The following is a 42,333-nucleotide window of genomic DNA, read 5'->3' on the forward strand; positions in this document are numbered from 1 at the left end:
GAGCGGGCCTCGCTGGCCGCCGGCGCCGCCAGCCGCCTCCTCGCCGTCGAGGTCCCGGCGGCCGAGCCCGAGGTGGTCGACGGCGTCCCCCGCCACATCACCCTGACGCTCGTCTGACGCCGGTCCCGCCCGTGGCCGAGCTCGACGCCGCGCTCGCCTACCTGGACCGTCACATCAACCTCGAGGCGGGGCGCCAGGGCGGCGTGCCCGCGCCCAACCTCGACCGCATGCGGGCCCTCGTCCACGCCCTCGGCGACCCCCAGCGCAACTACCCGGTCGTCCACCTCACGGGGACCAACGGGAAGGGCTCGACGGCGAGGATGATCACCGCGCTGCTGCGGGCGAGCGGCCTGGCCGTCGGCACCTACACGAGCCCGCACCTCGAGCGCATCAACGAGCGCATCGCCTGGAACGGCGAGCCCCTCGACGACCTCGCCTTCGCCGCCGCCGTCGCCACCGTCGCCGGGGTCGAGGACGTGGCCGGCGTGCAGCCGACGTTCTTCGAGATCCTGACGGCCGCGGCCTACGCGTTCTTCGCCGACGTGGCCGTCGACGTCGCCGTCTCGGAGGTCGGCCTGCTCGGGCGGTGGGACGCCACCAACGTGGCCGACGCCGCCGTCGCCGTCGTCACCAACGTCGGCCTCGACCACACCGAGTACGCGGGGCCGACGAAGGAGGCGATCGCCAGGGAGAAGGCCGGGATCGTCAAGCCCGGCTCGTGGCTGGTGCTGGGGGAGACCGACCCGGCGCTGGTGCCGATCTTCCGGGAGGCGGGGGCGGCCGGCGTGTGGGAGCGGGAGGTGGACTTCGCCTGCGAGGACAACCTCGTCGGCCTGGGCGGGCGGGTGGTCACCATCCGCACCCCGTCCTCCCTGCTGGAGGACGTGTTCCTCCCGGTCCACGGCGCCCACCAGGGCGACAACGCCGCGCTGGCCGTCGCCGCCGTCGAGGCCTTCTTCGACCGGCCCGTCCCGGCCGACGTGGTCGCCGAGGCGTTCGACGGGGTCACCGTGCCCGGCCGCTTCGAGGTCGTCGCCCGCCGCCCCCTCGTCGTGCTCGACGGCGCCCACAACCCCGACGGGGCGAGGGCGGCGGCCGGCACGCTGGCCGACGACTTCACCGTGCGCGGCGACCGCATCCTCGTGGTCGGCATGAACCGGGGGCGCGACCCCGAGGAGATGCTGACCGCGCTCGACGCCGACCGGGCCGGCCTCGTCGTCGCCTGCGCCCCGGACTGGGCGAGGGCCCGCCCGGCCGGCGAGGTGGCCGCCGTCGCCGAGGCCATGGGCGTCGACGCCGTGGTGGCCAAGGACGTCGCCGACGCCCTGCGCACGGCGCTCGACGCGGCCGGGGAGGACGACGTCGTCCTCGTCACCGGCTCGCTCTACGTCGTCGGCGAGGCCCGCACGGCCTGGTTCAGCGGGCTGGGGCCCGGGCGATGACCTCGCCGTGGAGGACCACGAACACGGCGCCGGGGTCGGCGGCCCAGGCCCGCCAGCCGGCGGCCACGTCGGCCAGCTCGTCCGCCGTCGCCAGCCCGTCGGCGACGGCCCGCTCGGCGAGCCCCGACCCCGTCGTGCGCTCGGCCCAGGTCTCGCCCCACCAGGCCCGGTCCTCGGGCGTGGCGAACGTCCACGACGAGGTCGTGTAGCGGACGTCCTCCAGGCCGGCGTCGAGCGCCCAGGCGAGCAGCCGGCGGCCGGCGTCGAGCCCGTCGGCCGGGAGGACGTGCCGGAACAGCGCCAGCCAGCGGTCGAGGCGGGGGTCGGCCGGCCACCAGGTCATCGCCGCCCAGTCGGCCTCCCTGGCCGCCACCAGCCCGCCGGGCACGGCCAGCCCGGCCATCGTGCGGAGGGCAGCCACCGGGTCGGCCAGGTGGTGGAGGACCTGGTGGGCGTGGACGACGTCGAAGCGCTCGCCGCCCGGGTCGAAGCCGGCCAGGTCGGCGGCCACGAAGTCGACGCCCGGCGCCTGCGAGCGGGCCTCGTCGAGCACGCGGGGCTCGGGGTCGATGCCGACCACCCGGCCGGGAGCGACGAGCCGGGCGAGGCCGGCGGTGACGGTCCCCGGCCCGCAGCCGACGTCGAGGAGCGACATCCCCGGGCGCAGGTGGGGGACCAGGTGGGCGGCCGAGTCGGCGGCCGTGCGCCGGCGGTGCGAGCGCAGGACGGCGTCGTCGTGACCGTGGGCGTAGACGGGGTCGTCGGGCACCGCCACTAGCCTGCCCCGCCCATGGACCGCACCCTGGTGATCTGCAAGCCCGACGCCGTCGAGCGGGGGCTCGTGGGCGAGATCGTCGGCCGGCTCGAGCGCAAGGGCCTGCGCCTCGCCGCCGCCGAGCTGCGCACGATCGACGAGGCGACCGCCGGCCGGCACTACGAGGAGCACCGGGAGAAGCCGTTCTTCGGCGAGCTGGTCGACTTCATCACGCGTGGCCCGGCCCTGCTCATGGTCGTCGAGGGCCCCGAGGACACGTGGAAGGTGGTGCGGACCCTGATGGGGTCGACCAACCCCCGCGACGCCGCCCCCGGCACCATCCGCGGCGACTTCGGCATCCTCCTCACCGAGAACCTCGTGCACGGCAGCGACGGCCCCGAGTCGGCCGAGCGCGAGATCGGGATCTTCTTCCCGGATCTTCACTGACGCCCCGTCCACCACGCGGGGCCGAGCGACTGTGACGGTCCCGTGACGGCCGGTACACTTCCGCCAGACCACGACGTCGCCTCTCGGCCGCGCCCGGGCTCCTTGTGGCTCCGGCGAGGCCGGCCCTACGCTTCCGCCCACCGCCCGTTCGAGCAGTAAGGCCCCCGTATGTCCGACAGTCTCCTCTCGTCCATCATGGGCCGCGACATGGCGGTCGACCTGGGTACGGCGAACACCCTGGTCTACGTCCGGGGGCGGGGGATCGTCCTCAACGAGCCGTCCGTCGTCGCCGTGAACGTGAAGGACGGCCGCCCGCTCGCCGTCGGCCTCGAGGCGAAGCGGATGATCGGCCGCACGCCGAACCACATCCAGGCCATCCGCCCGCTGAAGGACGGCGTGATCGCCGACTTCGAGATCTGCGAGAAGATGCTCCGCTACTTCATCCACAAGGTGCACCAGCGCCGGTGGGTGAAGCCCCGCATGGTCATCTGCGTCCCGTCGGGGATCACCGGCGTGGAGCAGCGGGCCGTGCAGGAGGCCGCCGAGTACGCGGGCGCCCGCAAGCCGGCCTACATCATCGAGGAGCCGATGGCCGCGGCGATCGGTGCCGGCCTGCCGGTGCAGGAGCCGACCGGCAACATGATCGTCGACATCGGCGGCGGGACCACCGAGGTGGCGGTCATCTCCCTCGGCGGCATCGTCGCCAGCCAGTCGGTGCGGGTCGGCGGCGACGAGCTGGACGAGGCCATCATCCAGTTCATCAAGAAGGAGTACAGCCTCGCCCTCGGCGAGCGCACGGCGGAGGAGGTGAAGATCGCGCTGGGCTCCGCGTGGCCGCTCCAGGAGGAGCTGCACGCCGAGATCCGCGGCCGGGACCTCGTGACCGGGCTGCCGAAGACGATCGTCACCTCGACCCAGGAGATCCGGGAGGCGATCGAGGAGCCGGTCTCGGCCATCGTCGACGCCGTGAAGGTCACCCTGGACAAGACGCCGCCGGAGCTGGCCGCCGACATCATGGAGCAGGGCATCGTGCTCGCCGGGGGCGGCGCGCTCCTGCACGGGCTCGACGCCCGCCTGTCCCACGAGACCGGCATGCCGATCCTCATCGCCCGCAACCCGCTCCACGCCGTGGCCATCGGGTCGGGCCAGTCGCTCGAGGAGTTCGAGGCCCTCAAGGGCGTGCTGTTCTCGTCCAGCAGCCACTAGTCGCCGGCCCGTGGCCCTTTCCACCCGGCGCACCGGGCGCTCCCGCTTCACCTTGCTGCTCCTGGTCCTGACCTCGGTGACCGTCCTCACCCTCGACTTCCGCGGCCAGGGCTCGGACGTCATCGAGGGGGCGCGGGAGCTGGCCAACACCGCGTTCGCCCCGATCGAGTCGGCCGCCCACCACGTGACCGAGCCGGTGGGCGACGCCTGGCACGGGATCACCGAGTACGACGACGTGAAGCGGGAGAACGACGAGCTGCGCCAGCTGCTGGCCGAGCGGGACGGGGAGACGATCTCCGACGACGCCGCCCGCGAGCAGCTCCAGGAGCTGCTGGCCCAGGAGAACCTGCCCTGGGTGGGCGACCTGCCGACCGTCAGCGCCCGGGTGGTGACCGGCTCGCCGTCGAACTTCGAGCACACCATCGAGATCGACCGCGGTTCCGACGACGGCGTGCAGGCCGACATGCCGGTCATCACCGGCGCCGGGCTCATCGGGCGGGTCGTGCAGGCCGCGCCCCACCGCTCGGTCGTGCTGCTCGTGACCGACCCGTCGTTCAAGGTCGGCGTCCGGGTGGCGCCGTCGCAGGAGACGGGCCTCGCCACCGGCACCGGCGACGGCAACCCGCTCGTCGTCGACTTCGGCATCCCGAAGGACACCCACATCCGGGAGGGCGACGCCGTCACCACGAGCGGCCTCGGCGGCGAGCTGCCGAGCCTGTTCCCCCAGGACCTGCCGGTCGGGCGGGTGTCGCGCATCTCGCTCGCCCCCGACGGGCTCGAGCAGCGGCTCGAGGTCGAGCCGGCGGCGGACATGGACCAGGTGACGTTCGTGAAGGTGCTCCTGTGGGAGGCGCCCGAGTGACGACCCTCGCCCGCGTCGGCCTCGTGCTGCTGACCGCGCTGATCGTCCAGATGGGCGTCGTCACCGAGGTGCGCCCGCTCGGGGTGATGGCGGACCTGATGCTGCTCGTCGCCATGTCCGCGGCGGTGGCCGGCGGGCCCGACCGGGGCGCAGTCGTGGCCTTCTTCGCCGGCATCGCCTACGACCTGCTCCTCACCACCCCGTTCGGCCTGACGGCGCTCGCCTACTGCCTCGTCGCCTACGGGGTCGGCAGCCTCCAGGCCGGCACGTCGGCCGTGCGCAGCACCCGCTGGCTGCCGGCCGTCACCGTCGGGCTGGCCTCGGCCGCGGGCGTCGCCCTCTACGCCCTGCTCGGCGCCGTCGTCGGCCAGGAATCCATGGTGTCGGCCCGCCTGCCGACCATCATGGGGGTCGTGGGCCTCGTGAACCTCGTGCTCGCCGTGCCCGCCGTCGGCGTGCTGCGATGGGCGATGGCCGACCCCGTCCGCACCAAGGTCTTCGCCAGGTGAGCTCGACGTTCCGGACCGGCGGGGACACGCCGCGCCTGCGCCTCGGCATCCTCGCCATCGTCGTGGTCAGCCTGTTCGCCAGCCTCTTCTCGCGGCTCTGGTTCCTCCAGGTGATGACGGCGCCGACCTACGAGGTGGCCGCCCAGGCCAACCTCCGCCGCACCGTCTACGAGCCGGCGCCCCGCGGGAAGATCGTCGACCGCAACGGCAAGGTGGTCGTCGACAACCGCATCTCGACCGTCGTCGTCGTCGACCGCCAGGAGTGGGCCGAGGTCGACGACCAGGACGCCGTGAAGGCCCGGCTGGCCGACGTGCTCGACGTGCCCGTGTCGACGATCGAGGAGCGGCTCGACGACCCCGAGTACGGACCGTTCGAGCCCGTGCCGATCGCCGTCGACGTCCCCGAGATGGTCGTCACCTACCTGCAGGAGCGGGACCGGGAGTTCCCGGCGGTGAGCGCCGAGCAGCGGACCCTGCGCATCTACCCCTACGGGATGCTGGCCGCCCACGTGCTCGGCACGGTCGGCCGCATCACCGAGGCCGAGCTCGAGGCCCACGAGGGCGACGGCTACCTGACCAACGACACGATCGGCAAGACCGGCGTCGAGGCCACCTACGAGGCCGACCTGCGGGGCACGCCGGGGCGGCGGGTGCTGTCGGTCGACTCCGACGGCAACGTGCTCGGCACCCTCGACTACGACCCGCCCGTGCCGGGGCACGACGTGCGGCTGAGCATCGACATCGACGTCCAGTACCAGGTCGAGCAGGCCCTCCAGGACGCGCTCGTCCACGCCCGCTCGCTCCGCTCGGCCGACACCGACCGCCTGTTCCCGGCGCCGGCCGGGTCGATGGTCGTCGAGGACCCCCGCAACGGCGACATCATCGCCATGGCCTCGCTGCCGACCTACGACCCGCTCCAGTTCGTCGACGGCGTCACCGACGAGGAGTGGGCCGCGCTCCAGGCCCCCGAGGCCCGCAACCCCCTCACCAACCGGGCCCTCCAGGGCCAGTACGCGGTCGGGTCGACGTTCAAGATGATCACCGCCTACGCCGCCCTGAAGACGGGCCGGATCGACCCCGGGTTCACGTTCTACGACGACGGCGAGTACGAGATCCGCTTCTGCCAGGCCGCCGACCCGTCCACCTGCCTCCGCCACAACGCCGGGGGCCGGTCCTACGGCACGGTCGACGTGGCCAGGGCCCTCACCGTGTCGAGCGACCTGTTCTTCTTCGACATCGGCGCCTACTTCTGGGAGGGCAGGGACCGCTACGGCGACCCGATGCAGGCCGCCGCCCGCGAGTTCGGCTTCGGCGAGGAGACCGGCGTGCCGCTGGCCGGCGAGGAGGAGGGCCTCGTCCCCGACCCCGTGTTCCGGGACAACCCCGCCATCTACAAGGAGGGGGAGTGGCGCACCGGCAACAGCATGAACCTCGCCATCGGCCAGGGTGACCTGCTCGCCACCCCGCTCCAGCTGACCAACGCCTACGCCTCGTTCGCCAACGGCGGCACGGTGTACGCGCCGAACGTGGCCGACGCCGTCCTCGAGCCGGGCAGCGACGAGGTGTCGAGGGAGATCGAGCCCCGCGAGGTGCGCCAGCTCGACATCCCGAGGGACCACTACGAGGCCATCCTGCGGGGCCTCGCCGGCGTCACGAGCGACCCCGACGGCACGGCCTACGCGGCCTTCACCGGGTTCCCGCAGGACGTGTTCTCGGTCGCCGGCAAGACCGGCACCGCCCAGGTGAAGAGCATCGACCCGATCACCGAGCTGCCCCAGGAGGACACCGCCCTGTTCGTCGGCTTCGGCCCTGTGACGGGCCCCCGCTACGTCGTCACCGCCGTGCTCGAGCAGGCCGGCTTCGGCGGCGACGTCGCCGCCCCCGCCGTCCGCCGGGTGTTCGACTTCCTGTCGAACGCGTTCGGGCCCGTCCCGCCGGCCCCGGAGGGCGGCGTGCTGGCCCCGCCGCCGGTGTTCGAGCCCCAGCCGCCCGGCCTCCACGGCGTCACCGGAGGGGTCGAGTAGTGGCGACGGCCTACGCACCCCGGACCGGTGCCGGGCTCGGCACCATGCGGCGCAACCCGGCGTCCGCCTGGCGGCACGTGGACGCCACCCTCGTGTTCTGCACGCTGGCCGTGTCGCTCCTCGGCGCGGTGATGGTCTACAGCGCCACGAGGGGCCCGGTGCCGCCCTACGACACCGAGCTCGCCACCAAGCAGCTGCTGTTCGTCGGCATCGGCGTCGTCGTGATGGCCGTCTGCGCGGTCGTCGACTACCGCAAGATCCGGGACTTCACGATCCCGATCTTCGCCGCCGTCATGGTCCTGCTCCTCGCCGTGCTGACCCCGCTCGGGTCGGCCAGGAAGGGCACCCAGGCCTGGTTCCAGATCGGCGCCTTCCAGCTCCAGCCGTCCGAGCTCGCCAAGCTGGCGCTGATCCTCGGCCTCGCCGCGCTCGCCGCGTCCTACAAGGGCGAGATCGACGTCCGCCGGCTGACCGCCCTGCTCGGCCTGTCCGCCATCCCGTTCGGGCTGATCATGCTCCAGCCCGACCTCGGCACGGCCATCGTCCTCGTCGCCATCGTGATGGGCGTGCTGCTCGTGGCCGGGGTGCGCGTCCGCCACATCCTGGCCCTGACCCTGATCGGGGTCAGCGGCGTGATCGCCGTCCTCAACTCCGGCAACCTCGAGGACTACCAGCGCGACCGCCTGACCGCCTTCCTCGACCAGGAGGCCGACCTCCAGGCGTCGACCTACAACCTGGCCCAGTCGAAGATCGCCATCGGCGCCGGCGGCCTGCTCGGGGCCGGCCTGTTCGACGGCGCCCAGACCAAGGGCGACTACGTCCCCGAGCAGCACACCGACTTCATCTTCACGGTGGTCGGGGAGGAGCTGGGCTTCGTCGGCTCGGCCCTCCTGCTGCTCCTGTTCGCCCTCCTCATGTGGCGGACGTGGCGAACGGCCCAGCTGGCCCGGGACTTCTACGGCACCCTGATCTGCGTCGGCGTCCTGGCCTTCCTGACCTTCCAGGTGTTCCAGAACGTCGGGATGACGATGGGGATCATGCCGATCACCGGCATCCCGCTGCCGTTCATGAGCTACGGCGGCTCGTCCACGATCACCGACTTCGCCGCCCTCGGCCTGGTCCTGAACGTGCACATGCGCCGCTTCGCCTGACCCGTCCAAGCCGGTCGGCGGGAGAGAATCCCGGCGAGGATGTCGAGAACCGGGGGCCTGCTCCGTCCCAGGGGCGCGACCGGCCGGCAGGGCCGGTGCCCGACGAGGAGGACACCATGGCGAAGTACCTGTTGCTCAAGCACTACCGGGGCGCCCCGGCGGCGGTCAACGACGTGCCGATGGACCGGTGGCGGCCCGACGAGGTCGATGCCCACGTCCGGTTCATGAACGACCTCGCCGCCCGGCTCGAGGGCACCGGCGAGTTCGTCGACAGCCAGGCGCTGTCGCCCGACGGCGTGTGGGTCCGCTCCGACGGCGAGGGCCGGCCGCCGGTCACCGACGGCCCGTTCGCCGAGACGAAGGACCTGATCGCCGGGTGGATGGTCATCGACGTCGACAGCTACGAGCGGGCGCTCGAGATCGCCGGGGAGCTGTCGTCGGCACCGGGGGCCGGCGGCGAGCCGATCCACGAGTGGCTCGAGCTGCGGCCGTTCCTGGCCCCGGGGCACACCGACACGCCGTGACCGTCGGGGACGTCGAGCTGCGCGAGCTCGTCCCGCGGGTGCTGGGGGTCCTCGTCGGTCGCGGTGCGGACTTCGCGACCGCCGAGGACGCCGTGCAGGAGGCGCTCGTCCGGGCCGTCGCCGCGTGGGGGGACGACCCGCCCGCCGACCCCACCGGGTGGCTCGTGACCGTCGCCTGGCGGGCCTTCCTCGACATGGTCCGCTCCGACACGGCCCGCCGCGACCGGGAGGTGCGGGTCGACACGGCCCCGCCGGCCGGCGCCGTCCCGAGCGCCGACGACACCCTGCGCCTCTACTTCCTGTGCGCCCACCCGGACCTCACGCCGTCGTCGGCGGTGGCGCTCACCCTCCGGGCCGTCGGCGGGCTCACCACCCGCCAGATCGCCCGGGCGTACCTCGTGCCCGAGCCGACGATGGCCCAGCGGATCAGCCGGGCCAAGCGCACCGTCGGCCGCGCCGGGCTCGACCGTCCGGGTGACGTGCGGACGGTGATGCGGGTGCTCTACCTCGTGTTCAACGAGGGCTATTCGGGCGACGTGGACCTCGCCGCCGAGGCCATCCGGCTGACCCGGCAGCTGGCCGCCCTGGTCGACGACCCCGAGGTGCAGGGGCTGCTCGCCCTGATGCTGCTGCACCACGCCCGCCGCCCGAGCCGGACCCGACCGGACGGCAGCATCGTCCCGCTGGCCGAGCAGGACCGCAGCCGGTGGGACACGGGGCTCATCGCCGAGGGCATCGCCGTCGTCCAGGCGGCGCTGGCCCGCGACCGGCTCGGCGAGTACCAGGCCCAGGCGGCGATCGCCGCCCTCCACGCCGACGCGCCCCGGGTCGAGGAGACCGACTGGCCCCAGATCGTCGGCTGGTACGACGAGCTCCTCCGGTTCGCCGACACGCCGGTCGTCCGGCTCAACCGGGCGGTCGCCGTCGGCGAGGCGGACGGCGCGCCGGCGGGGCTGGCCGCCCTGGCCGAGGTCGACGAGCACGTGCCCCGCCGAACCGCGGTCGCCGCGTACCTCCACGAGCGCAACGGCGACCTCGAGCTCGCCGCCCGCCTCTACGCCGACGCCGCCCGCCACGCGCCGAGCCTCGCCGAGCGCGACCACCAGACCCGCCAGGCGGCGCGGCTCAACCAGCGCCTGCACGCCGGCCGGTGAGCGGCGGGCCGTCCGGGAGGCGGCCCGCTCGTCGTCGGCGCCGGCCGGGGCCGCCTCCCCCCGGGCGGTTCCTGCACGGCCTGTACAATTCGCGGGATCATGTCCTCGCTCTGGCCGCACATCGAGCCGCTGCTCGCCAAGGTGCAGAAGCCGGCCCGCTACATCGGCTGCGAGGACGGCGCCGTCACCCCGGTGCACGACGGGCACAAGGTGGCCTGGCTGCTCGTCTACCCGGACACCTACGAGATCGGGCTGCCCAACCAGGGCCTCCAGATCCTCTACGAGATCCTGAACGAGCGGGACGACGCCGTCGCCGAGCGGTCCTACGCCCCCTGGGTGGACCTCGAGGCCCTGCTCAGGGAGCGGCGCCTGCCCCTGTTCTCCGTCGACACCCACCGGGCCGCCGGCGACTTCGACCTGCTGGCCTTCAACCTGTCGGCCGAGCTCACCTACACGAACGTCCTCAACTGCATCGACCTGGCCGGCGTGCCGGTGCGGGCCGCCGACCGCGGGCCCGAGCACCCGCTCGTCGTCGCCGGCGGGCACTGCACCTACAACCCCGAGCCCCTCGCCGACTTCCTCGACCTCGTCGTGCTGGGCGACGGCGAGGAGGTGGTGGCCGAGATCACCGAGGTCGTGCGGGAGTGGAAGGCGGGCGGGCGCACCGCCGGCTCCCGGGAGCGGGTGCTGCGCCACCTGGCCTCGGTGCCCGGCGTGTACGTGCCGTCCATGTACGACGTCGAGTACGACGGCGAGCGCCTCGTGGCCGTCACCCCCCGCTACCCGGACGTGCCCGAGCGGGTCGAGAAGCGCACGGTCGCCGACCTGGCCGACTGGCCCTACCCCCGCCGCCAGCTGGTCCCGCTGACCGAGGTCGTCCACGACCGGCTGAACGTCGAGGTGTTCAGGGGCTGCACCCGGGGCTGCCGGTTCTGCCAGGCCGGGATGATCACCCGCCCGGTGCGGGAGCGGCCGGCCGAGCAGGTGCGGACCATGGTCCGCGAGGGCCTCCAGCGCACGGGCTACGACGAGGTGGCCCTCACGTCGCTGTCGACGGCGGACTTCAGCGGCATCGAGCGGGTGGTGGCCGACACCGTGAACGACGAGGCGGCCTGCGGCGGCCCGGTGTCGGTGTCGCTCCCGAGCCTGCGGGTCGACGCCTTCACGGTCGGCATCGCCGCCGAGATCCAGAAGGCCCGCCGCACCGGCCTCACGTTCGCGCCCGAGGCCGGCACGTGGCGGATGCGCCAGGTCATCAACAAGCTGATCACCGAGGAGGACCTGTACGGCGCGGTCGCCTCCGCCTACTCCCAGGGCTGGCGGCGGGTGAAGCTGTACTTCCTCACCGGCCTGCCGACCGAGACCGACGACGACACGCTCGGCATCGCCGAGCTGGCCCGCAACGTCGTCCGCATCGGCCGCGAGCACCAGCGGGGCGCGAGCGCGACCGTCTCGCTCGGCGGGTTCGTGCCCAAGCCGTTCACGCCGTTCCAGTGGTTCGGCCAGGACACGGTCGAGGAGCTGGCCCGCAAGGTCAACCTGCTGCGCGACGACCTCCGCCGGGACAAGGCCGTGCAGCTCAAGTGGCACGACCCGAAGGCGACCCTCGCCGAGGGCATCGCCAGCCGGGGCGACCGCCGCCTCGGGCCGGTCATCGAGTCGGTGTGGCGCCGGGGCGGCACGTTCCAGGAGTGGAGCGAGCGGTTCCGGGTCGACCTGTGGCTGTCGGCCATGGCCGAGCACGGCCTGTCGGTCGACTGGTACGTCCACCGCCACCGCACCGAGGACGAGGTGCTCCCCTGGGACCACCTGTCGGCCGGGCTCCACAAGGACTTCCTCTGGCAGGACTGGCAGGACGCGCTGGCCGAGCACGGCCTGCCCGACTGCCGGTGGACCCCCTGCTACGACTGCGGCGCCTGCACCGGCTACGGCATCGAGCACGTCGTGGCGTCGGCCACGCCGCCCGCCGGCGGCAGCCAGGGCACCGGCCAGGACCTCGGCCGGGGCGGGCTGGCCCCCGTCACCCTGCTGCCCCGCCGACCCGACCGGGTGGAGGCCGGGGCCCGGTGAGGGTCCGCCTCCGGTTCACCAAGCTGGGCAAGGTCCGGTACATCAGCCACCGCGACGTCGCCCGGGTGTGGGAGCGGGCCCTCCGGCGGGCCCGCCTCCCGATCGCCCTCACCGAGGGCTTCTCGCCCCGCCCGAAGGTCCACTTCGGGCTGGCCCTGTCCACCGGCCACGAGTCGCTCGGGGAGTACCTCGACGTCGACCTGGCCGAAGGGGCCGGCGGGGCGGACGTCGACCTCGACGCACTGCCGCCGCTCCTGTCCGCCGCCCTCCCGGTCGGCATGGACGTGCAGGCGGCCGCCGAGGTCGACCGCCGGGCCGCCTCCCTCCAACAGGCGGTCACCAGCTGCACGTGGCGGGTCGAGGTGGTCGGCGTGGGCCCCGAGGAGGCGGAGGCGCTGGCGCGCGCCGCCCTCGACGCCCCGTCGCTGCCGCTGACCCGTTCGCGGAAGGGCCAGGAGGGCACCGACGACCTCCGGCCCCACCTGCGGTCGCTGGCCGTGATCGGCCCGACCGACCGCGGGGTCGAGCTCGAGGCCGAGCTCGGCACCCAACCGCGCGCCCTGCGCCCCTCCGAGCTCGTCGCCGTCGCCTTCCCCGGGCCCGGCCACGAGGAGGGACGGGTCCGCAGGACGCACCAGTGGATCGAGCACGACGGCGCTCGCCGGGAGCCCCTCCCGCTCCCGCAGGACGCGACGTCCGCTCCGCACGCGCGAGGCGTGTGCGTATGAGAAGGGACCTGCCCGATGTCCGACCCTGCGGAGCAGCCGGCACCCGCACTGCCTGCGCCTGCACCGACCACCACCGCCGGGGGCGCTGAGGGCGCACCCGACCAGGCCGGCGCCGGCCCCGACGGCGACGGCACCCCGCGCAAGAAGCGCCGCCGCGGCAAGCGGGGCGGCCGCAACCGGCGCCGCAGCGGCGCGCCCGGTGCCGGCGTCGACACCGACGTCGAGGCCGACGACACCGAGGACGACGACGTCGACGTCGAGGCGGCCGACGCGCCCGGCGCCGCCGTGCCCCCGCCGCCCCGCCCGGGCGACGAGCGCCTCCCCGACGACCTGCCCGACCGCCACCAGGAGGGCCGCCCCCGCGACCCGGAGGCGGCCGAGCGGGCGCTGGTCCGCCGCCGGCCCCGCATCGGCGACACGCTGCCGCCCCCGCCGCCCGCGGCCCGGCCGTCGTCGGGCAACGGCGACGGCAACGGCAACGGCGCCGGCGGTGGCCGGAGCGCCGGCAGGGCCGAGCAGGCGGCCCCGGCCGCGTCGCCCGGGCCGGCCGACGACGGGCCGTCCCGCCGCCGGCGCCGGCGCGGCGGTCGAGGCCGGGGCGCGGGCCGGACGGCCGACGAGGTGGCCGCCGCCGAGGAGGCCGAGGCCGCCGAGCGGGTCCGGGCCAGGGAGCGCAAGGGCAAGCCGGTCGGCCGCTACCTGATGTGCGTGCACGTCCGGCCCGACGTCACCCAGATCGCCGTCCTCGAGGGCCGGGCCCTGATCGAGCACTACGTGTCCCGGCCGGCCGACGACGCCGCCCAGATCCACGGCAACATCTACCTCGGCAAGGTCCAGAACGTGCTGCCCGGCATGGAGGCCGCGTTCGTCGACATCGGCACGCCGAAGAACGCCGTGCTCTACCGGGGCGACGTCCACTACGACCCCGAGGACGTCGAGGAGAAGGGCAACGCCAAGATCGAGCACCTGCTGCGGCCCCGCCAGACGATCCTGTGCCAGGTCACGAAGAACCCGATCGGGTCGAAGGGCGCCCGCCTCACCCAGGAGGTCTCGCTGCCCGGCCGGTTCGTCGTGCTCATCCCGGGCAGCTCGACCTACGGCATCTCGAAGCGCCTGCCCGACGACGAGCGCAAGCGCCTGCGGGCCATCCTCGACCGGGTCCGCCCGGCCGGCCACGGGATCATCGTGCGGACCGCCGCGGAGGGGGTCGCCGCCGACGAGATCGAAGGGGACGTCGCCCGCCTGCTCGCCCAGTGGCGGGACATCGAGGCCAAGGCCAAGCGGTCCTCCGCCCCCTCGCTGCTCTACCGGGAGCCGGACATGGCCGTCCGGGCCATCCGGGAGGAGTTCAACAGCGAGTACCGCGGGGTGGTCATCGACGACGCCGGGCTCCACGAGGCGGTCCGGGGCTACGTCGCCGGCATCAGCCCGGCCCTCGCCGACCGCGTCCAGTTCTACGACCCGACCGTCGAGCCGCTGCCCCTGTTCGAGCGGTTCCACGTCCACGAGCAGCTGCACAAGGCCCTCGACCGCAAGGTGTGGCTGCCGTCGGGCGGCTCGCTGATCATCGAGCACACCGAGGCGCTGACGGTCATCGACGTCAACACCGGCAAGAACGTGGGCACGTCGAGCCTCGAGGAGACCGTCTACCGGAACAACCTGGAGGCGGCCGTCGAGATCGCCCGCCAGCTGCGCCTCCGCGACATCGGCGGGATCATCGTCATCGACTTCATCGACATGGAGGTGCGGGAGAACCGGGAGGAGGTCATCCGGGTGTTCCGGGAGGCGCTGGCCAGGGACAAGACCCGCACCCAGGTGTTCGACATCTCCGAGCTCGGCCTCGTGGAGATGACGAGGAAGCGGATCGGCGAGGGCCTCCTCGAGTCGGTGTCGGCCGTGTGCCCGCACTGCAACGGCCGGGGGATCGTCCTCGACGGCGACCTGCTGGGCTGACGGCGCCGGACCGGGCTGCCGGACCGACGCCGCCGTTTGGTAGCGTGGACGCCCTATGTACGCAGTGATCCGCACCGGCGGGAAGCAGTACCGCGTCGCCGAGGGCGAGCGGCTCGACGTCGAGCGCCTCCAGCCCGGCGACGACGGGGAGGTCCGCTTCGAGCCGCTGCTCGTCGTCGACGGCGACACCGTGCTCGCCGGCCCCGACGCCGGCGGCGCCACCGTCTCGGCCCGGGTGGTGGGCGAGGCGAAGGGGCCCAAGGTCGTCGGGTTCACGTACAAGAACAAGACGCGCCAGCGCCGGCGGTGGGGCCACCGGCAGCGCTACTCGACCATCGAGATCACCGGCAACACGAGGGGTTAGCGATGTCCAAGACCAAGGGCGGCGGGTCCACCCGCAACGGGCGCGACTCCGCCAGCAAGCGCCTCGGCGTGAAGGTGTTCGACGGCGGCCGGGTGCGGGCCGGCGCCATCATCGTCCGCCAGCGGGGCACGAAGTTCCACCCCGGCGAGAACGTGGGGCGGGGCGGCGACGACACGCTGTTCGCCACGGCCGACGGCGTCGTGAAGTTCGCCAGCCGCCGCAACCGCAAGCTGGTCGACGTCCACCCGAGCGACTGACCCGCCGGCCCGCCGGCCGGCCCGACCCGCGACGACCCCTCCCCGGTGAGGGGTCGTCCCGCGCCCGGGTGGGTAGCGCCAGCGGCCGTGCAGACCTTCGTCCCGTGCGAGGACTTCGCCGAGACGGCGGCCGCCCTCGATCGCCGGCGGCTCGGCAAGCAGCGGGTCGAGGTGCTCCAGATCCTGCGGGCGCTGACCGTGCCCGGGTACGGCTGGCGGCACCACCCGGCCGTGCTCATGTGGCGGGGCCACGAGGAGGCGCTCGTCGCCTACGGGCTCGCCATGTGCGAGGAGTGGGTGCGGCGGGGCGGGGCCGACACGGTGTCGGCCAAGCTGCGGGCCGAGGTCGGCGTCGACCGGGTGCGCACGCAGCCCGAGCTGGCCGCGGCGGGGGCCATGCCGGCCTGGTGGGGCGACGACCGGGTCCACCGCTCCCACCGGTCCGCGCTCGTCCGCAAGGACCCCGACTGGTACGGGCCCCGCTGGCCCGACGAGCCCGACGACCTGCCCTACCACTGGCCCGTCCGGTCGGGGGCTCGGCCGGCGTAGTCCTAAAGACCCTGACCCTCGGCGCCGATCGTGGAAGCGACGATGGCAGCCCGGGGGTGAGGCGACATGGCGAAGGTCGGCGTCGCTGACCGGCAACGAGGCGCAGTGGTGGTGGAGTTCGCCCTCATCCTGCCCGTGTTCATGATCCTGATGCTCGGCGTGTTCACCGGGGGCATCGCCTACAACCGCAAGCTGGCCATCACCAACGGCGGCCGGGAGGCGGCCCGCTTCGGCGCCACCGTGCCGGTGGCCGGCATGGGCATGAACGCCTGGCTCGACAGCGTCGCCGGCGTGGCCGTGGCCAGCGCCGAGGGCGAGCTCGACAGCGGGACGCCCGGCCGCACGATCTGCGTCGCCTACGTCTACCCGTCCGGCCTCACGCCGACGGACAGGACGGCGAGCCGCCGGCTGTCCTCGACCGGCACCGTCACGTACGGCACGACCCCCTGCTACTCCGACGGGCAGCCGAACAGCGTCCGCCGGGTCCAGGTCGTCCTCGAGCGCACCACCGAGATCCAGGCCCTCGTGTTCACCCGCAACGTCACCCTGCGGTCCCGCTCCGTCGTCCGCTTCGAGGCGTCCGAGCTGTGATGCGACGGCGCCGGGCGGCCGGCGACCGGGGCGCGATCACCGTGCTCTTCGCGGCCGCCATGGTCGGCCTGCTGGTGCTGGCCGGCCTCGTCATCGACATCGCCGCCCTGCGCCACGACCGGGCCGCCGACCGGGCCGCCGCCGACGCCGCCGCCCTCGCCGGCGTGGCCGTCCTCAACCAGGACCCGGTGGCCGGTGTGCCGATGGGCCCCCAGGCCTGCCAGGAGGTGTGGACCTACTTCCTCCAGAACCGGCCGGACGCCACGCCGGTCCGCACGACGCCGCCGTGCAACAGCTTCACCGGGGCCTGCCTCGGGGTGCCGAGGGACGTCGTCGGCCGGGCCGGGGCCTACACGGTCACCATCCGCTACCCCGTGCCCGACGGCGACCCGATGATGGACTCCGAGCGGGTGGGCGGCGACGTGGCGCAGGCCCTCGACGAGATCGACGGCCAGCCGTGCGGCCGCATCGGGGTGCGGGTCGTGCGGGAGCGGGCGCTGGCCTTCGGGGAGGCCTTCGGCCTCGACTCGACGACCACCGATGTGCACAGCGTGGCGGTGGCGACGACCAGCTACGACGCCCGCTTCCCGATCGCCCTGCTGATCCTCGACCGGACCGGGTGCGGGGCGCTGATCGCCAACGGTGGCGGCTCGGTCCTCGTGCGGTCCTCGGGGACCCATCCCGGCTACATCGCGGTCGACACCGACGCCAGCCAGTGCACGGGCGGGAACTACGGCACCGACGCCCAGGGAGCGGGCAGCACGATCGTCGCCGAGGGGGTGGCGTCCGGGTCGCCCGGCATCATCGCCCTGTACGCGCTCCGCCAGACGAACTGCAACATCACCGACCACGCCTGCGACCCTTCCGACGTGGCCGCGAGGACGGTGGCCCCGGCCCCGCTCGGCACGTCCCGGCGCACCGGCCGCACCCAGGTCGACTGGCGGTTCAACTGCAAGGTCGACTACGGCGCGCTCGTGCTGCGGCCCTGCCCGCTGGCCGGCCAGCGCCAGGCCTACATCGACACGTTGACCGCCGCGATCGGCACCAGCGGGAAGCCCCCGGGCTACCAGGACTACAAGGCCACCTACGGCTGCAGCATCGGTCCCGGGACGACCGTCGAGGTGCCCGTCGGGAACTGGTGGGTCAACTGCTCCCTCGACGTCAAGGGCATCTTGACGTTCAAGGGCGGCAACGTCGTGTTCGACGGCGCCATCAAGGTCGGCTCGAGCGGGACGTTCAAGATGAACGTCGCCAACACCGGGACGCTCCCGGCCGCCTGCCAGACGACCGTGTGCATCACGTCGTCGTCGGCCAACCACGCCTTCGCCTACGTGCGCAGCGGCGGGGTGGAGCGGGTGGCCGGCGGCAACCTCGTGTTCGACAACACCTTCGTCTACCTGGCCAACGGGTCGACCAGCCTCACCGGCGGCAACGGCTCGCTGACCTGGACGGCGCCGGGGACCAGCCGGTCCCAGCCGTCGGGGCCGTTCGAGGACCTCGCCCTGTGGTCGGCCTCCACGTTGGCCCACGGCATGTCCGGCGGCTCGGCGCTGACCATCGACGGCGTGTTCTTCACCCCCAACGCCGAGTTCACCTACTCCGGGAGCGGCAACCAGGTGCAGGCCAAGGCCCAGTTCATCACCTGGCGCCTCAAGGTGACGGGGAGCGGCCAGCTCACCATGTCGCCCGACCCCGACCGGGCCATCGAGTTCCCGCTGAGCGTGCAGCGGCTCATCCGCTGACGGCCGCTCACACGCCGAAGGGCAGGTCCTCCGCCGGCCAGCCGAGCCGCTCGGCGGCCGTGCGCAGCGCGAACCGGTCGGTCATCCCGCTCACGTAGCGCACGGCGGCGGCGACCGCCTCGGGCGAGCCGGGGGCGAGGTCGGGCTCGGCCATGGCGGCCGGGTCGGCGAGGAACGACTCGGTGAGCCGGCGGATCATGGCGATCACCCGCTCGGCCTGGCGGGCGGCGGCCGGGCGGAGGTAGATGCGCTCGTAGTCGAAGGCCCGGAAGGCGGCGAGGGCGCCGGCCTCGGGCTGGCGCAGCCCGACGGCGCCGGTGGCCTCGATGGTCGCGAGCACGGCGGTCACGAGCCGGTGCAGCTGGGTGCGGCGGTCGCGCCCGAGGACGTCGGCGACCTCGGCCGGCAGGTCCCGCTCGGCGACGATGCCGGCGGCGCACGCGTCCTCGAAGTCGTGGCAGACGTAGGCGATGCGGTCCGCCCAGGCCACGACCTCGCCCTCGGGGGTGGACGGCGCCGGCCGGTTCCAGGAGTGGTTGCGGACGGCGTCGAGGGTCTCCGCACAGAGGTTCAGCGGGGCGAGCACCACGTCGGCCCCGTAGACGGCGTGGTGGTAGCCGCCGGGGACGAACGGGCTGAGCGCGTCCTCCGAGGCGTGGCCGGCGGGGCCGTGCCCGCAGTCGTGCGCCGTGGCGGCGGCCGCCGTGAGGGCGACGTTCAGCCCGGCCGGCCGGGCGATGCTGACGGCCACCTGGGCCACCTCGATGGCGTGGGTGAGCCGGGTGCGGAGGTGGTCGTCGGACGGGGCGAGGAACACCTGGCACTTCCCGGCCAGGCGCCGGAACGGCTTGGAGTGCTGGATGCGGTCCAGGTCGCGCTCGAAGCACGTGCGGTAGGGGTCGGCCTCCTCGGGCACCGCCCGCCGGCCGGCGCCGACCGCCCTCGTCGCCCCGGGCGCCAGCGCCTCGGCCTCGGCCGCCTCCCGCTCCTCGCGCCCCGCCAGCCGCGCCCCGCCGGGGCGCACGGTGGCCGGCCCGTGGGCCCACGCCACCGCCTCGACGAGCATCCCGGTCACGGCGCGAACCCTACCGGTGGGCGGTGACACGAACGCGGTTCACCCGATGGCCGCTCGTGCCGATGGTGAGGGGCGTGAGGGATCGGGAGCAGCGGGAGCGGGGTGATCGCGGCGCGGTCGTCGTCGAGGCGGCCTTCGTCATCCCCGTCCTCGTCGCCCTCCTGCTCGGCGTGATGGAGCTGGGCTGGGCGTTCGGCCAGCACCTCGACGTGCGCCACGCGGCCAGGGAGGGGAGCCGGCTGGCGGCCGTCAACTACCGGACGAGCACGTCCTCGTCGGGCGCCACCCAGGGCAACCAGATCGTCGACGAGACGTGCGGCCGCATGGACCTCGCCACCGGCGCGCGGGTGACCATCGCGCGGTCCTCGGCGGCGGTCGGGGCGACGGTCACGGTCACGGTGCGGGCCCCACTCGACCAGCTCACCGACTTCTACTCCTTCGCCCTCGGCGGCGTCGACCTCGTCAGCACCGTGCGGTCGCGGCTGGAGCAGAAGGCGACCTGGGACCCGGTCACGAGGACCTGCCCGTGAGGCGCCGCCTGCGACGACGCCACCGGGGCGACGACGGGTTCGCCGTGCTCGTCGTGGCCGTCGCCATGGTGGCGATGGTCGTGTTCGTGGCCTTCGCCGTCGACGTCGGGATGCTCTACAACGAGCGCCGTCAGGACCAGGCCGCGGCCGACGCCGCCGCCCTCGGGGGTGCGATCAGCTTGGCGGCCGGTGTCACCGCCGCCACCGAGGCCGCCGCCGCCGTGGCCAGGAGCGACCTCGACACGACCTACACCGACACCCAGTGGAAGGCCCTGTGGGCGGCGTGCCAGGACCCCGGCCACCTCCGGTTCACCGGCAAGGTCCTCGGCCAGAGCACCCAGTGCCTCTCGGTGTCGACCAGGGGCGAGCTCCGCGTCCGCCTTCCCGACCAAGTCGTCGAGACCGCCTTCGCCAGGGTCGTCGGCATCGAGACGGTCACGACGAACGCGCTCGCGGTGGCCGGCGCCCGGGCCGGCGGTGGCGGGCTCCTGCCCTTCGCCATCCTCGTCACCGCCGTCGACGGCAACCAGCTGTGCCTCAGGACGGCCACGAACGGGCAGGCCGTGCCACCCTGCACCGGGTCGTCGTCCGGCAACTTCGGCGCACTCGAGGTCCCCCAGTACGGCAACGACCAGATGGGGACCCAGAACATCCCTTGCAACATCAACAAGTCCGACCAGCTCGCGGTCAACATCGCCGTCGGAATCGACCACCTCGTGCTGCCGTGGCAGGGGACCGACGTCCTCGACTCGTGCACCAAGCCGTTCGGCCCGACGATGCTGAACACCTTCCAGGGCATCTCGAACGGCCTGTTCGAGGGGTTGATCGAGGGCGTCACCGTCGCCGGGACCACGTTCCCAGGCCGGATGACGACGGGCTCGAACCCGAAGCGGACGCTCCGCGAAGGCTCGACGAACTGGAACGTGGACGACCGGCCGCTGTGGGAGTACATCCCGACGGGCAAGGGCGCCGGCGTCCCTGCGTCCTGCCGGCGGGAGACGTTCGCGGCCCTCGCGGCGGCAAGCCGTACGGCGAACCTCACGACCTGCCTGTCGGACTGGCGGACGACGGGGCCGAGGGGCGTGCTGTTCGACCTCGACGCCGACCGCGACGACGTGCCCGACATCCTCGGCTCGGCCCGGTTCGGGTTCGCCCCCCAGTTCGTCGAGAACAGCTTCCCGAACGGCAACGGCTACCTGCGGGTCAAGAACCACCGCGGGGTGTTCCTCCAGGGGATGTGGTTCGGCTGCAACGGCAACGGCTGCGCCGTCGCCTACCACCCCGGCGAGGGCACGGGCGTGGTCACGATCCCCCACGGCAAGGCGATCGACCAGGTGAGCGGCTTCCTGCTGGCCAACGGGATGCTGCCCGAGTCGATCATCGAGAACGGGGCCGGTGGGTCGCTCGGCCCATATTCGATCTCGCTCACCCGCTGACCCCTCCCGATGACTCAACTCGGACGGTCGGGCGGCCGATCCTGGCGGCGAGGAGGGGATGGGATGGCACGCCGGGCGCGGAGAGGACGGCAGCGGGGATCGGTGCTGGTCGAGGCGGCCATCATCTTCCCCGTCCTGCTGATGGTGACCTTCGGGATGATCGAGTACGGGCTGGCGTTCATGTCCGCTTCGACGACCAGCTCGGCGACCCGGTCGGGGGCCCGCATCGCGTCCACGGCCTACGCCCCTGCCGTCAGGTCCGGCACCGCCAACGGCGTGATCGACCAGGTGCGGCTGGCCGTGGAGGACGACCTCAAGGCGCTGTCCCGGGCCACGCCCGTGAAGCTGTGGATGTACCGGGCCGACCCGTCGAGCCCCGGCGGCGCCCCCACCGGGTCGCCGAACTTCACCACCTGCACCACGAACTGCATCAGGTGGACGTGGGACGGCAACCACTTCGCCAGCCGGGCGGGCACGTGGCCGTCGCCGACGGCGTGCGGCAGCACCCTCGACAGCGTCGGCATCTACGTCCAGGTCCGCCACGAGTTCCTGACGGGGTTCTTCGGGAACGGCAAGACCATCTCGGAGCACACCGTCATGCGGATCGAGCCGCTCCCGACCGACCAGTGCCCGTGACGCCCGACGACGCCCCGGCCGGCGACCGCCTGAGCGGCGACGACGACGGGTTCGTCGCCGTCTGGTTCGCCCTCCTCCTGCTCGTGCTGTTGGCCTTCGCCGGCGTCGGCATCGATGTCGCCAACTGGTGGTTCACCGCGCAGCGGGCCCAGCGGGCGGCCGACGCCGCCGCGCTCGGCGGCGTCGTGTTCCTCCCCGGCGACCCGGTGACGGCGGCCAGCACGGCCGTCGACATCTCGGGCCGCAACGGCTACCGCAACGGGGTCAACGCCAGCGTCGTCGCCACCCAGGAGCCGAATCCGACCCGGCTCAGGGTGAAGGTGACGACCGTCGTCGACAACTACTTCGTCGGGCTCGTCGCCGCCGACCGCCAGACGATCAGCCGGCAGGCGGTGGCCGACTTCCAGGGGCCGGTCCCGATGGGCAGCCCCGAGAACCGGCTCGGCAACGACCCGGACCAGCCGGCCGCGGCCCTGCCCCAGATGTGGCTCAACCTGGCGGCCAGGGGAGCCAACAAGGCCAACGGCGACCGCTACCAGTCGACCGGCTGCGGCGTGGCCGCCTACCAGTGCTCGGGCACCAACAACGAGTACAGCCCGAACGGCTACTTCTTCACGGTGCGGGTCAGCGCCATCGGCTCCGGCCCGCTCACGTTCCAGGCCTTCGACCCGGTGTACGCGACGGTCGGCGACAACTGCGACGTCAACCTGCCGACCGCGGCGCAGGCGACGGCGCTGAAGAACACCGGACGGTCGGAGTACGCCGACGCCCCGACCCGCTACGCCACCGGGTCGACCGGCGCCGCCGCGCCGTTCTGCACCGGCGACAACAGCGTGGGCGGCACCGGGATGATCTCGACGTTCATCGTGCGGGCGCCCGACAACACGCCGTGGAGCAACACCGACAACCCGGTGGTGTCGACGGCGTCGTGCCAGCCCCGCCAGTACGGCGCCTGGGACCAGGCCGTCTACCCCCTCCTCAGCCCGTCGAGCCCGACGTACAACCCCACGTTCGCCTCCCAGTTCCGGCGGTGGGTGACGTACTGCCAGATCCCCGCGGGCACGGTCGTGCGGGGCGACTACATCGTGCAGGTCCGGTCCAACGCTCTCAGCGGCTCGCCGCTCGTGGCGTCCTCGCCGTCGACCGGCGGCCACAACCGCTTCTCCATGCGGGCCGGGTTCGGCACGACGACCCTGAGCGGCACCGGCGTGTCGCTGTTCGCCACCGGCCGCCTGCCCATCTACATGAACGCCACCGGGTCCGACACCCGGTTCTTCGTCGCCCGCATCCCCCCGAGCACCGCCGGGCGGACCCTGCACCTCGAGTTCTTCGACGTGGGCGACGCCGCCGCCGCCGGCTCGATCACGATCCTGCGGCCGCTGTCCTACGGCGAGTCGGCCTTCCCGTCGTGCCGCTTCAAGCGGGACAACTCCGTCGCCGTGAACACCGCGCCGTGCACGCTCACCGGCGTCTCCGCCGCCGGCGGGTACAACGGCCGGCTGGTGACCGCCGACATCCCGCTCGCCACCAACTACACGTGCAACATGGCGAACGCGCTCGACTGCTGGGTGAAGATCCGCTTCACCTATCCCTCGGGCACGAGCGTGCAGGACACCACGACGTGGGCCGCCAACGTGGTCGGCGACCCCGTCCGCCTCGTCGAGTAGCGCCCCTATCCTGGCCCGGTGTCGGGCTTCGTCGACGAGAGCGGCCTCCACGTCCGCGGCGGCGACGGCGGGGCCGGCGCCGTGTCGTTCCGCCGCGAGGCCTACGTGCCGAAGGGCGGTCCGGACGGGGGCGACGGCGGCAAGGGCGGCGACGTCTGGCTGGTCGCCGACCGCAACGTCGCCTCCCTGCTGGCCTTCAGGGACCACCCGCACCGCGCCGCGGGCAACGGCGGCCACGGGTCGGGCAAGCGCCGCCACGGCGCCGGCGGGGCCGACCTGCTCGTGCCCGTCCCCGAGGGCACCGTCGTGAAGGACCGGGACGGCACCGTGCTGGCCGACCTGGTGCGGGTCGGCGACCGCTGGCGCGCCGCCGAGGGCGGCCGGGGCGGGCGGGGCAACGCCAGCTTCCTGTCGAACCGCCGGCGGGCGCCGTCCTTCGCCGAGCAGGGCGAGAAGGGCGAGGAGCGGTGGCTGCGGCTGGAGCTGAAGCTGATGGCCGACGTCGCCCTCGTCGGGCTGCCCAACGTGGGCAAGAGCACCCTGATCTCCCGCATCTCGGCGGCCCGGCCCCGCATCGCCGACTACCCGTTCACCACCCTCGAGCCGAACCTCGGCGTGGTCCGCATGGAGGACGGCGACGAGATGGTGGTCGCCGACGTGCCCGGGCTGATCGAGGGGGCGAGCGAGGGCAAGGGGCTCGGCCACCGGTTCCTCCGTCACGTCGAGCGGGCCAGGGTGCTCGTCGTCCTGCTCGACCTGGCCGAGGTGGCCGAGCGCCCGCCCGACGCCCAGCTCTCCGTGCTGCTCGACGAGCTCGGCCGCTACCGGCCCGAGCTGCTGGAGCGGCCGCGGGTCGTGGTCGGCTCCCGGGCCGACCTGGCCGGGTCGGGGCCGGGGGCGGCGTGGGACGGCGACCGGGTGTCGGCGGTGACCGGCGAGGGCGTCACCCGGCTGGTCGGGCGCATGGCCGACCACGTGCGGGCGGCCAGGGCGGCCGAGCCCGAGCCCGACGGGTACGTCGTGCACCGGCCGGTGGCGGAGGGCTTCCGGGTCGAGCGGGATGCCGGCGGCGGCTGGGTCGTCGTCGGCCGGCAGGCCGAGCGGGCCGTCGCCCTGTCCGACCTCACCAACCCGGACGCGCTGGCCTACGCCCAGGCCCGGCTGCGCCGCATCGGGGTCGACCGGGCGCTGGCGAAGGCGGGGGCCAGGGCGGGCGACACCGTCCGCATCGGCGACCTGCGCTTCGACTACGAGCCCGACGGGTGATCGTCGTCGCCAAGATCGGCTCGTCGTCGCTCACCGACGAGCACGGCGACATCGACGAGGCCGCCGTCGAGAAGGTCTGCGGCGAGATCGCCGTCCTCCGGGCCGCCGGCCACCTCGTCGTCCTCGTCACCTCGGGGGCCATCGCCGCCGGCCTGCCCGCGCTCGGGCTGTCCGGCGACCGGCGCCCGCGGGACGGCGCCACCCTCCAGGCGGTGTCGGCGGTGGGTCAGGGGCGGCTGATGCGGGTGTACGACCGGGTGCTCGGGCGGGCCGGGCTGGTCGGCGGGCAGGTGCTGCTGGCCCCGCTCGACTTCTTCGTCCGCCAGCAGTACCTCCACGCCCGCAGCACCCTGCTGCGCCTGCTCGAGCTCGGCGTCGTGCCGGTCGTGAACGAGAACGACGCCATCGCCGACGACGAGATCCGCTTCGGCGACAACGACCGGCTGGCCGCCCTCGTCGCCCACCTCGTGGCCGCCGACGTGCTCGTGCTGCTCACCGACGCGCCCGGCCTGCTCACCGCCGACCCGAGGGTCGACTCGTCGGCCTCGCTGATCGAGGAGATCGTCGAGGTCGACCACGAGCTGGAGCGGCTGGCCGGCGGCCCGGGCGCGATCGGCAGCGGCGGCATGGCGTCGAAGCTGGCGGCGGCGAAGATCGCCGCCTGGTCGGGGGTGCGGGCCGTGATCGCCGCCGCCGACCGGGACGGCGTGCTGGCCGACGCCGTCGCCGGCCTGCCCGGCGTGGGCACCACCGTGCTGCCGAGGGCGCGCCGGCTGCCGGCCCGCAAGCTGTGGATCGCGTTCGCCGTCGGGTCGTCCGGCACCGTCGTGGTCGACGCCGGGGCGAGGGCGGCGCTGCTCGACCGGCAGACGTCGCTGCTGGCCGCCGGCGTCGTGCGCTGCGAGGGCCGGTTCGGGCCCGACGACGCCGTCGAGGTCGCCGGCCCCGACGGCCGGGTGTTCGCGAAGGGACTGGTCCGCCTGGGCAGCGAGGCCCTGGCCTCCGTGGCCGGCCGCCGCACCTCCGACCTGCCCGACGGCACCCCCCGCGAGGTCGTCCACCGGGACGACCTGGTGGTGCTGCCCTAGCCGCTACGCGGTGCCGGGGGTGGCCGTGCCCTCCGTGGGGACGGCCGTGCCGGGCTGGGGGATCTCGGCGGCCGCCGGCTCGCCCGAGGCCAGGCCGAGCTGGGAGCGGATCTGGGACAGCCGGGCCTGGGCCTCGGTGTTCATGGCCGCCTGCTCGATCTCGAGCATCCGGCCCTCGACCGACTCGCCGGCCAGCTCGGACATGCCGCGCGCCTTGGCGTAGCGCTGCTCGATCTTGTCCCGCACCTCGTCGAGGGTCGGCACGTCCTCGCCGACCGTCTCGGACAGCGAGGACATCGCCCGGTTCATCTGCTCCTGCATCTTCGCCTGGTCGAGCTGGCTCATCAGCTTCTGGCGCTCGCTCAGCTTGCGCTGGAGCTGGGCCGAGTTCTGCTGGACGGCCGCCTTGGCCTGGTCGGCCGCCTGGGTGGCCTGGAGGTGCAGGGTCTTCAGGTCCTCGATCTCGCGCTCCAGCGCGATGAGGCGGTTGGCGAAGGACTCGGCGGCCGACGTGTACTGCGCGGCCTTGGCCGTGTCGCCCGCCTTGGTCGCCTCGTCGGCCATGAGCACGGCCTGGCGGGCGTTGGCGTTCACCTTCTCGAGCTCGCCCATCGTGCGGTTGAGCCGCATCTCGGTCTGCTTCTGGTTGGCGATGACGTTGGCGGCCTGCTCACGCAGCCGGCGGTGCTGCTCCTGCGCCTCGATGATCGCCTGCTCGAGCTGGACCTTCGGGTCGGCCATCTCGTTGAACGACCCCGTCATCCGGGCCGTCATGTACTTCCACCAGCGGCGGAGGAGCTTGAACATGGGGACGAGCCTAGGGCAGACCCCGTCGGCGACGCGTACGGGAGGCGACGAGGTCGGCGACCGAGCGGACCTCGTCCACCCGCAGCACGAAGAGCCCGGCGCCGTAGACGGCCGCGCCGGTCGCCACGCCGGCGGCCATGCGGACCACGGCCGGGCCGCCGGTGTCGCCGCCCACCGACCGGGCGACCACCCACACGGCGGCGGCCATCACCCCGGTGGCGGCGCCGATCCTGGCCAGGCTGGTCGCCGTCCGCCGCCCGTCCAGGCCGCCCAGCCGTCGCCGGAGCACGGCCCAGGCCACCACGGCGGCGATCGTGTACGCCCCGGCGTAGGCGACGGCGAGCCCCTGCACCTGGAAGCGGTGGACGAGGGCGACGGCCAGCACCATGTTCACGCCGTTCTCGAGCACGTTCAGCAGGAACGGCGTGCGGGTGTCCTTCAGCGCGTAGAACCCGCGGAGGACGTAGAGGTAGGCCGAGAAGCCGAGCAGGCCCAGGCTGAACAGGGCCAGCACCTCGGCCGTGCGGGCCGCCGACGCGCCGCTCAGCGCGCCCCGTTCCAGCAGGGCGGACACGATCGGGCGGGCCAGCAGCGCGTACCCGGCGGCGGCGGGGAGGACGACCAGGGCGAGGAGCCGCAGCCCGAGCGAGAAGCGCCGCCGCATGCCGTCCCAGTCGGCCCTCGCCGCGAACGCGGCCAGGTCGGGGGCGACCGTCGTCATGATCGACACCGCGAACAGCCCGTGGGGCAGCTGGAAGAACACGAACGCGTACTGGTAGGCGGACACGTCGCCGGGCCGCTCGTTGGCCAGCGCCAGCACGAGGAACAGGCAGGCCTGGTTGGCGGCGACGTAGCCGAGCGTCCACCCGGACAGCCCGGCCACCGCCCGCACGGCCGGGTGGCGCAGCTGCGGCCGCCAGCGCAGCTGGACCCCGGCCCGGCGGACGGCCCACACGTTGACGACCGCCATGGCCGCCACCCCGCCGGTGGCGCCGAGGCCGAGGACGGCGAGCAGGCCGGCGTCGCCCCGCACGTCCCCGAGCGCCGGGCGGTGGCCGGCCAGGGTGGGCACGGCCAGCAGGGCGGCGCTGACCACGAGGTTGTTCAGGACCGGGGCGAACGCCGGCGGGCCGAACCGGCGCCGGCTGTTCAGCAGGGCGGTGGCCAGCGCGGTCACCCCGAAGAACAGGATCTGGAGGAGGAACAGCCGCAGCAGCGGCAGCATGACGGCGGCCTGGGCGTCGGCCGCCCGCTCGTCCAGCCGCACGGTGTAGACGTGCACGAGCAGTGGTGAGGCGGCGACGGCGATCGCGGTCAGGACGACGAGCGCGGCGGTGGCCACCGTGACGACTGCGCTGGTCGCCTCGTCGTCGCCCCGCTCGCGGTGCTCGACGAACAGCGGGACGAGCGTGGCCGACAGCACGCCGCCGAGGAGCAGCTCGTAGACGATCAGCGGCGTGGTGTTGGCCAGGTTGTAGGCGTCGGACAGGGCGGTGGCGCCGAGCGCGTACGTCAGCGCGCCGACCCGGACGAGGCCGGTCACCCGGCTGAGCGCGGTGCCGACGCCGACGACGGCCGAGGAGCGCACGAGGTCGCCCGCCGCCGTCGCCGCCGGCGACGGGGTGCCCGACCCCGGGGAGGTGGCCGACCGGACGGCCTCGCCCCCGGCCGACGCCGGGTGCTCGGCCTCGGTCACGCCGTGCCGGTGGCGAGGCCCCGGCCCGGCCCCTCGGTCTCCTCGAGGGCCTGGCGGAGGGCCTCCATCTCCTGGACGACGCTGTCGACGTCGGTGCCGAGCGTCTCCAGGTCGCTGACGTCGTTGGCCGTCACCGACAGCTCGATGGCCCGGGCGACGGCCTCGTCCAGCTGCGCGTTCAGCAGCTGGAGCGTCTCGCCGGCCTGCTGCACGGTGCCGTACATGCGCTCGGCCGAGGCCAGCTGGGAGCGCAGGGCCTGGGCCGTGCGCTCGAGGTTGGTCCCGTGCGCCCACGGCTCGTCCATGTTCCGCTCGACCTGGGCCAGCTGGGCCTGGGTCTGGCGGACGTCGAGGTGGCCGAGCGCCCGCTCGAAGGCGTGGCCCTGCCGGGCGACGGCCCACACCTCCTCGACCCCGGTCGCCACCCGCTCGCCGATCTCCTTCAGCCGGTCCTGGAGCGGGCCGGGGCGGGTGCCCCTGATCGCCGCCTCGAACCGGTTGCGGGCCTGCTGCGCGTCCTGCACGAAGTGGCGCCAGGGCTCCTTCAGGGCGAACGGGTCGACGTCCGGCCCGCGGCGGGGTCGGGGGATGGCGACGGCCACCCGCGCCCCGTAGGCGACGGCCCCGACGGCGGCCGCCGCGGCGATGGGCAGCCCGGCCAGGATCCCGGCGGCCGCACCCGCCCCGGCCAGCAGGATGCCGAGCGGCGACATGATCGCCCTCGCCACCTGGGGCGTGAAGAACCGGTCCCGGAACGCCATCCCGGCCTCAGCCTGTCAGATCGACGGCGCGCCCCGATGCCGCTCCCGGGTGGACGCACGGCCCGCAGCCGTGGCCCGCCCGCCACCGGGCGATCACGTCCCCGATCGGCGCCCCGCGCCGCCGAGCGTCGTGGCGCACCAGCGCGCCCGTTCGGCGACGGCGTCGGTGAGTCGTGGGGGGAGCGGGCTGTCGAGGTCGCGGACGGACGCCGCCGCCTCCGCGACGGCGTCCGGGGCGACGTCGACGACGCGGCGCGCCCGCACGACCAGCTCGTCGGCGGGGATCCGCAGCTGCCGCGCCATCGCCGTCCACGTGCTCGGGCGCTGGGTGTGGAGGCGGTAGTCGTCGCCCAGCTTCATCGCCAAGGTCAGCTTCCTCGGGTGCACGCCGTAGGGGAGCGCGGACGCGATGTCGTACAGGGGGGCCAGCCGCACGTTGGGCCCGGCGAGCAGGACGGAGTAGTTCTTGGCGTGGGCGTCGGTGGCGGCGATCACCCAGTTCCACACCAGCGCGTCCGCGAAGGCGCGTACGGCGGCCTCCGCCGGGCCGGCCGGCATCGAGCCGCGGAGGAGCCGGGCGACGTCGGTCGGCCCCGGACCGCCGTCGGCCTGGTACTTCGCCGACGGGGCGACGCCCAGTGCCTGGCACGCGTCCTCCTGGTGGATGCGGACCGTCGACGTCCCGTGCGGCACGCGGTCGTAGCGCTCGACCACGACGGCCGTCAGTCCGCCGATGGTGCCGACGTCGGTGCGGACGGCCGGGAGCCCGGCAGCCGCGGCGGCGCGGAGGCAGACGTGCTCGTTGAGGTCGTGGTCGTCGAGCCCGGCGATCGCCGGCTTGAGGATGTGGGTGCTGGCCGCCCTGCCGACCGGCAGGCCCCACCGCCGGCCGTCGTGGAACAGCGCGGTCTTCGCCTGGGCGCCGGCGAGGCTGAACCGCCCGGCGAAGTCGGCGCCGAGCCAGGCTGCCGCGTCGGAGCGGAGCTCGGCGAGGCGGCGGGCGACGTCGTCCTCGGTCAGCCACTCGATCGTCCCGGGCCGGCCGAGGTGGTCGGCGACGCCGTCGGGCTCGACGAAGGCGACGGCTCCGGCGCAGTCGAGCCCGACCGGGCTGGCGAGCAGCCCGAATGGCGACGCCAGCGACACCTGGAACCGCCGGGCCCAGCGCTGGAGGACGGCGTCGTTGTCCGGGAGCAGGCCCCAGAGCCAGGGCGTCACCACGGCGTCCTGGTGCACCCGGACCCGCGGCGACATCGACAGCGAGAGCGGCGTCCGGTCGCCCCTCGCCTGGTAGTCCTCGGCGTACACGAACGTCAGCCGCCCATTGCGCGACCGCTCGAGCGCTCCGGCGATCGTGTCGCCCACGAGGACGACGAGCGTGGACGTCACCGACGGAGGTAGTTCGACAGGAACGCGTCGAGGTCGATCGTGTGGGTGTCGCCCGGGGTCGGCGGCGCCGCCTGCTCGGTCCCGACCTCGAGCACCAGGCCGAGGGCGTCGAGGAGGCGAAGCACCGTCACGAGGTCGCCGCCGCTGGCGCCCCGCTCGAAGTCCGAGACCCACTTCCGGGAGACGGCGGCCCGGGCGGCGAGGTCGCGCTGGGTCCACCCGAGGTCGAGGCGCCGGCCCCGGGCCAGCGCGGCGAGGTCACGTGGCGTCCGGATCGGCATGGCTCACCCCTGTGCCACCAGTCGGTGACACTGTACCGGTGTCACCGATCGGTGATCGCCGGGGTGGTACCGGTCAGAAGTTGGAGATGACGGCGGTGAAGACGCGGCCGATCGTGGTCGCGTCGGTCGCCGCGTACACGGCGGAGTTGCTGGCCTCGGCGATGCGGCGGAGGACGGTCTGGTCGGCGTCGGTGCCGTAGGCGATGGGGAACACCCTCACGGGGCGGGTGGCCTGGCCCTCCGTCCCGGCCCGCAGCGCGCCGAGCAGGGACTCCAGCTGGGCCTCGTCGTCGCTCGTGACCCCGTCGTCGTTCTTGCCGTCGGAGAGCACGACGACGGCGTTGATCCTGGCGGGGTCGAAGCCCTCCAGCGCGGTCTCGTAGGCCGACTGGACGGCCGTGTAGAGCGGGGTGGCGTTCGTCGGGAACAGCGAGCGGATGCGGGTCTGCACCGACTCCCGCTGCTCGCCGGCCGGGCCGAGGGCGACGAGGTCGAGGAACTCCTGGTCCTGCCCGTCCCCGAGGTTCGTGCTGAACACCCGCAGCCCGATCTCGTCGTCCGGGTTGAACAGCTCCATGGCCTCGACGGCGGCCTCCTTGGCCAGGTCGAGCTTGGTGGGCCCTCCGGGGTCGCCCGGGTCGGCCGGGTCGCCCATCGACCCGGAGATGTCGATGAGCAGCAGCACCCTCGCCTTCTTCCGCTGGTCCTCCCAGCGGTCGAGGACGCCGATCATCACCGGCGGGTCGGGGATCTCGAGCGTCGTCTGGGGCTGCTCAGGGTCGAGGCCGTTCGCCGCCGTGATCGGGTCGCCCAGGGCCACCTCGGGGTTGCCCGGCCGGAAGCCGAACTCGAGCACCTTGCGCTGGTTGTCGGGCTGCTGCACGAACTCGCCGAAGCGCTCGGCGCCCTCCCGCTCGAGCTCGTCCACCCACGGGGCGTCGAGGACGATGTACGGGTTGTCGGAGAAGAGCGTCCCCTCCTCCGGGTAGATGGCGACGAGGGGGACGCGGGGCGGGCGGGGCTCCTCGCCGGGGTCGAGCACGCCGTCGGGGTTGCCGGTGTTGTAGTCGACGACCGACTTCTCCTCGACGGCCACCGCCGACACGTAGGTCAGGCCGGCGCCCCGCTGGTCGGCCCGGTAGAGGTTGTTGAGGAACGTCTGGGTGATGTCGCCGTAGTGGACGACGGCCGACTCGACGCCCTCGTTGAAGTCCGCCACCTCCGGCGAGTCGAGGTCCTCCAGGCTGAGCCCGGACGTCGTCCCCGTCGCCGCGTACGTCTGGGCGATCAGCGCGGACAGGCCGCTCGTCGAGAAGTTCGGGTTCGTCTTGCCGAGCCGGAAGGCGCCCCACTCGGGGTGCCCGAAGTCGCCCCAGCCGCCGCCGCTGCGGGCCAGCTCGAGGATGTCGGCCCAGCCGAGCGGCTCGTCCGGCCAGCCGAGCGCCTCGGCCATCGGGCGGGGCATGGCGATGACGAGCGGGGTGAGCATGAACGGCTGGAAGTCGCCGACCATCGCCGGCTGCCCCCGGTCGGCGAGGCGCTGGTTGAGGATGGCGCCCCAGGCGCTCGACGCCGGCGACCAGACGACGGGCTGGGGGCCGTTGAGGTCGGTGTCGGGCCAACCGTCGGCCAGCAGGGTGGTCGCCGCCCCCGACGCCTTGTTGAACGGCTGCACGAACACGCACTCGTCGCCCACCTGGGCGCTCTCGCTCTCGTTGAAGACGCCGGCCAGCTCGGTGAGCAGCGACACCTTCTCCGAGGAGACCGCCATGTCGATCACGGCGCAGTCGCCCGGGTCGCCGAGGTCGCTCGTCGTGTCGCTGGACTCGTCGGTGCTGCCGCCGGGCGAGCACGAGGCGAGGAGGGCGGCGGCCACCACCGCGGCGAGGAGGCGGCGGGTCATCGCCTGGCCTCGTCGGCCCGCTGCCGCAGGGCGACGAGCACGCCGGCGCCCGGGAGGCCATTGCCCGGCTCGAGCTCGTCGAACGAGCCCACGCCGGGCAGCCCCTCGGCGCCCCGCACCCGCCAGCCCAGCTCGGCGAGCAGGTCGCGGGCCTCGGTCGTGCCCAGCGCGTCGCGGAGCGCGTCGGCCCCGTCCGCCCCCGGCACGGTGGCCAGCACGACGTCGGCGGTCACCATGGGCGAAGGGTAGAGGACCGCACCCTGCGGATCGGCGGCAGCCGCCACCTGGGGGCCGGCCTCGGCCTCCAGCGCACCGACCACGGACAGCACCGCGGGCCCGGCGGCCAGGAGCTGGCGGACCTGGTTGCGGCCGGCGCCGGCGTTGGCCGCCGCCGTGCGCTCCAGCCCGGTGAACCAGTCGTCGAACTCGGGGGTGCCGAGGTCGTTCGTGGCATAGGCCGTCGTGCCGAGGAAGCCGGCCGCCGCGGCGGCGAGCACGGCGAGGCCGGGGACGGTGTCGGGGCCGGCGTGGGTGACCCGGACGTCGCCCCACGTCGGCTCCCCGCCGTGCGCCTCCCAGCGGTCGCCGGCGGCGGCGCCCACGCAGGCCCATCCCGGCTCGGCCCCGCAGTCGGCCCGGAGCGCCTGCTCGCGGTCGGTGGCGACCACCAGCACGGCGGGGGAGCGGGCCAGCACCTCGCCGACCTCGAGGTCGGGGACCTCACCCTGAGCGTCGACCACGGCGGCCATCTCCGGCCACGGCTCGGCGACGAGCCAGCCGTCCGCGCCGATGGGCTCGCCGGCCGCCACCCGGTCGAGGGTGGTGCCCGGGTCCTCCACCAGCCCGTCGACCTCGAGCCCGGTGCACAGGGCCGCGAGCTCGGTGGCGCAGAGGAGGGTCGGGCGCTCGGCCGCCGGCCCGGGGCCGTCGTCGCCGTCGCCCCTGTCGTCCAGGCGGCCCCGCACCCACAGTGCGCCGGCGACCATGGCCACGGCCGCGACCAGCGCGCCCAGGCGTCTCACGGGCCGGGACGGTAACGCCCGCCGGCGGTCGTCATCCGGCGGCGTCGGGGACGTCGTCCGCGGTGAGCGCCCGCAGCTGCTCGTCGGTGACGTCCCCGAGGTCGACGATGCGGCTGGCCTGGCGGGCGACGGCCGCCTCGAACAGGTTGCGGACGAGGCGGGCGTTGCCGAACCCCTTCGACCTCGGCACGGCGTCGAGGAGGGCCCGCAGCTTGGCGACGGCGGCGTCGTCGGGCCGGTAGTCGGCCTTCTCCGCCATCGAGGTGAAGATGGCGACCAGCTCGTCGGTCGAGTAGTCCGGGAAGAAGATCGTGCGCGGGAACCGGGACCGAAGCCCCGGGTTGGAGCCGACGAAGTCCTCCATCTCCTCCGGGTAGCCGGCCACGACGACCACGATGCGGTCCCTGCGGTCCTCGACCAGCTTGACGATCGTGTCGATCGCCTCCCGGCCGAAGTCCCGCTCGCCGCCCCGGACGAGGGCGTAGGCCTCGTCGATCAGCAGCACGCCCTCGTCGGCGGCGTCGAACACCTGGCGCACCTGGATGGCCGTCTGCCCCACGAACCCGGCCACCAGCTGGGACCGGTCGGTCTCGACGAGGTGGCCGCGCTCGACCACCTTCAGGGTCCGGTAGACCTGGGCGAGCAGCCGGGCGACGGTCGTCTTGCCGGTGCCGGGGTTCCCGGTGAACACGAGGTGGCGGCTCTGGTCGGCGACCGGCATGCCCCGCTCGCGGCGCAGGTTCTGCACCTGGATGAGGTCGGCCACGAGGTGAACCTCCTCCTTCACCGGCGCCAGCCCGACCAGCTCGTCCAGCTCGGCCAGCAGCTCGTCGAGCGGCCGGGGCGGCGGGTCCTCCTCGGCCGGCGGCACGGCGGGGGCGACGGCCGGCTCCGGGCCGGCCGGCTGGGCCGGCACCGGCGTGCCCGGCTTCGGCACCCGCTCGAGCTCCATGGCCCGCACCAGCATCCCCCGGAAGCGGTCGATGGCCTGGAGCTCGGTGTGGGACGTGTGGGTGTCGAGCGAGGCGACCGTGTGGGCGACCTCCATCGCCCGCTCGTAGTACGTCCACGACGCCCTGGTCGAGCGCCGGGTGTCGGCCCGCACGAGGATGTCGAACATCGTCGACGGGGCCTCCAGCCACCGCCGCTTGTCGACCAGCAGCCCCGAGGACCGCACGTCGTTCGGCGTCGCCCGCAGGAGCGACGTGTCGAGCCGGCCGCCGAACGCGCCGATCAGCTCCCACAGCTCGTCGTCGGTGTGGAGGCCGTCGCAGTCCACGAACGCGGTGGCCAGGTTGAAGGCCTCGACGACGACGTCGCGCTCCAGCTTGGTGGGGTCGAGCAGCTTCCCGGCCACGGCGACGAGCAGCGGGGTGACGTCGCCGACGAACCGGTCGACGGCCCTGGCCAGCGGGCCGGTCATCTCGGCCCCCGCCACATCGGCCACACCGGCGGCCCGCCGGGGAGGCGCAGCTCGGTGCGGACGGCGAACCCGTGGCGGGCGTAGAAGGCGAGGTTGGACTCCTTCGACGACTCCAGGTAGGCCGGGAGGCCCTGCTCGTCGCACCGGTCGAGCACGGGGCCGAGCAGGGCCGACCCCACGCCCGTGCCCTGGTGGTCGGGGTCGGTGCCGAGGACGGCCAGGTACCAGTGGGGCTCGTCGGGATGGTGGCGCTCGATCAGCGACAGCAGGCGCAGGGCGGTGGGCAGGCGCCGGCCGAACAGCCGCAGGAAGAACGGCAGCCCCCGCACCACCTCCCCGGGGGACGTGCGCCAGCGGTCGGGGGCCGCCCACACGGCCGCGCCGGCCTGCCCGTCGACCGTCCACACCGTGCCCAGCCTGGCCTTCACCTCGTAGCCGAAGAAGCGGGTCAGCTGGTCGGGGCGGCGGCCGTCGGACGGGAACAGGAACCCCATCACGGGGTCGTCGTCGAAGGCCCTGGCCAGCGACCGGCTGAGCGGGCGGACGTCGTCGGCGGTCGCCGGCCTCACGGCGTGCACCCGGGAAGTCTTATCGTGAGTGGCCGTGGCGACGACGATCCCGGAGCTCGGCCGCCGGGCCAGGGCCGCGGCCCGCGTGCTGGCGACGGCGACGACCGAGGCCAAGGACGCCGGGCTGCTAGCCGCCGCCGACCTCCTCCTCGAGCGGGGCGACGAGGTGCTGGCCGCCAACGTCGAGGACGTGGCCAGGGCGGAGGAGGGCGGGGCGTCGGCCACCGTCGTCGACCGCCTGCGCCTGGACGGGCGGCGGCTGGAGGGGATGGCCGGCGGCCTGCGCAAGGTGGCGGCCCTGCCCGACCCCGTCGGCCAGGTGGTGGACGGCTGGGTGCGCCCGAACGGCCTCCGCATCCGCCGGGTGCGGGTGCCGCTCGGCGTCGTCGCCATCGTCTACGAGAACCGGCCCAACGTGACGAGCGACGCCGCCGCGCTGTGCGTGAAGGCCGGCAACGCCGCCTTCCTCCGGGGCTCGTCGAGCGCGGTGTCGTCCAACGTCGCCGTCGCCGCCGCGCTCCGGGAGGGGTTCGCCAAGGCCGGCCTGCCCGCCGACGCGCTTGTGCTGGTCGAGGACACCAGCCGGGAGGCGGCCGTCGAGTTCCTGCGCCAGCGGGAGTTCGTGGACTGCCTGATCCCCCGCGGCGGCCCGTCGCTGATCCGGGCCGTGCTCGAGCACGCCACCGTGCCCTACGTGATCGACGGCGACGGCAACTGCCACGTCTACGTGGACGCCGCCGCCGACCTCGACATGGCCGTCGACATCGTCGTCAACGCGAAGACGTCGCGGCCGTCGGTGTGCAACGCGGCCGAGACCCTGCTCGTCCACGCCGACGTGGCCGCCGACTTCCTGCCCCGCCTCGCCCCGGCGCTCGACGGCGTCGAGCTGGTCGGCGACGAGGTCGCCCGGTCGCTGCTCCCCGGCTGCGGCGAGGCCGGCGAGGAGGACTGGTCGACCGAGTTCCTCGACCTCAAGCTGGCCGTGCGGGTGGTGGGGTCGCTCGGCGAGGCCGTCGACCACGTCCACCGCTACGGCACCGGCCACAGCGAGGCCATCGTGACCACCGACGTGCGGGCCGCCGACCGGTGGGTGCGCGAGGTCGACGCCGCCGCCGTGGTCGTCAACGCCTCGACCCGGTTCGTGGACGGCGAGGAGTTCGGCTTCGGCGCCGAGATCGGCATCTCCACCCAGAAGCTCCACGCGCGCGGGCCGATGGGCCTGGAACAATTGACCACGGCGAAGTTCGTGGTGGAGGGCCACGGGCACGTCAGGAGGTGAGCGGGCATGGGCGTGACCGAGCTGGCGATCGTGGTCGTGGTCCTGGTGGTGCTCGCGGTGGCGGTCGCGGCGGCGATCCGGGTGGCGCCGGTCGAGCGCCGGCACCGCGCCGTCGTCGACGCCGCGCCTGACGCCTGGCTCGACGAGCTGGCCATGACGGCGGGCGACCTGCCCGATCACCGGCTGGTCGCCGCCGGCCCGTCGTCGATGTCGATCACCCGCTCGTACGTCCCCGTGTGGGCGGTGGTGGTGGCCGTCGTCGTGTTCCCGTTCGGGCTCCTCGCGCTGCTCGTGCGGCGGGAGCGGACGGGGACCGTGTCGGCGCGGCCCCGGGGCGACGGGCGCACCGACGTGTCGATCGCCGGCTGGTTCGACCCCCGGCTGATCGCCAGGGTGAACCGCCTGCTGTGACCATTCGCACTTGACCGGTCAGTCAAGAGGCTCCGGTACGCTCGGCCCATGAGCGAGCGGTTCGGGTCCGTGGCCGAGGTGCGGGACGGGCTCCGCAAGGTCGACTACCTCGCCGACGAGGGCATCGCCGGCGTCGTGTACCTCGCCGACCGGCTCGGCAAGCCGGTCCTCGTCGAGGGCCCCGCCGGCACGGGCAAGACCCAGCTGGCCAAGTCGGTGGCCGACGCGACCGGCGCCCGGCTCATCCGCCTCCAGTGCTACGAGGGCCTCGACGAGTCGAAGGCCCTCTACGAGTGGAACTACCGCAAGCAGCTGCTGCGGATCCAGGCCCAGCGGGTGGTCGAGGAGGGCGAGAGCCCGACCGGCTGGGCCGACATCGAGGAGGACATCTTCTCGGAGGACTTCCTGCTCACCCGGCCGCTGCTCGAGGCCATCCGGGCCGAGGACCCGGTCGTGCTCCTGATCGACGAGGTCGACCGGGTCGAGGTCGAGACCGAGGCCCTGCTGCTCGAGATCCTGTCCGACTACCAGGTGTCGATCCCGGAGCTGGGCACGGTGACCGCCACCCAGGTGCCGCTCGTGTTCCTCACGTCGAACAACACGAGGGAGCTGTCCGAGGCCCTGAAGCGGCGGTGCCTGTACCTGCACGTCGACTACCCGGACCTCGACCGCGAGAAGGAGATCGTCCTCGCCAAGGTGCCGGGGGTGACCGACCACCTCGCCGACCAGGTCGCCCGCATCGTGCGCTCGCTGCGCCAGCTCGAGCTGAAGAAGCCGCCGTCGGTGTCGGAGACCATCGACTGGGCCCGCACGCTCGTGCTCCTCGGCGTGCAGGACGTCGACGCCGAGCAGGCGACGGCCACGGCCAACGTCCTCCTCAAGTACCACTCCGACATCGCCAAGGCGGTGAAGGAGTTCGCCGGCGACGGCCAGTCCTGGAAGCGCACCGGCCCCGCCCCCCGGTGAGGCGGATCAGTGGGCGCTGGTGTTGCGACGGGTGTCGCCGAGAGGACGTCCCGTCCTTGCGGCGGCCAGGACACGGCGCTGGCCTGGGGTGAGGCGGGCGCGAATCGTCGCTGCGGCGCGCCGGACTGCCGCAGCCTCGTTCCTGGGCGGCCCGTAGACCACCATCTTGCTCCCCGCCGTCTTCCGGACGACCTTCATGCGGACCCAGCCTCCTGGTTCTCGATCGTACCCGCTACCCAGCTACGCACCCGGCGGAAGCGACGCATCGGCGGGGGACTCTCCACCGATGAGCACGACGCCGACGGCTGTCGCCAGCAACCGCAGTGCCTGTCGCGTCCTCGGGTTCGACCAGTAGCCGTCGTTCCGTCGGCTGATGGCCATGACAACGCCGATCGGGACGCCGTTCACGAGCACGGGATGGGCAGCGACGGACCGGTACCTCCGAAAGAGGCGCTGCTGCCGGGGCGTCAGCCCGTAGGTCGCGTTGGAGACGTCGTCGCCTTCCACCACGGTGAACTGCTGCTCGGACCACGCAGTTCCCGTTGCACCGTCGCCAGGACGGAACACCTTCGACTCGGGCTCCTCGACATCGCGAGGGAATTCGGGGATCAGGAGATCGGCGTCGGGGTCGTAGAGGTAGAGCGTGATGTCGAAGTCGCGCCGGAGGCCGGGCCATCGCTCCTCGAGGAGGTGCTCGACGACCTCGGCTGCGACGAGGCTCTGGTAGTCGGCGGATGAGCCGGCCTGCATGGTGGTCTCGACGTCGGGAGGGTCGAGACCGAAAAGGTCCGCCAGGCGCTCCAGCGATTCGTCTCGTCGCAGGGCCTGCCGAGCGGTGAGAAATGTCCCGACGCCGAACCCCGCGACCACGAGCGCTCTGGCGCCGAACGGCCACCGCAGGAGCTCTGGGGCGAGGATCGTGAAAGCGGCCGGGATCGCGAGCAGCACGACGGCAGCGATGAGGAGCATCCCTCGCCGGCCGGATGTCCAATCGTCCGAAGCAGCCGCCACCGCTCTCCTCCTGCCCTGCGGGCGCTCGATCGTGACAGAGCGCGGGCATGGATGGGGTGACCCACGGGCCTACGCTTCCCGAGTGCGGTTCTCGGCGCGCGGTGACGACGCGGCCGTCCCCGACGGGGGGCGGATGCTCGACCTGCTGGCCGGGTTCATCCAGGAGCTGCGGGCCGCGGGGCTGCCCGTGTCGCTCACCGAGAACCTCGACGCCATGGAGGCCGTCACCCACATCCCGATCGAGGACCGGGAGGCGTTCAAGTACGCGCTCGGGGCCACGCTCGTCAAGTCGGCGTCGCACTGGCGCGCGTTCGAGACCGTGTTCGAGGTGTACTTCTCGCTGCGGGGCGACCAGTGGCGGATCGGGCAGCAGGACGACCCGCTGACCGGCCTCGACGACGCCGCCCAGGCCGCCCTCGACGAGCTGCGGTCCGAGCAGGCCGGGTCGGGCGGCGAGCACATGACCCCCGAGGAGCTGGCCGAGCTGCTCTACCGGGCGCTCATGGAGGGCAACGAGGCCGTGCTGCGGGCCCTCGCCCGCCAGGCCGTCGCCCGCTACGCCGGGATGGAGCCGGGCCGGCCCGTCGGCGGCACCTACTACCTGTACCGCACCCTCCGGAACCTCGACCTCGACGGCGTGCTGGAGCGCCTCATGGAGCAGGCGAGGGAGGAGGCCGGCGGGCTCACCCCGCTCGAGGAGCGGCTGGAGGCCGACGAGTTCCAGGCCCGCCTGGCCCGGCTGCGGGAGGAGATCGAGGCCGAGATCCGCCGCCGCCTGGTCGGCGACCGGGGGGTCGACGCCATGGCCCGCACCCTCCGCAAGCCGCTCCCGGAGGACGTCGACTTCATGCACGCCAGCCGGGAGGAGGTGGCCAACCTCCGCAAGGCGCTGCACCCGCTCACCCGCAAGCTCGCCGTCCGCCTCGCCCGCCGCCGCCGGCGGGGCCGGCGCGGCCCGCTCGACTTCCGCCGCACGGTCCGGTCGTCGCTGTCGACCGGCGGCGTGCCCGTCGAGCCCCGCTTCCGCACGCCCCGCCCGTCGAAGCCCGAGATCATGGTGGTCGCCGACATCTCCGGCTCGGTCGCCGCCTTCGCCCGCTTCACCCTCCACCTGGTCCATGCCATCAGCGGCCAGTTCTCGAAGGTGCGCTCGTTCGTGTTCATCGACGGCATCGACGAGGTGACGAGCTACTTCGAGGGGGTCGAGGACCTGGCCGAGGCCGTGCACCGGGTGAACACGGAGGCGGACGTCGTCTGGGTCGACGGGCACAGCGACTACGGGCACGCCCTCGAGGTGTTCTGGCAGCGCTGGGGCCGGGAGATCACGCCCCGCACGACCGTCCTCGTGCTCGGCGACGCGAGGAACAACTACCACGCCACCCAGGCGTGGGTGCTGAAGGAGGTCGGCCGCAAGGCCCGCCACGTGTACTGGCTGAACCCCGAGCCCCGGTCGTACTGGGACACCGGCGACAGCGTGGTCGGCGAGTACGGGGTGCACTGCGACGGCGTGTTCGAGTGCCGCAACCTCCGCCAGCTCGAGCGCTTCGTCGACCACCTGGCCTGACGGTCAGGCGAGCCGCCAGGCCGAGAACGTCGGGCCGTCGCCGGGGAGGGTGAACGCGCCGTCGGACACCGCGACCTCGTCGGCGTCGTGCAGCGGGGAGAGCGCCTCGGCGCCGAGGAGGGCGGCCGGGAGGCGCACCGCGGGCGAGGGGGACCGGGCGGCCAGGCACAGCACCCGCTCGTCGTCCGCCTCGCGCAGCCAGACGAGGACGTCGTCCCCGACGTGGGCCCACCGGAAGCCGCCCCGGCGCAGCGCCGGCGACGACCGGCGCATGGCGACCAGCGCCCGCCAGCGCTCCAGCAGCGCGCCGTCCCACGACGGCCGGCCCCACGGCATCGGCACCCTGGCCGCCTCGCCGTCCTCGCCCCTCGCGCCCACCTCGTCGCCGTAGAGCACGGCCGGCACGCCCGGCCAGGCCATCAGCATCCCGGCGCCGACCATGGCCGCCCCGTCGTCGGCGGCCACCGACCGCCAGCGGGCCGTGTCGTGCGAGCCGAGCAGGGTCATCGAGGCCGCCGTCGACCGCCACGGCACGGCGGCCCGGAAGGCGTCCGCCGTGCGGGCCAGCGCCGCACCCGGCCGGCGGGGGACGGGCAGCGGCCCGCCGAACGTGCCCGCCGCCCCGCCCGGCTCGGCCAGCCACTGCCACACGGGGAGCGTGAAGGCGGCGTACGCCATCGTCCCGTGCCACCCGTCGCCGCCCAGCACGCCGGACGCGTCGAAGCCGTGCTCGGCGACCAGCCAGGCGTCGGGGTTGGCGGCGGCCGCCGTCGCCCTCGTCCGCCTGGCCACCTCGGCGTTGAGGTCGACGGCGCCCATCCGGCCGGCCATGTTGGCGACGTCGATGCGCCAGCCGTCGAGGGAGAACGGCGGGCGGAGGAAGCGGTCGGCGACCGAGCCGGGCCCCTCGTAGAGCCGCCGCCGCAGCTCGTCGCTGCGGTGGTCGAGCTTGGGCAGCGACGGCACACCGAACCAGCACTCGTAGTCGTCGGGGTGGCGCCGGAAGGTGAAGAACCCGGCCTCGACCGACGACGGGTCGGCCTGCGCCCGGCGGAACCACGCCGAGGTGGCGCCGACGTGGTTGAGCGTGAGGTCGCCGACGACGCGCATGCCCCGCCGGTGCAGCGCGGCCGCCAGGGAGGCGAGCGCCTCGTCGCCGCCGAGCAGCGGGTCGACGTGGTCGAACGAGGCGGCGTCGTAGCGGTGGTTCGACGCGGCCGGGAAGA

The 42,333-nt window shown here is 74.0% G+C and carries 40 protein-coding genes; 27 read left to right on the forward strand and 13 right to left on the reverse strand.

Translation table 11 applies throughout. The features are described 5' to 3' along the window. The first annotated feature begins 131 nt into the window (after window positions 1-131). On the forward strand, window positions 132-1,442 hold the full coding sequence (locus VGB14_06360) for a Mur ligase family protein (GenBank protein HEX9992530.1): 1,311 nt from the start codon (window positions 132-134) through the stop codon (window positions 1,440-1,442). Here the strand turns inward: VGB14_06360 and VGB14_06365 are convergent. Continuing rightward, entirely contained in the window at window positions 1,417-2,211 is a 795-nt protein-coding gene (locus VGB14_06365; GenBank protein HEX9992531.1) for a methyltransferase domain-containing protein, read from the reverse strand. The two genes, VGB14_06360 and VGB14_06365, sit on opposite strands and share 26 nt — an antisense overlap. Window positions 2,212-2,232: 21 nt before the next feature. Here VGB14_06365 and ndk point away from each other — a divergent pair, with 21 nt between their 5' ends. The 16 genes from ndk (at window position 2,233) to VGB14_06445 (ending at window position 18,327) form a co-directional block, all read left to right on the forward strand. Next, window positions 2,233-2,643 (forward strand): nucleoside-diphosphate kinase, encoded by a 411-nt coding sequence (gene ndk, locus VGB14_06370; GenBank protein ID HEX9992532.1) that lies wholly within the window; start codon window positions 2,233-2,235, stop codon window positions 2,641-2,643. A 168-nt stretch (window positions 2,644-2,811) separates the two neighbouring features. After that, window positions 2,812-3,849, forward strand: a complete 1,038-nt coding sequence (locus VGB14_06375; protein ID HEX9992533.1) for a rod shape-determining protein — start codon at window positions 2,812-2,814, stop codon at window positions 3,847-3,849. A gap of 10 nt (window positions 3,850-3,859) precedes the next feature. Continuing rightward, complete coding sequence (mreC, locus tag VGB14_06380; GenBank protein HEX9992534.1) at window positions 3,860-4,711, forward strand: rod shape-determining protein MreC; 852 nt, start codon at window positions 3,860-3,862, stop codon at window positions 4,709-4,711. Then, on the forward strand, window positions 4,708-5,220 hold the full coding sequence (gene mreD, locus VGB14_06385) for a rod shape-determining protein MreD (protein HEX9992535.1): 513 nt from the start codon (window positions 4,708-4,710) through the stop codon (window positions 5,218-5,220). The genes mreC and mreD overlap by 4 nt, the downstream gene beginning before the upstream one ends. After that, the gene (gene mrdA, locus VGB14_06390) at window positions 5,217-7,244 is read left to right on the forward strand and encodes a penicillin-binding protein 2 (GenBank protein ID HEX9992536.1); all 2,028 of its coding nucleotides are present in this window, start codon (window positions 5,217-5,219) and stop codon (window positions 7,242-7,244) included. Before mreD ends, mrdA begins: the two co-directional genes overlap by 4 nt. Then, complete coding sequence (gene rodA / locus VGB14_06395) at window positions 7,244-8,395, forward strand: rod shape-determining protein RodA (protein ID HEX9992537.1); 1,152 nt, start codon at window positions 7,244-7,246, stop codon at window positions 8,393-8,395. The genes mrdA and rodA overlap by 1 nt, the downstream gene beginning before the upstream one ends. Window positions 8,396-8,511: 116 nt before the next feature. After that, a complete protein-coding gene (locus VGB14_06400) occupies window positions 8,512-8,919 on the forward strand; it encodes a YciI family protein (protein ID HEX9992538.1) in 408 nt (135 codons plus the stop codon). Then, a complete protein-coding gene (locus VGB14_06405) occupies window positions 8,916-10,073 on the forward strand; it encodes a DUF6596 domain-containing protein (protein HEX9992539.1) in 1,158 nt (385 codons plus the stop codon). Before VGB14_06400 ends, VGB14_06405 begins: the two co-directional genes overlap by 4 nt. A gap of 99 nt (window positions 10,074-10,172) precedes the next feature. Next, window positions 10,173-12,143, forward strand: coding sequence for a TIGR03960 family B12-binding radical SAM protein (locus VGB14_06410; GenBank protein ID HEX9992540.1), 1,971 nt, complete (start codon window positions 10,173-10,175; stop codon window positions 12,141-12,143). Then, window positions 12,140-12,871 (forward strand): TIGR03936 family radical SAM-associated protein, encoded by a 732-nt coding sequence (locus VGB14_06415; protein HEX9992541.1) that lies wholly within the window; start codon window positions 12,140-12,142, stop codon window positions 12,869-12,871. Before VGB14_06410 ends, VGB14_06415 begins: the two co-directional genes overlap by 4 nt. 15 nt (window positions 12,872-12,886) lie before the next feature. After that, window positions 12,887-14,824: an Rne/Rng family ribonuclease gene (locus VGB14_06420; GenBank protein HEX9992542.1), complete on the forward strand. Its 1,938-nt coding sequence runs from the start codon at window positions 12,887-12,889 to the stop codon at window positions 14,822-14,824. Window positions 14,825-14,879: 55 nt separating this feature from the next. Beyond that, window positions 14,880-15,188 (forward strand): 50S ribosomal protein L21, encoded by a 309-nt coding sequence (gene rplU, locus VGB14_06425; GenBank protein ID HEX9992543.1) that lies wholly within the window; start codon window positions 14,880-14,882, stop codon window positions 15,186-15,188. A gap of 2 nt (window positions 15,189-15,190) precedes the next feature. After that, a complete protein-coding gene (rpmA, locus tag VGB14_06430) occupies window positions 15,191-15,445 on the forward strand; it encodes a 50S ribosomal protein L27 (GenBank protein ID HEX9992544.1) in 255 nt (84 codons plus the stop codon). A gap of 87 nt (window positions 15,446-15,532) precedes the next feature. Further along, entirely contained in the window at window positions 15,533-15,994 is a 462-nt protein-coding gene (locus VGB14_06435) for an MSMEG_6728 family protein (GenBank protein HEX9992545.1), read from the forward strand. Between the two features lie 111 nt (window positions 15,995-16,105). Next, complete coding sequence (locus tag VGB14_06440) at window positions 16,106-16,585, forward strand: TadE/TadG family type IV pilus assembly protein (protein ID HEX9992546.1); 480 nt, start codon at window positions 16,106-16,108, stop codon at window positions 16,583-16,585. Then, window positions 16,585-18,327: a pilus assembly protein TadG-related protein gene (locus VGB14_06445; protein HEX9992547.1), complete on the forward strand. Its 1,743-nt coding sequence runs from the start codon at window positions 16,585-16,587 to the stop codon at window positions 18,325-18,327. The genes VGB14_06440 and VGB14_06445 overlap by 1 nt, the downstream gene beginning before the upstream one ends. Window positions 18,328-18,334: 7 nt before the next feature. Here the strand turns inward: VGB14_06445 and VGB14_06450 are convergent, their stop codons facing one another. Further along, window positions 18,335-19,393, reverse strand: a complete 1,059-nt coding sequence (locus VGB14_06450) for an HD domain-containing protein (protein HEX9992548.1) — start codon at window positions 19,391-19,393, stop codon at window positions 18,335-18,337. Window positions 19,394-19,476: 83 nt separating this feature from the next. On the opposite strand from VGB14_06450, the gene VGB14_06455 reads away from it, so the two are divergent. From VGB14_06455 to proB, 6 genes are all read left to right on the forward strand, one after another. After that, window positions 19,477-19,932 carry a TadE/TadG family type IV pilus assembly protein gene (locus tag VGB14_06455; protein HEX9992549.1) on the forward strand — a complete coding sequence of 152 codons (456 nt, stop codon included), beginning with the start codon at window positions 19,477-19,479 and terminating at the stop codon, window positions 19,930-19,932. Next, window positions 19,929-21,368: a pilus assembly protein TadG-related protein gene (locus tag VGB14_06460; protein HEX9992550.1), complete on the forward strand. Its 1,440-nt coding sequence runs from the start codon at window positions 19,929-19,931 to the stop codon at window positions 21,366-21,368. Before VGB14_06455 ends, VGB14_06460 begins: the two co-directional genes overlap by 4 nt. Window positions 21,369-21,431: 63 nt before the next feature. Next, the gene (locus VGB14_06465; GenBank protein HEX9992551.1) at window positions 21,432-22,004 is read left to right on the forward strand and encodes a TadE family protein; all 573 of its coding nucleotides are present in this window, start codon (window positions 21,432-21,434) and stop codon (window positions 22,002-22,004) included. Further along, window positions 22,001-23,671, forward strand: a complete 1,671-nt coding sequence (locus VGB14_06470; GenBank protein HEX9992552.1) for a pilus assembly protein TadG-related protein — start codon at window positions 22,001-22,003, stop codon at window positions 23,669-23,671. The genes VGB14_06465 and VGB14_06470 overlap by 4 nt, the downstream gene beginning before the upstream one ends. Before the next feature lie 18 nt (window positions 23,672-23,689). Next, the gene (gene obgE, locus VGB14_06475; protein ID HEX9992553.1) at window positions 23,690-24,937 is read left to right on the forward strand and encodes a GTPase ObgE; all 1,248 of its coding nucleotides are present in this window, start codon (window positions 23,690-23,692) and stop codon (window positions 24,935-24,937) included. Further along, entirely contained in the window at window positions 24,934-26,025 is a 1,092-nt protein-coding gene (proB, locus tag VGB14_06480) for a glutamate 5-kinase (protein ID HEX9992554.1), read from the forward strand. The genes obgE and proB overlap by 4 nt, the downstream gene beginning before the upstream one ends. Window positions 26,026-26,028: 3 nt before the next feature. On the opposite strand, the gene VGB14_06485 is transcribed toward proB, so the two are convergent. The 9 genes from VGB14_06485 to VGB14_06525 all read right to left on the reverse strand — a co-directional run bounded on the left by VGB14_06485 (window position 26,029) and on the right by VGB14_06525 (window position 35,885). Then, window positions 26,029-26,832, reverse strand: a complete 804-nt coding sequence (locus VGB14_06485) for a PspA/IM30 family protein (protein ID HEX9992555.1) — start codon at window positions 26,830-26,832, stop codon at window positions 26,029-26,031. Window positions 26,833-26,842: 10 nt separating this feature from the next. Further along, on the reverse strand, window positions 26,843-28,528 hold the full coding sequence (murJ, locus tag VGB14_06490) for a murein biosynthesis integral membrane protein MurJ (protein HEX9992556.1): 1,686 nt from the start codon (window positions 28,526-28,528) through the stop codon (window positions 26,843-26,845). Continuing rightward, entirely contained in the window at window positions 28,525-29,289 is a 765-nt protein-coding gene (locus VGB14_06495; GenBank protein ID HEX9992557.1) for a hypothetical protein, read from the reverse strand. Before VGB14_06495 ends, murJ begins: the two co-directional genes overlap by 4 nt. A 93-nt stretch (window positions 29,290-29,382) precedes the next feature. Beyond that, complete coding sequence (locus tag VGB14_06500) at window positions 29,383-30,678, reverse strand: type II toxin-antitoxin system HipA family toxin (GenBank protein ID HEX9992558.1); 1,296 nt, start codon at window positions 30,676-30,678, stop codon at window positions 29,383-29,385. Beyond that, on the reverse strand, window positions 30,675-30,959 hold the full coding sequence (locus VGB14_06505) for a helix-turn-helix domain-containing protein (GenBank protein HEX9992559.1): 285 nt from the start codon (window positions 30,957-30,959) through the stop codon (window positions 30,675-30,677). Before VGB14_06505 ends, VGB14_06500 begins: the two co-directional genes overlap by 4 nt. A gap of 73 nt (window positions 30,960-31,032) precedes the next feature. After that, a complete protein-coding gene (locus VGB14_06510; protein ID HEX9992560.1) occupies window positions 31,033-32,862 on the reverse strand; it encodes an extracellular solute-binding protein in 1,830 nt (609 codons plus the stop codon). After that, window positions 32,859-33,884, reverse strand: a complete 1,026-nt coding sequence (locus VGB14_06515; protein HEX9992561.1) for a hypothetical protein — start codon at window positions 33,882-33,884, stop codon at window positions 32,859-32,861. The genes VGB14_06510 and VGB14_06515 overlap by 4 nt, the downstream gene beginning before the upstream one ends. A gap of 31 nt (window positions 33,885-33,915) precedes the next feature. After that, window positions 33,916-35,307: an AAA family ATPase gene (locus VGB14_06520; protein HEX9992562.1), complete on the reverse strand. Its 1,392-nt coding sequence runs from the start codon at window positions 35,305-35,307 to the stop codon at window positions 33,916-33,918. Continuing rightward, window positions 35,304-35,885 carry a GNAT family N-acetyltransferase gene (locus VGB14_06525; GenBank protein HEX9992563.1) on the reverse strand — a complete coding sequence of 194 codons (582 nt, stop codon included), beginning with the start codon at window positions 35,883-35,885 and terminating at the stop codon, window positions 35,304-35,306. Before VGB14_06525 ends, VGB14_06520 begins: the two co-directional genes overlap by 4 nt. A gap of 25 nt (window positions 35,886-35,910) precedes the next feature. On the opposite strand from VGB14_06525, the gene VGB14_06530 reads away from it, so the two are divergent. The 3 genes from VGB14_06530 to VGB14_06540 are packed head-to-tail and all read left to right on the forward strand — an operon-like array spanning window position 35,911 to window position 38,532. Next, window positions 35,911-37,155: a glutamate-5-semialdehyde dehydrogenase gene (locus VGB14_06530; protein ID HEX9992564.1), complete on the forward strand. Its 1,245-nt coding sequence runs from the start codon at window positions 35,911-35,913 to the stop codon at window positions 37,153-37,155. 6 nt (window positions 37,156-37,161) lie between these two features. Beyond that, window positions 37,162-37,566 carry a hypothetical protein gene (locus tag VGB14_06535; GenBank protein HEX9992565.1) on the forward strand — a complete coding sequence of 135 codons (405 nt, stop codon included), beginning with the start codon at window positions 37,162-37,164 and terminating at the stop codon, window positions 37,564-37,566. A 48-nt stretch (window positions 37,567-37,614) separates the two neighbouring features. Continuing rightward, on the forward strand, window positions 37,615-38,532 hold the full coding sequence (locus VGB14_06540; GenBank protein ID HEX9992566.1) for a MoxR family ATPase: 918 nt from the start codon (window positions 37,615-37,617) through the stop codon (window positions 38,530-38,532). A 240-nt stretch (window positions 38,533-38,772) separates the two neighbouring features. Here VGB14_06540 and VGB14_06545 read toward each other — a convergent pair whose 3' ends face one another. Beyond that, window positions 38,773-39,480: a GAF domain-containing protein gene (locus tag VGB14_06545; GenBank protein ID HEX9992567.1), complete on the reverse strand. Its 708-nt coding sequence runs from the start codon at window positions 39,478-39,480 to the stop codon at window positions 38,773-38,775. 145 nt (window positions 39,481-39,625) lie between these two features. Between VGB14_06545 and VGB14_06550 the strand changes: the two genes are divergently transcribed. Further along, window positions 39,626-41,107 (forward strand): VWA domain-containing protein, encoded by a 1,482-nt coding sequence (locus VGB14_06550; GenBank protein ID HEX9992568.1) that lies wholly within the window; start codon window positions 39,626-39,628, stop codon window positions 41,105-41,107. A gap of 3 nt (window positions 41,108-41,110) precedes the next feature. On the opposite strand, the gene VGB14_06555 is transcribed toward VGB14_06550, so the two are convergent. Beyond that, window positions 41,111-42,333 (reverse strand): alpha-amylase family glycosyl hydrolase (locus VGB14_06555; protein ID HEX9992569.1); only part of this gene is annotated, 1,223 nt, incomplete at its 5' end.

It is taken from the genome of Acidimicrobiales bacterium, assembly GCA_036399815.1.
In the GTDB taxonomy this organism is placed as follows: Bacteria; Actinomycetota; Acidimicrobiia; order Acidimicrobiales; family DASWMK01; genus DASWMK01.

Excerpts from the sequence above, each read along its gene's own strand:
- ndk (HEX9992532.1), top strand. The coding sequence starts at position 2,233 with ATGGACCGCACCCTGGTGATCTGCAAGCCCGACGCCGTCGAGCGGGGG.
- VGB14_06375 (HEX9992533.1), top strand. The coding sequence starts at position 2,812 with ATGTCCGACAGTCTCCTCTCGTCCATCATGGGCCGCGACATGGCGGTC.
- VGB14_06400 (HEX9992538.1), top strand. The coding sequence starts at position 8,512 with ATGGCGAAGTACCTGTTGCTCAAGCACTACCGGGGCGCCCCGGCGGCG.
- VGB14_06410 (HEX9992540.1), top strand. The coding sequence starts at position 10,173 with ATGTCCTCGCTCTGGCCGCACATCGAGCCGCTGCTCGCCAAGGTGCAG.
- VGB14_06420 (HEX9992542.1), top strand. The coding sequence starts at position 12,887 with ATGTCCGACCCTGCGGAGCAGCCGGCACCCGCACTGCCTGCGCCTGCA.
- rplU (HEX9992543.1), top strand. The coding sequence starts at position 14,880 with ATGTACGCAGTGATCCGCACCGGCGGGAAGCAGTACCGCGTCGCCGAG.
- rpmA (HEX9992544.1), top strand. The coding sequence starts at position 15,191 with ATGTCCAAGACCAAGGGCGGCGGGTCCACCCGCAACGGGCGCGACTCC.
- VGB14_06445 (HEX9992547.1), top strand. The coding sequence starts at position 16,585 with ATGCGACGGCGCCGGGCGGCCGGCGACCGGGGCGCGATCACCGTGCTC.
- VGB14_06450 (HEX9992548.1), bottom strand. The coding sequence starts at position 19,393 with ATGCTCGTCGAGGCGGTGGCGTGGGCCCACGGGCCGGCCACCGTGCGC.
- VGB14_06465 (HEX9992551.1), top strand. The coding sequence starts at position 21,432 with ATGGCACGCCGGGCGCGGAGAGGACGGCAGCGGGGATCGGTGCTGGTC.
- VGB14_06485 (HEX9992555.1), bottom strand. The coding sequence starts at position 26,832 with ATGTTCAAGCTCCTCCGCCGCTGGTGGAAGTACATGACGGCCCGGATG.
- VGB14_06495 (HEX9992557.1), bottom strand. The coding sequence starts at position 29,289 with ATGGCGTTCCGGGACCGGTTCTTCACGCCCCAGGTGGCGAGGGCGATC.
- VGB14_06505 (HEX9992559.1), bottom strand. The coding sequence starts at position 30,959 with ATGCCGATCCGGACGCCACGTGACCTCGCCGCGCTGGCCCGGGGCCGG.
- VGB14_06510 (HEX9992560.1), bottom strand. The coding sequence starts at position 32,862 with ATGACCCGCCGCCTCCTCGCCGCGGTGGTGGCCGCCGCCCTCCTCGCC.
- VGB14_06520 (HEX9992562.1), bottom strand. The coding sequence starts at position 35,307 with ATGACCGGCCCGCTGGCCAGGGCCGTCGACCGGTTCGTCGGCGACGTC.
- VGB14_06535 (HEX9992565.1), top strand. The coding sequence starts at position 37,162 with ATGGGCGTGACCGAGCTGGCGATCGTGGTCGTGGTCCTGGTGGTGCTC.
- VGB14_06540 (HEX9992566.1), top strand. The coding sequence starts at position 37,615 with ATGAGCGAGCGGTTCGGGTCCGTGGCCGAGGTGCGGGACGGGCTCCGC.